The following is a 57,671-nucleotide window of genomic DNA, read 5'->3' as shown; positions in this document are numbered from 1 at the left end:
TCAGCTTTGGCTAGATCGGCCCGCGCCCGGTCGACATTGGCCTGGCGCATGGCGATATCGGCTTCCAGCGATTCGTTCTGTACATACAGTGTGCGCGTGCGGCGCACGGCCTGGGCCAGCGCGGCCTGCGCCTGCATGAGCGCAACTTCGGTATCGGTGGAATCCAGCCTGATCAGGGGCGAACCCTTGGTCACGAGTTGTGTGTCGTCAGCTTCAATGCCAATGACAGTGCCTGAAATCTGCGGCGTAACCTGTACGATATTGCCATGGACGTAGGCATCGTCCGTGCTCTCGTAGTGGGCGGCAAAGATGAACCACCAGATGGCGTAGGCTACGCCCAGAAGAATGAAGACTAGTGCTGCGGTAGCAAGTAGACGTTTGCGTTTCGGATTCGTTGAGGTAACGGATGACATAAGCGTTTCGCGTTAGGTGTTTCGGAATTGAGGAACGACCCGGCTTGCAGCTATTTGGCGCCAGGCGTGGAAGAGGGCTGTTCGGCTGCGGCGGGCGCTTGGGCAGCGGTGGCGGCGTTCGGCCGAGCTTCGTTGTAGCCGCCGCCCAATGCCACCGCCAGTTGGGCATCCAGGTTATAGGCGCGCGCTTGCAAGTTAATGTCTTGCAACGCCTGCTTTTGCATTTCGCTTTGCGCCTGCAATACTTGAACGAAATTCCCGAGGCCCGATTTATAGCGTTGCACGGCGATCTCGTAGGCAGATGCAATGGCCAAATAGCTTGCATGCTGGTCTGCTATCTGCTGTTGCAATGCACGGATCGACGCTGTGGCGTCGGCCACCTCGCGCACGGCGCCCAGCAGCGTCTGGTTGTAGTTGGCGATGGCCAGGTCGCGTTCGGCCTTCTTTCCGCTAAGTTGGGCATTCAGAGCACCGCCATGAAAAATCGGCAGTGTAATTGCGGGGCCGGCGCCATATACCAGACTGTCGTCTTTAAGCAGGTTGCCCAGGCCCAAAGACAGGAATCCGGCGAAGGCAGACAGGTTTACATTGGGATAAAAAGCGGCCTTGGCCGACGAGACTTCGCTGGTGGCCGCCTCGACCTGGCGCCGGGCGGCGACGATATCGGGACGCCTGCCAAGCAGGTTCAGGGGCAGCGCCGCCGGCACGCCTTGCGGGGCTGGCGCCAGGTGCTGCTGCGAAATGCCATTTTCCTGGTCCGGCCCTTGAGCGGTCAGTGCAGCCAGTTGATGCCGCAGCAACTGGGCATTGGTCCTGGCCTGGTTCAACTGGACCTTGACGGCCGAGTAGGCCGAGTCGGCCTGGTTGACTTCCACCTGGGTGTCCAGTCCCGCCTTGACCCTGTCGCGTGTAATGGACAGCACATTGGCTTGCTGCGCGGCAATCTCGCCCAGCACCTGGGCCTGGGTCAGGGCATTCTGCAAATTGAAATAGCTTTGTACGACATTGGCTGCGAGCACGTTGCGCGCCACCGCTAAGTCGGCCTGGCTGGCTTCGACGCGGGAAACGGCCGCGGCGTATTTTGTTCGGTTCTTGCCCCAAAGATCCAGGTCGAAGCCGGCGTTCAAGCGCAGCGAGCTGTCGGTGAACATGGAGCCCGCGTAGGGAGGCGGATAAATGTAGTTCTCCGAAAAGCGTTGGCGCGATTGGTTATAGGCAAGGTCCAGTTGCGGCAGTTGTACGGCATGTGCGCCAGCAACCGCGGCATTGGCCAGGTCAAGGCGGGCGCGGGCCGCGGCCAGCGACGGATTGTTGGCCAGGGCCCGCTCCATGAGGCGATCCAATTGAGGATCGCCGTAGCGGGTCCACCATTGGGTATGCGGCCAAGCGACCGCGTTCGCCTTCAGTCCCAATTGCGGGCCCGGGATTTCGGTTAATGACGCTTTGCCGGGATCGATGGCGGCGCATCCTGCCAGAGACAGAGCGAGCAAGAGAGGCAATACAGATTTCATTGCTGACAATAAGCTGAATATAGTTGCTGGGTTGGTATCTGACTAGGCAATCATTACGCGATAAAGAGGCGATGTGTCGTGCAGAATACTTTATTGAAAAATTTCGGTGCCGCTAAAAAAGGTCAAGCAGTATTTTTTGAATGCTCTTTGCCGCCGCCGCAGTCGAAGGTAAAGCCTCCGTTGACAATGATGCGTTGCAGATAGCCGATAAGCTGGTTGACTTCGGCCTTGGAGAATCCTTCCAGGTGGGTGTTCAGCGTTGCCGCGACTGCCGGCAGAATCTTGGCGGCGACGTCGTGGCCACTGGTCGTAAGCGCCAGCAGGACCACCCGGCGGTCTTCCTGGCAGCGTTGGCGGGTAAGAAAGCCTTTGCCTTCAAGACGGTCGAGCGTGCGCGTCATGGCGCCGGTGTCCACGTTGACCAGGCGCGCGAGCTCGGCCGGGGTATTAATGCCACGATAGCGCAAAATGACCAGAGGGCGCCACTGCATGGCAGTCAGTCCCAGCGGCGCCACAGCTTGGTCGGCCTTGCGCGTCACCGACGACACGGCAAGCTTCAACAGGTGCCCGATATTTTCGTCGACACCTAGCGATTCGGGAGTGGGCTGGTAATATTCCATGGCTACAATTTTAAACCGATTTATTTGCCTAAGCAATAATCGTCGGGTCAATATTTACTGACAAACTCCTGACCGCAAATGGGGCGCAGGCCGCGGCAGCCGGCGCCCGGCCGTTCTTGATCTGGTTTGAAGTCCTGTCTGAAGTAGCCGCTTTTCTGCCTTTGCGCGGTGCTTGCGCACGGCATCGTGTATAACGTTGTGCCGCTATCTTTTATTTGGATATGTCCTTGTTTTTTCGTTCTCTGGTTTCTTCGCGTCCTAAAGAGTTCTGGGCAGGTTTTCTATTGGCCGGAATGGGGGCGATTCTGTTCTCCGCCAAGGCGGTCGTCGTCAAGCTGACCTATCGTTATGGGGTGGACGCCGTCACCATCATTGGTTTTCGCATGTTGTTGTCTTTGCCGTTCTTCCTGGCGATAGGGTGGTTCCAGGCACGCAAAGCCCGCCTTGGGCTGATTCCGCGCTTGACGGCTAAAGAATGCGCCCAGTTGATCGTGCTGGGATTCATTGGCTACTACTTGTCCAGCTTCCTGGACTTCCTGGGCTTGCAAACCATCTCGGCCGGGCTGGAGCGATTGATTCTGTTTTTATCGCCCACGTTTGTGCTGCTGATTTCCGCTTTGTATTTCAAGCGGGCTATCGCCGGCAAGCAATGGGTCGCCCTTGGGTTGTCGTACGTTGGCGTAGTGCTGGTGTTCTTGCAGGATCTGTCGTTCAGCGGCGAAGGCGTGTTGATGGGCGCTGGCTTTGTGCTGGCTTCGGCGTTTTCGTATGCGTTTTATCTTATAGGCTCGGGCGAGTTGATCAAGCGCGTGGGGGCGACCCGGCTGGTTGCCTATGCCATGACTGTCTCGTCGGTGTTTACCTTGATTCAGTTTTTTTGGGTGCACTCCTGGGCAGGTTTGCAGCAAGTGTGGCCGGTGTATCAGTTGTCGTTCATTCATGCCACCGTCAACACGGTGGCGCCCACGTTCATGATTATGTGGGCGGTGGCCCGAATTGGCGCGCCCATGACAGCGCAATTGGGGCTTATCGGCCCTGTGTCGGTACTGTTTTTGGCGGCCTGGCTGCTTGATGAACCGATTACATCAATGCAGTTGCTGGGAACTGTCTTCGTGCTGACAGGCGCGGTGGTACTGGGCCGGCGCTAATTTTTTTCCTTTTCCCTGTTGTGCACGTCGTGAGTCACAAAGCCTGACTCGTTGTCGGGCATGGCCAGGTAATGGCGCGTACTCAGCGTCGACCGGATGTCTTCCAGGCCGCTGTGCCAGTGTTCTTGCATGCTGGCCGGGCTGAAATCAAAGTCTTTGTAATGGCTTTCATAAGCCTTGTCCTGATAGATCAGGTGGATGACGTTATAGCGTTTGCTGCAGGCCAGCTCCTGGGCGACCTTGCAATAGGCCGCATGGTCGCGCACGTCTTTGGGCAGATCGTCCAGCATGCGTTGCAGAAGGCGCCTGAAATTCTGCGCCCGGCGCAACTGGTCGGTGACCATGCGGGTTCGGCTTGAATATTGAATTTCCTTGATCCGGTCGGCCACCTCTTCCAGATTGGTGGGCGCGGCGCCGCGCGCGCTCCATAGGTCTACCTGAAAGGCCAGGGTGTCTTCCAAGGGGCGCGATTCCAGCACATAGGCCAGCGGCGTGTTCGACACCAGGCCGCCGTCCCAATAGTGTTCACCGTCGATTTCAACGGCGGGAAAGGCGGGCGGCAGCGCGCCCGAGGCCATGAAGTGCTCGGGCCTGAGCTTGATCTTGCGATTGTCGAAATATGTGAAGTTGCCGGTGCGCAAATTGACAGCGCCCACGGAAACCCGCAGCTCGCTTGCGTTCTCATTGATCCGGTCGAAATCGCAAAGCCTCTCGAGCGTGCTTTTCAGCGGATGTATGCTGTAAAGGCTGGCATCTTCGGGCGAGCTCGAATGGCCCCACAGCGGCGAAGGAAAGCGCGGCTCGAAAAATCCTTTTTGCCCTCGCAGGGCTGTATTCGTGGCACTTATGGCATTCATCGCGCCGCGCATATAGTCGTTGATGCCCGAGAACGCCTGCTCCATTCCCGGCCACATTTCCAGGCTGACATTGGGTTGGCAAATGGTCTGCCAGAACTCGTTCAAGCGTTCAACGCGTTTTTCCGGAGGGTTGCCGGCAATGACGGCCGTATTCAGGGCGCCGATGGAAATGCCGGCCAGCCAGTTCGGTGCAATGCCGGCCTCGTCCAGCCCCTGGAATACACCGGCCTGGTACGCGCCCAGCGCGCCTCCGCCTTGCAAGACCAGGGCGATGGTTTCATACGGAGGAACACGGACGCGGCCGTTTTTTGAGGTCTCCTTCTGGAGAGTGTCGTTCTTGATAGTGTCGTTCATGTTCATGCCGTTCAGTTTGTCTTCGGCATTGACATCGTTGTCGAAGTTGAGTTCGATTTGCGCATTTTCGGCGGAAATGGACGTTAAGCGAACCACGATAAAGGATTGTGGCTAATGGCGACGCCGACGATATAAAAGAAAATCAGCACGGCAATGATGGCTGCAATGGCGCGCGTGCCGGGCGTCTTGCCGCGCTTGATAGCGATGGTGCCTACGCCTATATACAGAATGAGGCCGACGATTTTTGCCAATATCCAGGGCTGGTCGGCGCCTATCATCGAGGCCAGGATAACGCCGCATACCAGCAGCACGGTGTCGATGACGTGCGGTGCGATCTTTACGAAGCGTCCTTGCAAACGGGCTGAACCCGCGACAGACCAGTAGGCCCGCAAGACGAAAAACAGAATGCTCAGGACGGCGGCGGTGATGTGCAGGTGTTTGATAAGGGCGTAGTTCATGGTTCTGTGGCGTGTTGTAGTTGATGTAAAAGTCAAAGGGCTTGCTTGCCTGGCGTCATTGTGACTGCGTGAATGCGTTGCCGGGTTCACGCGTATTCAAACGACGCTTTAACAAGGGTAACGCGTTATGAGTTTGAAAGCTCCCAGGCGCCTTCCAGCTTCAGTGTCAGTTGGCGCGGATGATGGACAAGAAGAGTGCTGCGGTGGCCGACGCTGACCAGCGCCATTTGCGGCAGCTGCTCGCGTACCAGCCGGTACATCGCATCTTCAAGCCCTTCGTCCATGGCCGATGTGGCCTCGTCCAGAAAGGCTGCAATCGGCTTGGCCAGCAACAAGCGGCCGAAAGCCAGCCGTTGCTGTTCGCCCAAAGACAGGATTCGGCCCCAGTCGGCCGTTTCGTCCAGGCGATCGGCAAGATGGCCAAGCTGCACCTGCCGCAATACTTTGCGGGCTTGCTCGTCATGGGTGGCGTCCATGGTTTCGGCCGCCGAGTCGGAGGGGGGCAGGATGGCATCCAGGTTGCTGGGGGCTCCGTGCCCGGCCGCGGCGGACTCATCGGGCATTGGCGGGGCTTCTTTCAGGCCGGGCAAAGCCTGGGGATAATAAAGTGCATCGCGCAGGCTGCCTAGCGGGATATAGGGCTTCTGCGAAAGGAATAACGCGCCGGTGGCCGGCCGGATGATTTTTCCGTGACAGTAAGGCCATAGGCCTGCAATAGCGCGCAACAGCGTGGTTTTGCCCGCGCCCGATGGGCCGCGTATAAGCAAGGGCTGTCCTTCGGAAATATCCAGGTTCAGATTTTCTATCAGCAGACGACCGTTCGGGGTGGTAACGGTAAGCGATTCGAGCGCCAGGCGTTGGCCTTGCTCGCTGACGTCGGGTTCCGGTAGTTGCCTGGCCTGCTCAATTGCACCGCGAAAGCCGGTAAGCCGGTCCAGGGTGGCGCGGTACGAGGCGAAGTTGTCGTAAGCATTGCGGAAAAACGAAAGGTTGTCCTGCAGACGCCCAAAGGCTTGCGCTGTCTGTATCAGGTCGCCCAGGCTGATCTGCTTGGTAAAAAAGCGCTGCGCCTGAATAATGAAAGGAAAAACCACAGCCGCTTGCGTGACGGTAAAGTTAAAGCCCAGAAACTTCAAAGACCGGTAAACAATGGCCCAGGCATTGCCGATTACCTGGGCAAACCGGCTGCGCAACAGAGCGCCTTCAACCCGTTCGCCGGCATAAAAGGCAATGCTTTCAGAGTATTCACGCAGGCGCACCAAGGCATACCGGTAGTTGGCGTTGAAGCGTTCGTTAAGAAAGTTCAGCAGAATTAGCGGGCGCCCGATATGTATGGCGAACACCGTCGCGATAATTACATATAGGAAAACCAGGAAAACCATGGCGCGCGGTATGTCGACCCCCATAATGGCCAGCGGCCCCGACAAACCCCACAAAATGGCGGTAAACGCAATGGTCGAGACCAGGGCATTGACTACGCCCATGGATAGCGTCAGGGACGACTCGACAAAAACGGTTATGTCTTGCTGGATACGCTGGTCCGGGTTTTCTATGGATTTATCCAGATATTGGCTGCGGTAGTAGGATTGCTCGTTCAGCCAGCCTGAAAGCAGTTGTTCGTTCAGCCATACGCGCCAGTGGATGGTAAACGCCTGCTGCACGTAAAAGTCGAACAAAGAACGAATGACATGTGTGGTTGCCAGCACGGCAAACAGCCACATGGCCGCCCAGAAGGCGACTTCGTCCAGCTTTTGCAGCGAGGTATACATGCTGTTGTACCAATTGGAAAACAGCACATCCAGGCGCACGGCGGACAAGGTCAATAGCAGAATAAGCGCAACGGCCAAAATAGGGCGCCAACTGCGCTTGGGTGAAAAATATCCGCCGGTAATGCTCCAGAAATGGCCGCCCCAAACAGTGAATTTCGCCAGGGCCCAGACAGTAAGCCCGAACACCAGCGTGGTGATGACATAAGCCTTCACTACCCAGACACCGCTATTGATCACTTCTTGCTGCCAATCCATTTATGCTCCGTTAAGTAGGTGGCTTGTGTCGCTGCGCCAAAGCCAACGCTGCTTATTATGCCTGGCTGCTTGATCTGGCGGTTTCCCTATTAAAGGACGCATTCTGGGCGAAATGGTTCATTCGGTAAAGCTTCGGCAGTTGTTCTTGCGCGCAATGCTGTGGGACGGGGCAGGGGGGGGCAGCCTCATGCTGCGGCTACTGGCAGACAACGGAGTTTGTACAAGACGTCGGCATCCAGCGATAATGGTTTGCGATTTATTCGAATCATGGCTCTTCTTACCCCCTTTTAGGAACTTTTATGCCTTTCCTTACCATTACAGCTACCCCGGGTTTGACCGAAGATCAGAAGCAGCAATTGTTGCTGCGTTCGAGCGATACCGTTGTGAAGACCCTGGGTTCGTCCCTGGCCAGCGTGCGGATCACGCTGCATGAACTGCCTAAAGGCCACTATTTAAGCGCCGGACAGTTCGACATTCCCAACGTGACCTACGAAATCGATCTGATTGCGGGACGTACCGAAGAGCAAAAAGCCGCGCTGATCGCCGCACTGGGCAAAACTGCGCACGAGGCCACCGGCGTAGCGCTGGAAGAAGTCCGTGCCCGCATCACCGACTTTCCCAATACCAATATGGGTATGGCCAATGGGATCACCGCGAAACAGGCGGGCCGCTAGCCTTTTTGGCTGTATTTTCCTTAACTCATATCTGACAAAATTTATATAGGCCGAAAAGAGTGGTTAATTAACGTCAAATTGGTAGATTGATTTATTAGGCTTTAGGTTAGGCCCCAAAACTCGGATATTCATCCCGGTTTTTGGGGCCTTTTGGTTTTTATTGCATATGCATGTAAAACCATCGGAACCATAGAGTTAATGCGGATTACCAAGCAAGCCGGTATGCGAATAAGGTGAAAAATCAGCGCTTTTCCGAATATTTTTCGCCCTAAATACAGTGCCATTTTTATCCCCATCCAAACCGCCAAAATGCCCCGACCTAGGGTTTTTGCCCTAGTTGTAACGATACCTTTGCTTTAGTGTGTTGCAAGATACATACAAAAATTGTGTTTGGATACACTAATTTTACGTTTGTAACGAAAAAAAGATGCGTTCCGGGGCGCGTTTTGGTAGCGAAAACAATCGCGACATAAAACTTCACAGCAAGGGGTGAATATGAGCAGTTTGAACAAGAAATTGGCGGTTGTGCGCGTCACGACGTTGGCGGCGGCGTTGATGGGGGTTTATGGGGTGGCGGCGGCTGATCCTGCACTAACGCTGAATTGCACGTCATCTTCTACTTGTGACGTAACGGATCAAAATTACGTAATTAATGGTAGCGGCACCAATGTTTGGGCCGTGAAGGCCAGTGATAATGCGCAAGTAATTCTTAACGGCGGCAGCGTTACAGGGGCAGGCTCCAAAGGCAAGGGCATTCTAGTAAGCACTGGAGCGAAACTCGAAACTAATGGGGTCGTTGCTATCAGCACTTCTGGGACCGACGCGCACGCAGTGCAGTCATGGATAGCGAATACCAGCGATGGTATACCAGTAATCACGCTGGGTAGCGGTACTACGGTTAAGGTAACTGGTGATAAAGCGTGGGGCTTGTACTCAACGCGTGGCGGTCAGATAATCAGCTCGGCAGATATCAGAACGGAAGGTAAGGGCGGTTTCGGCGTATTCGTAGAGAGCAATGATGAGTCTGGCTTTCCCGCCGGCAAGGTGGTCCTGAACGGCGGATCTGTGACCACGACTGGCACCTTCAATGAGTGGGGTCACGGTAGCCATGGCGTTATTGCCAAGAGCGCTGGCAATTCCGTTGAGGTTAATGGAGCAAAGATCCGGATTGAGGGCAATCACACTCGAGAAGGATCGGCAAGTGCAATGCTGGCCGAAAAGGGAGGGTTGGTTACCGCTGACGGTGCAATCATCGAAACTATTGGAACGTGGGCTTTTGGGGCTCATGCCACGAATACAGGGTCGAAAGTTGTTACGAAAAACAACACAACAATCACGACCAGCAACGAGCGCGGCTATGGAGCTTATGCAACTAATGGCGGCGAGGTCGAGCTTAATGGCGGCTCAGTTAATACCGCTGGCTTTATGGCCTATGGTGTCTACTCCTCGGGTGCGGGCTCCAAAATTACCGCTAACGATCTCACTATTACGACGACCGGTGATGTTGGCGATGGCGCTTGGGCCTACGATGGTGGTGAAACCGTATTGAATCGCGGAAGCATAAGTATTATTGGTAATCCAAACGTTGCCGCGCCGCATGAGGCCGCAGCAGGGCTTGTCGCTTTAGGTGGCACTATCAAAGCTACCGGAACCAAAATTACAACTCGGGGAGTCAACAGTACCGGCGCGCAAGCTGGAGGGAACGTTGGGAGCACACTATATGCTGGCAATGTTCAGTTGACAAACGCTACGATAAGCACTACCGGCGAAAGCTCTGAAGCGGCCTGGGCCGGTCATGGCAGTACTATGAATATTCAGAATAGCTCGCTCAGTTCTGGTACTAGCGAAGGTATTCTGTCTCAAGATGCGGGAACTAAAGTCACTGTTGTTAATAGCGATATCACAACGGGGGGCACCGGTGCCAGTACGGGGGACTTACGAGTAGCAGTCTCCGCAGGGAGCGAGTCGGTTGTTGATCTGACAGGTGGTTCTATTCGTGCGACTGGAACTCAATATACCCGTGGAATTCTGGCTACAACAGGCGCATCGGTTACAACGACCAATACAGCCATTTCGACCACAGGCAATAAGTCGCATGCGGTTCATGCGTGGGCAAACGCCTCGGGCGAAACGCTGGTGCCTACTATTCAAATCAATGGCGGAACTATCTCCACTACCGGCGATGAATCGTGGGGCTTGTTTTCCCAGCGTACGGGCAACATCACCAGTTCCGCCGCTATTACAACCAGCGGTCTTGCTGGCTTTGGTGCGTTTGCGGAAGGCGGGGCTGGTCTGACTCTTAATGACGGCTCGATTACTACGACCGGGGGAGCACTGGGCGGAACCATAGGCAGCTTTGGTGTCTTGTCGAAAAACGGCAGCACGGTAAGCGTAAACAATACGTCCATCAAGACCAGTGGAGCTTTGGCCGACGGCTTGCGTTCGGATAAAGATAGCTCGATGGCCGGCGGCATTATTAACGCTACCAACACTGCCGTCAATACCAGCGGGAGTAATGCTCATGGCGTCAGCGTCTACGGCGGTGGCGGTAAAGTAACCATGCAAGGCGGTTCCATTGCGGCAACCGGTGCGAACTCTTCTGCCGTCTATGTGCAAGACAACGGGTCGGTCGTATTGAACGGGGTGCGGGCTGAATCGGCTGGCGCAGCGATCACATCGCAACTGAATCAAGCTGGGCAAACACAAGACATCACGATCGGCTCGGGTTCGAATCTAACGGTCAACAACGGCACCTTGCTTCAGGTGAACCGTTCCGCTGATGGGATGGATGGCATTGTCAACCTGAGCTTGAAGGCGGGTTCGGTCTCTACCGGTAGCGTCATCGACATGGACGGTCTGGTCGCGGGCGGGTCGGGGGAACGCACCCAAGGCGGAAAAACCAACTTCAATCTCGAAACCGGCGCTCAGTGGGCAGGGATCATCTGGGGTGTCAATGATGCATCGACAGGTGACGGCGCTACGTTCGTGGATGAAGGCGGCGCGCCGATTGCCGGCAACGTGCTCGGCGGCGAAAACTCGATCATTACCTTTAAGAATGGCGCCACCATCGGTGGTGGAGTGCAGACAGGGACGGGCAGCACGGCCACGTTCAATGGCCCAACAACCATTGGCGGTACGGTTCTGGGCAACGGTTCGAATTATGTATTCAGCCAAAGCGCGCCGACCACGATTGGCGGCAGTGTCGTATTGAATGTTGGTTCGACGCTTAAGGGGGGCACCATCGGGACTCCCATCACAATTGAAGGGGACGCTGCGGTTGGCACGGGGTCTACCCTTGGCGGCAACCTGAATGTTAAAGGTGCATTGAGCGGTTCCGGCGGCACGCTAAGCCCCGGTAACTCCGTGGGCACGCAAGTCTACGGTACAAGCGCCGATTTCTCGGGGGCGTACAAGGCCGAAGTGAATGCTGCAGGCAAGTCCGACTTGATCGTGATCAGCAACGGCAATTTCGACCTGTCGAATATCGCTTTGACGGTTGCCCAGGAGAACGGCAACGGCGGCTATGTCCTGAATCATGACTACACCATTGTGCAAACTCCCGGTGGCGAAGTCGTGAATACCTTCAAGCCTACCCCGGCGCTGGACAGCAGTTTTGCCGGTACGCTGGTCAAGCTCGATCCGGTCAAGTACGGCGCCAAGGACGTCAAGGTCAGTCTGTCGGTCGATAACTCGGCCGCGCAGGCAAAGCGGGCCGGACTAAGCGGCAACCAGAACGCTACATTGGACGGTGTGCTTTCGGTGGCGGGCAAGAACACCGCGGCCGACGCGGCGTTGCAGTCCACCGATACAGCCGGGGCCATGAACCAGCTTTCGGGCGAAGTTCATGCCAGCACATCCTCGGCATTGCTTGCCGCGGGCGGGCTGGTCCAGCGCACGGTGGCTCAGCGCATGCGCGGCAATCTGGGTGTTGGCATGATGGCAGGTGCGCCGACCGCTCAGGCCGGCGGTGCGCCGGTGGCGGGCAGCATGCCTCAGTCCGCGGCTTTGCCGCTGTGGGCCCAGGTCGTGGGCAATTGGAATACCTTGTCCGATGACGGTAATGCCGCCAAGGTCAAGTCCAATATGGGCGGCGTGTTCATCGGTGGCGACACGGCCGTCGGTTCGGGCTGGCGCGTGGGTGGAGCCCTGGGCTTTACCGATGGCCAGATCGATGTGGACGACCGTTCCTCGCGTACCAAGGCTCGCAGCTATACCGCGTCTTTGTATGGCGGCAATAGCTGGGCTACAGGCAAGGGCAGCGTCAACTTCCTGGCCGGTGCAGCTTACACCCGGCATAACCTTGACAGCCGTCGTTCCATCACCTTGGCAGGCGGGCAAAAGCTTACTGCCGACTACCACGCAAACTCCGCGCAACTCTTTACCGAGCTGGGCTATGCCTTGCCGGTGGGCGCAAACAGCGTGGTCGAACCGTATGCCGGCTTGGTATGGCTGAGCCAGCGCATGCAGGGCTTCAGCGAGTCGGGCGGATCGGCGGCATTGCGAAGCGATAGCCAGACCGACACGGTAACTACCTTTACCTTGGGCCTGCGTGGCAAGACCACAATGGAGCTAAGTGCCGGCAAACGCGTGACTTTGTTTGCGGGACTGGGCTGGCGTCATGCTTCGGGTGACGTAACGTCAACCCGAAATCTGGCGTTCATCCAGGGCAACGGTGCTTCGTTCCAGGTGTCGGGTGCACCCATTGCCAAGAACGCCGCCTTGGTGGATGCCGGCGTCGAAGCATCCATCGGGCGCAACGCCGCATTGGGCCTGAGCTATAACGGCCAGTATGGTAGCGGCAATACCAACCATGTTGGTTCTTTGTATGTGAAGATGCGCTTCTAAGCCGACTAAAGCGGTTCGTTTGCGCCAAGCCGGTATCCGGCGCGAACAAAAGCAGTCCGGGGCTCAGGCCTTCGGGCTGCTTTTTATTTTGTGGAGCGGCAGCCACGGGTTATTCTGAAATTTTTCCGTATTCATGGAGCAGATATGAGTAAAGAGACAGCGCCGGTCGAAGCAGCCAGGCATCCCGAAGCGGAAGCGGTCGTACAGTTTTGGCGAGAGGCGGGGCCCAAAATGTGGTTTGCCAAGGACCGGGCTTTCGATGCAGAGTTCAATCAGCGATTCGCCGACCTGCACTTTGCGGCTGCCCGGCGCGAAAAAGATGCGTGGCGCGACAGTCCGCACGCCAGCCTTGCCTTGGTGCTGCTGCTCGACCAATTTCCGCGCAATTGTTTTCGCGGCTCGGCGCATATGTTTGCAACCGACAGCCTGGCTCGCTACTATGCCCGTGAAATCATCGACTCAGGCCAGATCGAGCACATCGACGAGGCATTAAGGTCGTTTGTATACGTGCCGTTCATGCACTCCGAGGCGCTGGAAGATCAAGAATACTCGGTCAGTCTGTACACGAGGTTCGCACGCGACAATCTGAAATGGGCTGTCGAACACCGGGATATTATCCAGCGATTTGGCCGCTTTCCGCACCGGAATGCGGCCATGGGAAGGATTACCACTGCCGAAGAGCAGGCCTTCCTGGACGACGGCGGCTTTGCTGGCTAGGTGATCCGAACCGGCCGGCGGACCGCCGGCCTGAAGGCCAGCCGGTTTCGGACGCTGGCATCAGCGCCGTGCTTTGGCAAGAACGGCACTGTTGCCAACCCTGGCGCTGGCGCCTTTGCCCAGCACGCCAATCACCACCTGCCAGGCAACAGCCGCGCCGCCCACAATGAAGACGACGTCGCCAAAGGTGCGCACCCAGCGCAAGGTTTCCAGGAAGTCCTGCTGCAAGAAGGCATCGCTGCGCGCATACCACATGCCTTGGCTCAGGCTGGCGTAGAACTGGTAGATTCCTATGGGCAGCAGGCTGGTTGCTATCATCAGCACAAGACCGGCGTTCAGCCACCAAAATCCGGTACGCATCAGGCTGTCGCTAAAGCGCAATCCAGGCCGGATATACCTTAGCACCAGCAGTACAAAACCCAGTGAAAGGAAACCATAGACGCCAAATAGCGCCGCATGAGAGTGCACTGCCGTGGTGTTCAGCCCTTGCAGGTAGAACAAGGCGACCGGCGTGTTGATCATGAAGCCGAATACGCCGGCGCCCACCATGTTCCAGAAGGCGACGGCCACGAAACACATCAAGGGCCATTTGACGTTTTCCATCCAGGGCGCGCGGGCCTTCAGGCGCCAATGATCCCAGGCTTCGTAGCCCAGAAGAATAAGCGGCACCACTTCCAGGGCGCTGAATGCGGCGCCGATGGCCATGACCGGAGTCGTCGTGCCCGAGAAGTAAATATGGTGGAAAGTGCCGGGTACGCCGCCCACCATGAAGAGCGACGCGGCGGCCAGGCTGGAGGCCGTGGCCATGCGGCGCGACACCAGGCCCATACTGGAAAAGATGAACGCCAGGGCGGTTGTGGCAAAGACTTCGAAAATGCCTTCGACCCAAAGGTGTACGACCCACCAGCGCCAGTATTCCATGATGGTGATGTGGGTGCGTTCGCCGTAGAACAGGCCGGCTCCGTAGAACAAGCCGATGGCGATGGTCGAAGTGCACAGCAGTGCAAGCAGATTTTTGTCGCCTTTCTGCCTGAGCGCGGGCAGCATGGCGCGCAGCATCAGGCCCAGCCAGAAAAGTATGCCGATGAACAGGGCCACTTGCCACAGGCGGCCCAGGTCCAGGTATTCATAGCCCTGATGGCCCAGCCAGAAGTTCAGTTGGGCCGGCAGCACTTGCTTGATAGCCAGGAAGTTGCCGAGCAGGGCGCCGCCCACCACGACGATCAAGGCGCAAAACAGTACATTGACGCCCAGCTTCTGGAATTTGGGATCCTTGCCGCCGTTGATGATGGGAGCAAGAAACAACCCGGCCGTCAGGAAGGCCGTGGCGATCCAGAAAATGGCCAGTTGAAGATGCCATGTGCGTGTCAGGGAATAGGGAAACCACTGCGACACGTCGATGCCATAGAAGTGCTGGCCTTCAATTGTGTAATGCGCGGTGAATCCGCCCAGCAGGATTTGACCGATGAACATGGCGACGACCACCACGAGATATTTGCCCAGTGCTCTTTGCGAAGGGGTCAATCCGACGGACAGTATGGGGTCGGTGGCGGGGCTGGCCGGCTCGGGCTCATGCCGGCGCAAGAAGGCCCAGCCCAGCACCAGGAATCCGATGCCGGCAATCAGGATAATGACGCAGACCAGCGACCAGATTACGTTTTCGGGCGTGGGGTGGTTGCCTATCAGCGGCTCGGGCGGCCAGTTGTTGGTGTACGTGGCATCGGTGCCAGGGCGTTGCGTAGCAGCTGCCCATGAGGTCCAGAAGAAGAACTTGGTCAAGTCGGCCCGGCGTTCGGCGCTGGGCAGGGTGTCTTCCTTCATGGCGTAATTGTCGCGCGTTGCTTGCAGCTCAGGCGCGGCGCCGTACAGGCGCTGGTAATAGTCGGCCGTCTGCGCCATGGCCTTGGCGCGGCGTTCGGAAACTATGAGGGTGCCGGTTTGCTCGTTGAACGTGTTGTTGCGGTATTCGGTTTTGACTTTGTGTTCCAGAGCGGCCTGGGTGTCGCCGTCAAGCTGTTTGAATGGCTTTGCATACAGCTCTTGCGAAGCCAGGTCCAGCCAGGCCAGCAGTTCCCGGTGCAGCCAGTCGGCGCTCCAGTCCGGCGCCTGGTAGGCGCCGTGGCCCCAGATGGAGCCTATTTGCATGCCGCCGGTGCTTTGCCACGCGGTTTGGCCGTTCAGGATGTCGGTGGAAGTCATGAGCACCTGTCCGGCCGAGGTAACGACTTTTTCAGGAATGGGTGGCGCCTTTTTGTAGATCTCGACGCCTGAAAATCCAAGTATCGTGAACGTTACTGCCAGGATGGCAATCAGCGTCCACCATAATTTGCGATGCTCGCCCATGAAAGGCTCCTCTTTCTAGTCGTTTATTTGCCGCGACGGCGTTATAAATATGCGTTCAGATGGTAGAAGCTTCCGAAGCGCCGCATCATGATTAATATCAAGAGATCGGCCAGTTGCCGAAGGCTTGTGCGCATCATGGCAAAGAAGCCTTGGCCTTTCGGCCGTAGTTCTTCACCGTGATGCCCCCCGTGCCTGCGGTTGGGTCAGGCTGCGGCCGTCTCGCGCAAGAGTGCGGCGCGAGGCCGCGTCAGGATGGCCAGCGCAAATGTAAAGGCCAGGGTCGGCAGCGCCGAGCCCATGCCGGGCGCCCACTTGGCCAAGCCGTGGTACAGCACGATGCCGGCCAGCCAGATCAGCGCTGCGCTGACGCTGATTTTTTGGGATTGCGGCATAAAGCCTGCCCGCCCCATTCCCAAGCGGCCAAGTATGACGCCATACAGCGGCACGAACACTGAGCTGAGCAGCAGCAGGAAGGGTTCCAGGCTGTGCATGGGCAGCACCAATGCCAAAGCCGTGCTGGCGACCGCCAGCAGCATGCCCCAGCGGCGGATGCTCCAGCGCGGCTTGATGCTGTGCGCCGAAACCGATCCCGAATAAAGATCGCCGTAGGCATTGTCCAGCTCGTCGATCAGAATCAGGCCCAGCGCAACCAGGCCGCCTTGCGCCAGCAGCAAAGCCGCCACCAGATCGATGCCGGGCGCCGAGACGCTGGCCACAAGCACGCCCAGCCCGTAACACCAGATGTTGGCGATGGCATAGCCCAGCCATGTCCCGCCCAGCGCGCCGCGTCCGCTGCGGCCGTGGCGCGCATAGTCGGCAACCAGAGGCAGCCACGAAACCGGCATGGCAATAACCAGGTCCAGGGCGGAAAACAGCCCCATGCTGCCGTCGCCGGGGCGGTTCCAGATAGTGCTCAGGCCCTGGCTTTGCGCCAGGCCGACAAACTGCCAGCTAAGCCAAAGCAGTGAAGCGACCACCAGGGGCAGCCCGACGCGGCTGACAAAGCGCCTGACCAAGGTAATCATGGAGCCGGCCAGCAAGGCCATCAAGATGGCGCCCCAGAAGACTGTGGTGATGACCAGCCCGGCGGCGCCTTGCAGGTTCAGTCCGAACGCCTGGCGCAAGATGGCCGAAGTGCCGTCGCGCATGATGACCAGTTCGAAAGTCGTCCAGCCCAATAGCTGGACGATATTAAGTAGGACCGGCAAGCGGGCGAAGACGCTGCCGTAGGTGGAATGGATCAGCCCCGCGCTGGACAAACCGCTGATGCATCCTGTGCGGGCGACCCAGGCCAACAGCCCCGAGCCGATAATCGAGCCGGCAATCACGGCGACCAGGGCTTGCCGGGTGCCTATGGCGGGAACCAGGTAGGCGCCTATTTGCATGACCAGCAGGCCGACCCCCAGGCTGAACCACAGCGAGGCATGTTCGGACCAACCGAAGACGCGGTTGGCCGCGGGCACTGGGCTAAGAGCCTGATTGGTGGGGGAGGAAATACTTGTCATGGTGGCGCCGTGCAAAAAGTGGCAGGTCGCGACAAGTGCAAGCAGGGCGGTACGGTGCGCGATGCGCGGGCGTTGTGCCTTTGGTTTGCGTCGCTTTCCTGCGCGAGGATGATCTCACAGGTTCAAAGGGACTATCTCAGTCGCGATAACGCGACACCCCTAGCGAATGGTTGGTACTGCAAAAGCGATTGTACTGTGTTTAATGCGCTTTGGCGTGTGCCGGCAATGAAGACGGCCCAAAGGCGCAAGCCTCGGCCCTGGGGCCCGGGCTGTCAAAGCCATGCCCGCTTGCCGCCATGGGCTTCAGTCGAATTTGATAATGCTGAATGCCAGCCGGCCTTGCTCGTCGCGGGAGACGTCGTAGCCCAGTCGTTCATTGATGCTGTTGTCGGCATGGAAGGTCAGGATAACGGGTTTGATCTCTTCGATTTCGCGCTCTGTTACGTACACGGAATTGCAGATGATGACCTCGTCGCCGCGTTGGCAGGTACGGGCTGCAGCGCCGTTGAGGATGCAGCAGCGCGATCCGCGTTCGCCGTAAATAACGTAGGTGCTTATGCGGGCGCCCGAGTTTTTGTTCCAGATGTCGACGAATTCCATGGGCAAAATACCGGCCGCTTCGCAGTGGTCGGGATCGAGGGTAATGGAGCCGTGATAATCGAGGTCGGCGCCGGTTACTCGGATGCCATGAAGTTTGCCGCGTACAACTTTTCTCACTTTAGGTCTCTGGGAAGAATGAAGCAGCCGATAGTGTAGTTTTTTTTTGCGCCGTTTGTTGCCTTGCGCGGCGACAGCACCATTTTTATGTGCTTGATATTATAATCAAAATCACATTGAATAAGGCTGGTCGAAATGTTCGTTTTCCTGGAGGCGTATCGCGCCGGTCTGTTAAACCGCAACAACTGGACGCGCAATATCGTGGCCGGCGTTATTGTCGGCGTGGTTGCCTTGCCTCTGGCCATGGCGTTTGCCATCGCCTCGGGGGTCAAGCCTGAACAGGGGCTTTATACGGCCATTATCGCGGGTCTGGCGGTCTCGGTGTTTGGCGGCAGCCGTGTCCAGATTGCGGGACCGACGGGCGCCTTCATTGTCATTTTGTCGGACATCGTGGTTCGCCATGGCGTCGACGGGCTGCAGGTCGCCACTTTCATGGCGGGGATCATCCTGGTCCTATTTGGCCTTAGCCGGCTGGGCGCAGTCATAAAGTTCATTCCCAGGCCCGTCATTATTGGCTTTACAGCGGGCATAGGCGTCATTATCTGGGTTGGGCAATGGAAAGATTTTTTCGGCCTGCCGCCGGTCTCGGGCGAATATTTCCACCAGAAGCTTTGGCACTTGTTGCAAGTGCTGCCGCAATGGCATCTGAACACAACGGCGTTGGCGCTGTTGTCGTTGCTGCTGGTCGTTTTTTCGTCTCGTCTGCCTCGCATGCGGCATGTGCCGGGTCCTTTGCTGGCCTTGGTCGTGGCCACCGCGTTGCAGTCTATTTTCCATTTCGATGGCGTAGCCACCATAGGCAGTACATTTGGCGAGATTCCTCGCGGCCTGCCGCATTTTCAGTGGCCCGACGTTTCTTTGGGGCGTGTGGTCGAGCTGGTGGGGCCTGCATTTGCCATTGCCATGCTGGGCGCCATTGAATCTCTTTTATCGGCCGTCGTGGCCGATGGCATGGCCGGTACGCGCCATAACTCCAACCAAGAGTTGGTGGGGCAGGGGCTTGCCAATATTGCGGCGCCGCTGTTTGGCGGCATCGCCGCCACAGGTGCGATAGCGCGCACGGCCACGAATATTCGCAATGGCGGCAACAGCCCTCTGGCCGGCATAGTGCATAGCCTTACCCTGGTATTGATCATTCTGTTCCTGGCTCCGTACGCGGCCAACGTGCCGTTGGCGGTGCTTGCCGCCATCTTGTTCGTCGTAGCCTGGAACATGAGCGAAGCGCGGCATTTTGTGCGCATGGTCCGGCGCGCGCCGCGGGCCGATGTAGTGATCTTGCTGGTTACTTTCGGTTTGACCGTATTTGCGGATCTGGTCGTGGCGGTAAACATCGGCGTTGTACTCGCCATGTTGTTTTTCCTGCGGCGGATGGCGGGCAGTGTAGAGGTGAACAGGCAGTCCGATGCCTCGTTGCGCAAAGAGTTCGCCTATCTCGGGTTTGAAGGCCTGCCTGATGCGGTACAGGTTTATTCAGTAGAAGGGCCTTTGTTCTATGGCGCGGTCGAAGCCTTTCAGCAGGCTTTGTCAGAATCCGGCCCAAGTCCGCGGGTGCTTGTCATTCGTCTTCGCCATGTGCCGTTTATCGACGCGACAGGGCTGCAGGTGCTGGAAGAAGCCGTGGAAGACTTGCAGCGCCGCCGGGTGCGCGTGATGCTGGCTGAAGTCAACGGGCGGGTCTACCGCAAGTTGGGCAGGATAGGGCTGGTCGACAAATTGGGGCGCAAGAATATAGGCCAGTCCTTGATTGCGATTCTTGAGCGCGCCGCAGAGACCGCAGGGGATGACGGCGGCAACAATTAAGCCGGGGCGCAAGCGTCGATTATCGGTCGATTCCGCCTGAATCGGCCAACAGCGCGTTAAGGCTTGCCCGCGCGTATCCTGGAATTGGCCGCGCCGGCGCCGTAGGCGACGCCATGCTCGGCGAGGTAGTTGCGTATCAATTGGCGAACTACCTGCGAAGGCGTAATGTCCTGGCTTGCGCAAAGCTGCTCAAAGGCCTTTTTTTTCTGGGGATCAATCAGAACAGTCAGGCGGGCGGTTTTGTTTTCCATGACAATGGCAATGGCTATTTATCTATGTGACTTCCATTGTAATGGAAGTCACATGGTTCTATATGGCGCGTGGCTGTATTTCAAAAGGCGAAGCTGGTCTCGGCTAGCTGCGCGGCGACAGCCAAAGGTAGTCAGTAGGATTGTCAGGACATGCGCCAAACCCGCACTCCAGCGTGGTTGCTATCGCATTGGCGACAACCAGCAGCAGGAATAGCCACATAATAAAAGCTGGCAGGAGCTTTGCCCGAGGCTGAGCGGAGTATTGCGGAGTGAAGCGCTCGATCATGAGTACCAGGCCGCAAAAAACGATAAGCCCTGTAAACGCCAGCAGAGCCCAAGTATAAAAGTGCAAGCCCAGGAACGGGGAGCCGAAGCCGGCGTCTCCTGGCGCGATATGCGATAGCGTTTGGCGGCCTGCGGAAACAATGCCAGCCAGCGCTGACACGATAACGACGCCGTAATGCATTGGCGCTGGACCGCAGCGGATATTCAGCACCAGGCCTATGCCGGCCAGCGCAAAGGCGGCACGCTGCAACAGGCATAAAGGGCATGGCGGTTCGTTAAAGTAGATTTGCCATGCAAAAGCAAACAGCAGCACCCCGCAAATACCTGCAAGAGCCAGGCAGTTAAAAGTGCGGGACAAGGGGTGGCCATTGTTGATTGTGTGGTTTTCCATGGCAGCTTATAGCGATATTGGCAGGGCGTCGGTCATATGGTACTGGCACCAGGCGGCATAGATAGCCAGAGTAATCAGCCACAGCCACAAGCAGCTACGCCGCTTGCCCTGTAACGCAAGCCAGATCGCCAGGGAGGCGGTTAGAAATGGAAGCATCATAATCATGGTGGTTGCCTGTATTCGGTTTTTATCCACACGCTGGCGCAACGCGCCGATGAGTTGGTTGGCTAATGTAACCGATCAATGTTTTATTGACTATGCTTCCCGGTTTTTTTTCGAGTCAGGGCTTGGCCGGCTGGAAGTCTTCCTCGGACATGAACAGATAACGTATGGCGTCGATAAGGCTCAAGATTATGACCAGAGGCGTGAAAACATAGAACAAGACCAGGTAGAAAATACCCCAGCCGATTTGCCCCAGGTAAAAGCGATGGCCGCCGAGCCAGCCCAGGAAAATGGCCAGGACAATGGCAATTTTGCGCTGGCTGGTGCGCTTGGCCAGGTTCTGGCCTTTGTTGCGTATCAGCCAGATGCTGATGGGGACGGTAAGTATCAGCGCGATGATGACTTTGTTCAGATGCGCCGCGAAGTAATAGCGCAGTGTGTAGTAAACGTCGGCGAAATTGTGCACGACGATGCCGGTCAGGTAGGTGAACCAGCGCAGGACTTCCTGGCTTATGGTTTCGCCGAAAGTCAGCGCGGCCAGCACGACCAGAAACACCGCGATGGGCAGAATGATTTTTTGCAGCATAGTGATTGCCTTGCGAGTAATCGAGTTGGGCTTAGTGTAATAGTTGTCCAGAAAGGTGTCTTGGCCGGCGTTTCAGTTTGCCTTTCCTAGCCGCCATAGCGTGGTGACTTCAGCTTTGCGTGCTTGGTGCAAAGGGTCGGACTCGTCCAGTGCCTTGGGGTGGCGGGGTTTTGCGCTTAGCCGGCCCAAAATTTGCAGGCCGGCTTGCTTGATAGCGTTTTCAAGAAAATCCGCCGGGCGCAGCCCCAAGTGTTCGGCCAGGTCGGACAGAACCAGCCAGCCCTCGCCCTGCGGTGCCAGGTGTTCGGCCAGCCCGTTCAGGTAGCCGGTCAGCATTTGGCTGTCGGGGTCGTAAATGGCGTGTTCTATGTTCGAGGTGGGGCGGGCTGGAAGCCAGGGCGGGTTGCAGACTATCAACCCGTATTGGCCGTCGGGGAACAGATCGGCGCGGCGCACTTCCACTTGTTGCTCAAGTTCTAGCCGCGTGATGTTTTCGCGGGCGCAGGCCAGGGCGCGCTCATCCAGATCGGTGGCGATGATTTTGGCTATGCCGCGCTGCGCCAGCACGGCGGCCAGTACGCCGCTGCCGGTGCCGACGTCGACAGCCACTGACGCAGGGGGCAGCGGCGCCTGGGCGATCAGTTCGATGTACTCGCCGCGTAAAGGCGAAAATACGCCGTAATGAACATGAATGCGTTCGTGCAGGGCTGCAATGGCTACGCCTTTGGTGCGCCATTCGAACGAACCGATAATGCCTTGCAGGGTATGCAGGGGCAGCAGTATTGGGCCGGCAATAGTACCCAGGGCGGCCAGGCAGGCTTCTTTGACATCGGGTGCGCGGCGCAGGGCTATATGAAAGTTTTCATCCAGCTCGATAAGCACAGAATTCAACAGGCGCGCCCTTTGCGACTGCGCCAGGCGGTACAGGTTGAAAGCTTCTTGCGGTGAAGCGTGGGGGCCTTTTTTATTGCGGTGCTGGTCGACGCGGCGGGCCAACGCATTAAGCAATTGGCGGGCGTTGTTGAAGTCGCCGCGCCACAGCATGCTGCTGCCTTGGCTGGCCAGGCGAAAGGCCGAATCGGCTGTAAACGTATCGTCGATGACAACAATACGCCGTGGCGGCTGGCTGCCGTTTTCGGGGCGCCAGAGGGCTTGTCGGTCAACGCCGTTTTCGTTCCAGGTGGCGTAAGTAGCAGTATCGGTCATGGTGTGGCCTGAGTTGATGCCGGTTATATCGGGCGCTTGAAATTGCCGGTTATGGTGGCCGGCTGATAATACCGGTTTTGGAGGCCGGCGCCGTTAATCGGGTGTGGGCGGCAGGCAGGCTTGCCGCACGGCCTGGTTCCAGCGGACCATGAGTAGATCGGCATCGTGCCGGCTTAGTTGCGGTGTAAAAGTTCTATCGGCTTGCCACAGTGCTGAAAGCGCTTTTTTATCGGTGTAGACGCCGCTGGCCAGGCCGGCCAGCCAGGCCGCGCCTAAAGCCGTGGTTTCAGTGACGACGGGGCGTATTACTGGAATGCCCAGCAGGTCCGCCTGGAATTGCATAAGCAGGTCGTTGGTGCTCGCGCCGCCATCGACGCGCACTTCGGTCAAAGGCGCACAGCCTGCCGCCACCGCGTCCAGGCTGATCGCCTGCAACAGGGCGGCGCTTTGGAAGGCAATGCTTTCCAGGGCCGCCCGCGCTATGTGCGCCATGGTGGTGCCGCGCGTCATGCCGGTAATGGTGCCGCGTGCGTCGGGTTGCCAATAAGGCGCGCCCAGACCGGTAAAAGCCGGCACCATGACGACTCCGCCCGAGTCAGGCACGCTGTGCGCCAGGGCTTCGATATCGCGGCTGGACTGGAATGCGTGCAGCCCGTCACGCAGCCACTGCACCACAGCGCCGCCTACGAACACGCTGCCTTCAATGGCATATTCTGCTAGTTCTCCGGCTTGCGCTGTGCGGGTGGTGATCAGGCCATTGTGCGACGCCTGGAAGCGGCTGCCCGTGTGCACCAGCGTAAAGCAACCTGTGCCATAAGTGTTTTTGGCCATGCCTTCATAAAAGCATGCCTGGCCGAACAGGGCGCTTTGCTGGTCGCCGGCTACGCCGCAAATAGGAATGGCGCCGCCCAATGCTTGCGTCACTCCATATTCAAAGCTGGAAGGCAGGACGCCAGGCAGCAGCGAGGGTTCGATCTGCATGGCCTGGAGCAGGTCTTTGTCCCAGTCGTTGTCGCGTATGTTGAACAGCATGGTACGCGCCGCGTTGCTGATGTCCGTGGCATGCACCTTGCCGCCGGTAAGCTGCCAGATAAGCCAGCTGTCGATCGTGCCGAATGCCAGTTCGCCGCGGCGCGCTTGTTCGCGTGCATCCGGGACATTGTCCAGCAGCCATTGCAGCTTGGTGCCGGAGAAATAGGCATCAATGCGCAGCCCGGTTTTCTGCAGAATGTCCGTCTCCAGCCCTTGCGCACGCAATGCGGCGCAGGCGGGTTCAGAGCGCCTGTCTTGCCACACGATGGCGTTATGAATGGGTTGTCCGGTTTTGCGGTTCCAGAGCAGCGTGGTTTCGCGCTGGTTGGTCAAGCCCAGGGCCTGGATGTCGCCGGGCTGCAGCTTGGCCTTGGCCATGGCTTCTTTGGCCGTTTCGAGCTGGGTCTGCCAGATTTCCAGCGGGTCGTGCTCGACCCAGCCGGGGCGGGGGTAGATTTGCTTGATCTCTTTCTGCGCCGCGGCAACCAGCCGTCCTTGTGCATCGAAGACAATGCTGCGGGAGCTGGACGTCCCCTGATCCAGGGCAAGCAGATAAGTCATGGTGATGCGGCGCCGATTTTATGAGATGCAAAGCATGATGCCCAGATCGTAACCCGATACGGCAAGCCCGCGCCAGCGATCCTCTGAAGGCGGTGCATTGCGCTGATATCTTGCCGCCGCGGGCTTGCCCCTTGAAGCGTCCAAAGAGTATTCTTGGGCGCTACGGCATGCCAAGCCGTTCAAGGCCGGGCACATGACAGTTTTCAATGCTATTCCCGCAGTAACTCATCGGCCGCAATTGCTGGCCCAGCTTGCGCAAGACGGAGTCTACGATCTGTTGGTCGTGGGCGGCGGCGCAACCGGCTTGGGGGTCGCGGTGGATGCGGCCTCGCGCGGCTTGTCGGTGGCCTTGGTCGAATCGCACGATTTTGCCAAAGGCACATCATCGCGCGCGACCAAGCTCGTACATGGCGGCGTACGCTATCTGGCCCAAGGCAATATCTCGCTGGTGCGCGAAGCCTTGCATGAGCGCGCCGCCATCTTGCACAATGCGCCGCACCTGGCTGCTCCTTTGTCTTTTGTCGTACCGGGCTATCGCGTTTGGGAAGCTCCCTTCTATGCGGCGGGGCTCAAGCTTTACGAGGCTTTGGCAGGGCGGTCCGGCATAGGGGGCGCCAGCTTGCTTTCCGCCCGGCAAACCGCCCAATGCCTGCCCGGTGTACGCGTGCAAGGCTTGAAGGGGGGCGCCAGGTACTGGGATGGGCAATTCGACGATGCGCGCCTGGCGCTTGCTCTGGCCCGCACGGCTGCGCGCGAAGGTGCCGTATTGCTTAATTATTGCAAAGCGATCGAACTTTTATACGAAAAAGAGCGTGTGTCCGGCGTGCAGTGCCGTGACATTGAAACAGACGCGGTATTTGCCGTGCGTGCGCGTTGCGTCGTCAATGCCACCGGCGTCTGGGTCGACGCCTTGCGCCAGCAAGACGGCCGCGGCCACCTTGTGCGCGATATGGTGGAACCCAGCCGCGGCGTGCATTTGGTCGTGGATCGTTCGTTTCTTGCGGGCGATAATGCCCTGCTTGTGCCGCGCACGCGCGACGGCCGGGTATTGTTTGCCGTGCCCTGGCTGGGCAAGCTTATATTGGGCACCACGGACACCCCAAGCAGCCGGATAGTGTGCGAGCCCCAGGCCGACAGCGATGAAATCGGCTTTATCCTGGGCGAGGCCGCGCGCTACCTCGCCAAGCCTCCGGCACGCGAGGACGTAACCAGCGTCTGGGCCGGCTTGCGCCCTTTGGTCCGCCACGGTCCGGATACGCTCGCGCCGCGCAGCACCAGCGGAATCAGTCGCGGACATACCGTTGCCCTGAGTCCATCGGGGCTGGTTTCCGTAACCGGCGGAAAATGGACCACGTATCGCGCCATGGCCCAGGATGTTCTGGCCCATTGCTCGGATGCTGGCCTGTTGCCGACCTTGCCGCCATGCCGCACCGAAGACTTGTTGTTGGTAGGCGCCGATCCTTTACGTGCCGCCAAGACCTTGGCCAGCGCCAGGGGCCTGGAAGCTTATGGCAGCGAAGCCGCCGCGGTGGGCGCGCAAGAAGGCGCAGGCATTGAATTGTGCCCGGGGTTGACGCTGGCCATGCTGCGCTTTGCCGTCAAATATGAATACGCCCGCACTGTCGAGGACGTTCTTGCCCGGCGCAGCCGTATCCTGTTTCTGGACGCCGCTTTGGCAGCCAATATAGCGCCTGAGGTAGCCGGCATACTGAAAGAGCTGACCGGGACGGATCCGAAGCTTGATGAGTTTATGGAGCTTGCAAAGCAATACCGGTACCTGCCATGAGGCAAATATCGGTGGGCTATTGGCTGAAAAAGCTTCGGGCACCATCGAACCTCTGGGCGAAATAACGGCTGCCCAGCGAGTCGATGCGTACACGTCCGCCACTGGATGGGGCATTGATAAAAAGCCCGTCGCCCACGTAAATGCCCACATGTGAATTGGGCTTGTCCAGCGTGTTGAAAAACACCAGGTCGCCGGCTTCCAGCTCGTCTTTGTGCACGGGGCGTGAAATTTGCGCCAGGCTGGCGGTGTTGTGCGGCAGGCGCTTGTTGGCAACGCTGTCGACCACATAGGCGACCAAGCCGCTGCAATCAAAGCCTTCCTCGGGGCTGGATCCGCCATATCGATAACGGGTGTTCAGCAGTGACATGGCAGTCATGACCAGTTCGGTACGTTGGCCGGGATCGATAACGATTTTTTGCAGGGCGGTATTGTTGCGTTGTGGCCCCGGACTGGCGCAGCCTGCCAGCAGCATGCCAAGGAAGATCAATGCAAAAGGCTGAAATATATTCTGCCGAAACTTTAATTGGACGACACGGCACGCGGCCGCTGCCAGGCGTTGTATTATGCCGGGCGGCTGCGCCGCGGCGTGGGTCGTTTGAAGAAGCATCATGCGGGCACTCCAGCCAGGTTCGTCTGCGGCGAACGGGCCGTACGAAACGAGATGTGTGGTTTTGCTACGTTTTAAAGGTAACTAATTTTTAGTGTACTAAACATACTGCCGTCAAGAATTCCTTCAAGAAATTTGATAGTTTTCAGCAGTTTAGCCCGACTATCTTATTTCGTTCGTAGCGTCGGCGTAATGCTTTCTGGGCCAATTACTACTTGTTATTGTTACTGGATGCGGGTAATGTTGCTAAAAATTAGCTAAATGCTTATTTTTGATAACGGCTTGATCTTTATCAATGGAACACCCTGACAAGGGATGTAACCTTTTGATATGTGATAAACCATTGAATTGATTTCTTTTTTTATTTGATATCAAAGTTTTCGATGGCTAAGTCGGCTTTATTGTTTTTTGGCCTGGCTTGGCAATGTATCTCGTTGTCATGATACATAAATAAAACATTGTTAGATTATTAACATATTGCAATGTTTTATCCAGGTTCGCCGGTGGGCTTTTCTTGTCGGCAAGTTAACAGCAATTTATTTAAGAGAGGGATTCGTGTCCGCAGATATAAATTCGGCACTGGATGACATCCGTGAAGTCAATTTGTCGTATCTTATGCTGGCTCAGCGCCTGCTGCGTGAAAATCACGCGGCCGGCATGTTCAGGCTGGGTATCGGTTCAGATGTTGCAGACATTATTCTAGGGCTTTCTCCTGCTCAACTGGTCAAGCTTGCCAGCTCCAACGCACTGGTCTGCGGTTTCCGCCTTGACGACTACAGCTTGCTGTCGTCCCTGACCCAAGGCGTGCTTGGCGGCGTATTGCAGCAAGCGCACTCAACCATTCTGCTGTCGCAGCAAGTCGCTGTGCCAGCAGTTTAGGGCGTCGGGCAAGCCATGGCTGTAAAGACCGAAGTTCGCGCGCCGGCAAAAAGCGTTACGCGCGAAGCCGAAGAAATCCTTTTGGCAACCGAAATGATCAAGCTTGGCGCAAGGCTGCAGGTCCTGCAGGCTGAAACCACGCTAAGCTACGATCGGCTGGCCCGGCTGTACCGCGAGGTCAAAGGCTGTTCGCCTCCAAAAGGCATGCTGCCTTATTCCGTCGACTGGTTCATGACTTGGCTGCCCAATATTCATTCAAGCATGTTCTACAGTATTTACCGGTACCTGGATTGCTACACGCCGGCTAAAAAATCTTATGCGCTTATCGAAGCCTATCGCTTGTATCTAGAGCAGGCCGATGCGGGTCGCCAGAATGGCTCCGAGACCGACGAGCCCGTGCTCAGTTTCACACGCGCCTGGATGCTGCTGCGTTTCTACGAAAGCGGCATGGTGCAGTTGTCGAATTGCGTCAGATGCAAGGGCGGTTTCGTGGCCCATGCGCACGATCCCGACCATGACTTCGTGTGCGCCATTTGCCGTCCGCCTCCACGGGCGGGCAAAACGCGTGCCCGCCATGTGCTTGGCGCGGCTATCTAGCCTAAACGTACTTTTTTCAGATGCAAAAAAGGCCTGTTGAACAGGCCTTTTTTATGGAAGCGCACAAGTTTGCATTTCGTGCTTCAGAACGTCGATTTAGCTTCGAAAAACCCTGTTGACGGACGCTTTTGGATTGGCCAAAACAGGCGATCATAGGGTGCTATGTATTTATCAAGGGCCCTTTTGTGTTGATTCTGATTGGATTTGTGATTGTTCTGGTGTCCGTCTTCGGCAGTTTTGTCGCATTGGGCGGACATATGGGCGCCTTGTACCAACCGTTCGAATTCCTGCTTATCGGGGGCGCGGCCCTGGGCGCGTATCTGGCGTCCAACAGCGGCAAGTCGGTTGCCTTGATGCTTAAGGCCATTCCACAGGTTTTCACGAAAAGCCCCTATACCAACAAAGACGTCTATATGGAATTGATGGCTTTGCTGTATGTGTTGCTGAACAAGGCCAGGCGCGATGGCCTGATGACGATCGAAAGCGACATCGAAGAGCCCGAGAACAGTGCTATTTTTTCCGAATACCCCAGAATTCTGCGCGACCCTCATTTGGTGCTGTTCATCACCGATTATTTGCGCTTGATGATCAGCGGCAACATGAGTCCCTACGAAATCGAAACGCTCATGGAGCAGGAAATCGAGGCGCACCAGCATGAGCGCGACATTCCCGCGCGCGCCCTGGCTTCGGTGGCCGATGCGCTGCCGGCCTTCGGGATCGTGGCCGCCGTGCTGGGGGTCATCAAGGCGCTGGCCTCCGTCGACCAGCCGCCGGCCATTCTTGCCGACCTCATTTCCAAAGCCATGGTGGGCACCTTCCTGGGTATTTTGCTTGCCTATGGGTTTGTTTCGCCCATGTCCTCGGCCATGGAGCGGCGCACCGTGGTTTCGGTCAAGGTGCTTGAATGCATCAAGGTTACCTTGCTGGCCAGCATGAACGGCTATCCGCCCCAGCTGGCCGTGGAGTTCGGGCGCAAGGTGCTTTATAGCAGCGTGCGTCCGTCCTTTGCCGAACTGGAAACCCATGTCCGGCAAGCCAAGTCGCCAGCCAAGAAAGTAGCGTAATAGGTCAGTGCTATGAGTCAAGCGGCACCTGATCGCATCGTTATTCGGCGCAAGAAAGTACAAGCCCATGGCCACCATGGGGGCGCCTGGAAAATTGCCTATGCCGACTACATGACCGCCATGATGGCGTTCTTTTTAGTCATGTGGCTGTTGTCGCTGATCCCGCGCGAGAATCTTCCTGGCATTGCAGAGTATTTCCGCATGCCTCTGATGACGGCCATTACGGGCGGCCCTCAAATGGACAATAGCCGCACGGTGATTCCAGGCGGATCTCCTTCGGTCATTCCCAATAAAAGCCCGGTGCCTCAGCGCAAGTCGATGTCGTCCGAAGACGCCGAAGACGACCGGCGCGACGTACAGCGCCTGGAAGACCTGAAAACCGACCTCGAAGCCCTGATCGAATCCAATCCGGTATTGCGTCAATTCCGTCCCCAGTTGCTGCTGGACATGACGCCCGACGGACTGCGCATTCAGATCGTAGACGAGCAGAACCGCCCGATGTTCGCCACCGGCCGGGCGCAAGTCCAGCCCTATATGCGGGATATCCTGCGCGAACTGGGGCCGATGCTTAACAAATTGCCGAATGCCATTACGATTTCCGGTCACACCGATGCCCTGCAATACGCTTCGGGCGAGCGTGAATACAGCAATTGGGAGCTCTCGGCCGATCGCTCCAACGCGGCACGTAAAGAATTGGTCGCCGGCGGCATGAACGAGCAAAAGGTCAAGCGGGTGCTTGGTTTGTCGTCGTCCGTCAGCCTGATTAAAGATAACCCAAACGCTGCCGTTAACCGTCGTATTAGTCTGCTTGTATTGAATCGGCGTGCGGAGCGCCGGATCGATGCGCAGGACGCCGTGGGCGAATCCCTGGCGAACCTGAAGTCGGTGATGGAAGATTCCGCAACCCCCACGCCGGCTCATGTCGACGGCAATAATGCGGGCGTTGCACCGGCCGAGGTTCCTCCGGCCGTTGTGAAGCCTTAGTTGGCGCAGGGGCGCAATTTCCACTGAACGGCCAAGCCTGGCAGGCTGTTGCGGTGCCGGCGTACCAATGCATGGGGCAAGCAGGCCATCACGCAGCCCGGGCAGGGGTTTTCCCGGGCCATGGGCGGATTCGATGTCGTTATAGGAATGATCATGAGTGCGGGTGTCGATTTAAGCCAATTCTACGAAACGTTTTTCGACGAAGCCGACGAGCTGCTTGCCGATATGGAGCAGACCCTGCTGGCCGTCGATGTCGACCATCCCGACAAGGATCAGCTTAACGCCATCTTTCGCGCGGCCCATTCGATAAAGGGCGGGGCTGGCACTTTCGGCTGCTTTGGCCAGTTGGCGGACACAACCCATTTGCTTGAAAATCTGCTCGATGCCTTGCGTCGCGGTGAAATGAGCTTGCGGACCGACATGATCGATTTATTTCTGGAGACCAAAGACGTGCTTACTGCCCAGGTGGCCGCATACCGCAGCTCGGAACAGCCCGACCAGGATGCCTACGAACGTATTTGCGAACAGTTGCGCGAGCTTGCCCTGGAGCAGGGCGGCGGGGCGGCCCCGGTTGCCGCGCCAGTCGTCGAGCCGTTGCGCGCGGCCGCGCCGTCGCCGGTTCAGGCCGCATCGGCCAGTGGGTCGCCCTACCGTGTCCTTATCAACGCTATTTCCGCCAAGGATTCCGAGGCTTTGCAGGCTGAAATGGCCTTGCTGGGCCAGGTTCTGCATACTGAGGCCGGCGCCGATTCTTTGTCGGTCTGGCTTGACACCACGGCCAGCGCTGCCGACCTCGAAGCGGTTTGCTGCTTTATTGTGGACGCCATGCAAGTCAGCGTAACGTCCGAGTCGCCTCCGGCCGCCGCGCGGGCAGCGGCGGCACCTAGCGCCCCTGCGGTGCAAGCGTCTGCGGCGCAAAGCGTAGCCGTGCCCGCGGCGCAATCCGCATCGGCGGCGCAAGAAGGGCAGACGTCCGAAGTTCGCAAGCAAAAGGCCGCCGAAAAATCGGGCAAAGAATCCAGCACCATACGGGTGGGGGTTGAAAAGGTCGACCAGATCATCAATCTGGTGGGCGAACTGGTCATTACCCAGGCAATGCTGGTCCAAACTGCCTCGACGCTCGACCCGGTGCTGCATGACAGGCTTTTGAACGGCATCGAACAATTGGACCGCAACGCGCGCGACCTCCAGGAATCCGTAATGTCCATCCGCATGATGCCGATGGACTATGTGTTCAGCCGCTTTCCGCGCGTGGTGCGGGAAAGCGCCTCCAAGCTGGGCAAGAGCATCAAGCTGACGACGCATGGCCAGGCCACAGAGCTGGACAAGAGCCTGATCGAACGTATTATCGACCCCTTGACCCATTTGGTGCGCAACAGCCTGGACCACGGCATTGAATCGCCCGAGGCGCGTATTGCCGCCGGCAAAGATCCCGAAGGGCATCTGGTTCTGTCGGCTCAGCACAGCGGCGGCCAGATCGTTATCGAAGTTTCCGATGACGGCGCAGGGCTAAGCCGCGAACGCATACTTAAGAAAGCCATGCAGCAAGGCTTCCCCGTCAACGAAAACACGCCTGACGACGAACTGTGGCAATTGATTTTCGCGCCGGGCTTTTCCACCGCCGAGCAGATTACCGACATTTCGGGGCGCGGCGTGGGCATGGATGTGGTGCGCCGGAATATCCAGGGCATGGGCGGCCATATCCAGTTGTCATCGCGCGCCGGCCAGGGCACTACCACCCGCATCGTGCTGCCGCTGACTTTGGCCATTCTTGACGGCATGTCGGTTCAGGTTGGCGAAGAAATATTCATTCTGCCGCTGACGCATGTTACTGAATCCATGCAGCCTACCGCCGAGCAATTGCACAGCATTTCCGAAAACGAGCATGTGCTGTTTGTGCGGGGCGAATATCTGCCCTTGGTTTCGCTAAGCGGTGTGTTTGCCGTCGAGGGCGCGCAAACGGAGATCACCCGCTCGATTGCCGTGGTCCTGCAAGCGGAGGAAACGCGTTTTGCCTTGCTGGTAGACCACTTGGTGGGACAGCAGCAGGTAGTCGTCAAAAACCTGGAATCCAATTACAGAAAAATCCCGGGTATTTCTGCCGCAACGATTCTAGGCGATGGAAGTGTCGCATTGATTGTCGATGTGTTCGCGCTGATGCGCATGACGCGCACTAAAGAAGGTGTAGCCGGTTTTTAAAGCTATCGGAGAAAAAAATGTTCAATAAAGTACAAGCGGCCGCGGGCCAGGTTGACGACACAGGGCGCGAATTTTTGGTCTTTACATTGGCCAACCAAGAATACGGCATCGATATCCTGAAGGTGCAGGAGATTCGCGGCTACGATGCCCAGACGGTCACCCGTATCGCCAACGTGCCTTCGTTCATCAAAGGGGTCACGAATCTGCGCGGAATTATCGTGCCTATCGTCGATATGCGGATCAAGTTCAATTTGGAAAATGTCGAATACAACCAGCACACAGTCGTCGTCATCCTGAACCTCGAAACCCGCGTCGTGGGCGTGGTGGTCGACGGCGTGTCCGACGTGCTTATGCTCAAGCCCTCTGAAATCAGCGCGGCTCCGCAGTTCGGTACAGCCTTTTCCACCGAATACCTTACCGGCATCGGGACGGTCGGCGAGCGCATGCTGATTCTTGCCGATATCGAACGGCTCATGACCAGCCAGGAAATGGCCCTGGTCGAGCAGGCCGCGGTGGCATAAAGCAACAAGATAAAGATGGCGCCGGCATGCGGATTGTGCCGCGCCATGAATAGAGCAGCGCTTCAAAAGGAGGGGTCATGAAAAGGTTTGCCGTATTCACAAATCTGAAGGTCCGCACTAGCCTGGTGCTTGTGTTGATTTTTTTCGTTGCGATGTTGTTGGTCGGAGCGGCTCTGGGCGTGTTTTCTTTACGCGCAAACAACCTTACGCTGACCCAGGTTACGCAAAACCAGCATATCCGGGCGGCGCTGGCCGACTCCATCGATCGCTTCAAGAGCGTGCAGGTTGCATTGGGCCGTGCGGTGGAAGCCATCCAGACCAAACGCTTGCAGGACGCCGAGGCGAAAAACGACCCCTCGGGTTCCATGAGCAGCCTGGGCACCTTGACCGAATCCGCAACGCGCCACGTCGAACGAGCCAAACAAGATTTTGCCGAGTCGCAGAAGGCGTATGAACGCTTTCGCAAGCTGTCCGCAGGACAAACGGACCGCGTGTTCAACGGCGTCAACAATGCATATTCGTCGTTGATGAACGGTGGCGTCGAGCCCTTGTTCGACTATCTGATGGCTGGCGACGTGGATGGCTATAACGCATATAAGGACAGCACCGGCGAATATCTTCAGGACGATCTGTATGCCTCGGTCGCCGATTTCAATAAATACCAGCAAAAAAACATCGAGCAAATCCAGGCCGACGAGGCCGCTCACTATTTATTGGTTATCAAGCTGGTAGCCGCCGGTATTGTGGCTGCCTTGATCATGTCGATTCTGGCCTATGTCTTCTTGGGCCGGACCGTATTGCGGCCGCTGCGCCAGGCCGGCATGCACTTCGATCGAATCGCCGGCGGCGACCTGACCCAGCGTATCGATGTGCGTTCACGCAACGAAATCGGCGTGCTGTACGAGGCCTTGCGTCGCATGCAGGAAAGCCTGACGCGTACGGTCACGCAGGTGCGCCAGGGCGTTCAGGAAATCGACGTGGGCTCGCGCGAGATTTTCATGGGCAACACAGATTTAAGCAGCCGCACCGAGCAGCAGGCGGCATCGTTGCAGCAAACCGCGGCCAGCATGGAAGAACTGGCCGGAACGGTGCGCCAGAACACTGATAACGCGCAACAAGCCGACGGGCTGGCTAAAGCGGCCTCGGACGTAGCCCAGCGCGGCGGCGTGGCGGTGTCGGCCGTAATGGAAACCATGGACGCCATATCGTCCAGCTCGGGCAAGATTGCCGAGATTGTCGGTGTGATCGACGGAATTGCATTCCAGACCAATATTCTCGCCCTGAACGCCGCCGTTGAAGCCGCGCGCGCCGGCGAACAAGGCAAGGGTTTTGCCGTAGTGGCCGGAGAAGTGCGTTCGCTGGCTCAGCGCAGCGCCCAGGCCGCCAAAGAGATCAAGGTCTTGATCGAAGAGTCGCTGGACACCATACGCTCGGGCGCGCGCCAGGCGGGCCAGGCTGGCGCAATCATGGGCGAGGTGGTCGATTCGGTGCGAGGCGTTACAACCATCATGGGAGAGATCTCTTCGGCCTCGAACGAGCAGTCGGACGGTATCGAACAGGTAAATCAGGCAGTGGCGCAAATGGATACGGTGGTGCAGCAGAATGCGGCACTGGTGCAAGAGGCGGCCGCGGCGGCGGGCTCGCTGCAAGAGCAGGCCACGCGCCTGACCGAAGCAGTGGCGGTCTTCAAGATCAGCGCGGCCGAAATCATCGACGCAAGCGCACCGCAATTACAGCAGGACAGACACGAAGAGAATGCTTACCCGGCGCAGTTGCCAGCATCGCTCCAATTGGCTGCACAAGGATAGCCCAACTGAATGTCAGTTCCTCATTATCAATACCTGATTCCTGCCCAGCCCGAAGTTGGGCAGGATGATTTTGAGCGCGCAGCGCGTATCTTGAAGCGCCGCGCCGGCATTTTGCTGGGCGACCACAAGCGCGAAATGGCTGCCCGCACATTAAGCATGAGGGGCAAAAGACTGCATCTGGCGAGCATTTCAGAATATCTGCAGTTTCTTGAACAAAACCAGGCGTCGGATGAGTGGGACCACTTTATCAACGCCTTTACCATCAACCATACGGCGTTCTTCCGCGAGCAGCACCACTTCGAGATCCTGAGCGATTTCGTGCGCACCAGGAAAACGCCGCTTCATGTCTGGTGCAGCGCCGCTTCGACGGGGGAAGAGCCCTACACCATTGCCATGACCCTGCAAGAGTCAATGCCGTCCGCAAGCACGCAGGCGTCCATATGGGCAACCGATATCGACACTCAGGCGCTGGAGCGGGCCCGGCGTGGGGTGTATTCGCTTGAACGCGTCAAGACCGTGCCCGAGCCCTACCTGAAAAAATATTTTCATCGGGGCAAGGACGCCAAGGCGGGGCTGGCTCGCGTCAAGCCCATTCTTCACGACATGATACGTTTTGAACAGTTGAACCTGCTGGCGCCCGTCTGGCCGGCGGAGCAAAAGTTCGATGTTATTTTTTGCCGCAATACCATGATTTATTTCGATAAGCAGGCGCAAACCCGCATTCTCGAACGGTTTGCCGCAACCATGAAAAAAGGAGGCCTGTTATTTGCGGGACATTCCGAAAACTTCACCTATTTGACCAAGGTGTTTCAGTTGCGCGGCCAGACGGTCTATACCCTGGCGCCATGATGATCAGTTTGGGCGTTGTTTTGCTATCCGTTTATTAGAAGGCCCTGGCAATGAAAAAAATCCGAGTTTTGTGTGTGGATGATTCGGCATTGGTACGTGGTCTTATGACTCAGATCATCAACAGCCATCCCGACATGGAGGTGGTTGCCGTGGCTCCCGATCCGTTGGTGGCTCGCGAGCTCATCAAGCAGCACAATCCCGATGTGCTGACACTGGACGTTGAAATGCCCCGCATGGACGGCCTGGACTTCCTAGAGCGGCTGATGCGCTTGCGTCCCATGCCGGTCGTCATGGTGTCGTCGCTGACCGAACGCAACTCTGAAGTCACTTTGCGCGCCCTGGAGCTGGGAGCGGTGGACTTCGTGACCAAGCCCAAGCTGGGGCTGCGCGACGGCTTGATGGAATACAGCGACATCATTGCCGATAAAATCCGGGCGGCCTCGCATTCGCGCCCCCGGCCGCGTCGCGCGGCGGCGGCCGATTCCGCGGAAGACACGCCAAAGCGGCGCTTGACGCATGTCTTTTCCACGACGGAGAAACTTATTGTCATCGGTGCTTCGACGGGCGGCACCGAAGCGATTCGCCAGGTCCTTGAGCCTATGCCGGCCAACAGCCCGGCCATCTTGATCACGCAGCATATGCCCGCCGGCTTCACCCGCTCGTTTGTGCAGCGGCTGGATAATCTGTGCGATGTGGAAGTGCACGAGGCCGAGGACGGGCAGCGCGTGCTGCCGGGGCATGTGTATCTTGCGCCGGGCGGGGTGGCTCACATGAGGCTGGCGAAATCCGGAGCCAACTATGTGGTTCGTCTCGAGGAAAGCGAGCCGGTCAACCGGCACAGGCCTTCCGTCGATGTCCTGTTCCATTCCGTGGCGCAGGTTGCCGGCAAGAACGCTGTAGGTGTGCTCTTGACGGGCATGGGAAAGGACGGGGCATTGGGCTTGCTGGCCATGAAGCAGGCCGGCGCCATGACCTTTGCCCAGGACGAAGCGACTTGCGTGGTGTTTGGAATGCCACGGGAAGCGCTGAGCATCGGAGCCGCTGATGAAGCCGTGGCTTTGCCTGATATCAGTGAACGTTTATTGAAAAGTGCTGGGTCATACGGCCATCGCGTTTGACGCTGATTCGGTCCGGATGACTGTTTATTATTATTGGAGAGTATCAAGTGGTACAGAAAACCATCAAAATTTTAGTGGTTGACGACTTTCCCACTATGCGTCGAATCATCAAGAACCTGCTTAAAGACCTGGGGTTCGAAAATGTCGATGAAGCGGAGGACGGTGCAATGGGGCTCGAGAAATTGCGTAACGGCAATTTCGAGCTGGTGGTGTCCGATTGGAATATGCCCAATATGGACGGTCTGGTCATGCTCAAGGAAATCCGGGCTGACGCGGCGCTATCCAAATTGCCTGTGCTGATGGTTACGGCCGAGGCAAAAAAAGAGAACATCATTGCCGCGGCCCAGGCCGGCGCCAATGGGTATGTTGTAAAGCCTTTTACGGCGGCAACGCTGGAAGAAAAGCTGAACAAGATCTTCGAAAAACTCGACGCCTGATCAAGGAGACGGTATGAATACCGCGACAAACCCCGTAGTCGCCAACGAAACGGATTCTTCCGAAAACCTGATACTGAAAATCGCTCAGTTGACGCGCATGCTGCGCGAAAGCATGCGCGAGCTTGGGCTTGACCACGCCATCAAGGAAGCAGCCGAAGCCATTCCCGATGCGCGCGACCGTCTTGATTATGTGGCGCGAATGACGGAACAGGCAGCCAATCGCGTACTGAACGCCGCTGAACAAATCCAGCCCCTGCAAGAGCAGATGCAAAGCCAGGCCCGCGGCCTGGATGCACGGTGGCAGGAATGGTTCGACCATCCGGTCGAACTGGACCAGGCGCGCGAGCTTGTCGATGATACCCGCGCGCTATTGAAGGATATTCCGCAAAAAACACAGGCCGCCCAGAACAGCCTGATGGAAATCATCATGGCCCAGGACTTTCAGGACCTGACCGGCCAGGTCATCATGCGGATGCTGGGCGTTATAGGCGCTATCGAAACCGAGTTGGTGCAGGTGCTTATCGACAACGTGCCGCTGGAAAAGCGTGAAGATACCCATACGCTGCTTAATGGTCCGCAAGTCAACCCTAGTGGCAAGGTGGACGTTGTAACCAGCCAGGACCAGGTGGACGACTTGTTGGCAAGCCTGGGGCTGTAAGAATATGGACGGGGTGGGCACGATGTAAAGAAGCGCGGCGGTCCGTGGCTTGGCGCGTCATTTTAATGATAATCGGCAAGGAGACAGGAAGCATGAAGCAAAAAAACAGGCGAGTCGTCGGCGTATTCCGTTTGCTAAGGCAACTGACTTCGGGCCGGGCCACTTTTTCCGATCGGGCCTGGACTCTCAGCCCGGCGGCATTGCCGCTAACGCGTTTCCTGTCGGTCGTACGCAAAGGGCTGGTGTCGATGCGTGAAGCCAGCATCGACATCGCCTTGAATACCGCCCGCCTGCATTCGCAAGCCCAGGCCTGCGGCGAAATGGCTTCAGAGCAAGCTGGGGCGGCCCAGGCGCTGGCCGCAAGCGGCAGCCAGATCGAGGCGCTGTCCGAACAAACCGTTGCCAGCGTCGGCGAGGTGGCTCAAACCTGCAGCGCTCAATTGACCATCGCCAATAAGACGCTGGTGCAGCTTAATGAACTGCAAGAGCGCGTAACCAGGGTTACGGCCCAGATGGAAACATTTGCGCAAGTGGTCTCCCAGCTTAGCCAACGGGCGCAGTCGGTGGGCGACACCAGCCGCTTGATCAAGGACATTGCCCTGCAAACGCATTTGCTGGCCTTGAATGCAGGGGTCGAGGCCGCCCGCGCAGGCGAGGCGGGCAGGGGCTTTGCCGTGGTGGCAAGCGAAGTCGGCAAGCTGGCCGAACGCGTCAATTCGGCCACCGGCGATATCGTCCGGCACACCACCGAAATCCTGGACCTGGTGTCCGATACGCGCGAGAAGACCGAAACCATACATCTGGACATGGCTGGCTCGGAAAAAGTGGTGGACAGTTTTTCGGGGGATTTCACTCAATTCGTGAAAGACTTCGATCATATGAACCGGCAAATGGGCGATGTGGCGCAAACCGTCAAGCAGGTCAACGTCACCAATCACGACATGGGTCGCGCCATTGCCCGTATTGCGGCACTTAGCGGCCAAGTGCAGACAGGCATGAGCAGCATGGGCCAGCAGGTGCAGGCCGTGCGCCTCAAGACCGAGAGCCTGCAACGGCAACTGACGGCGCTGCGCACCGGCGAGACGGCGTTCGACTGGCTGGCGATGACACTGCGCGAGCTGCGCGGATCTTGCGTGAAGTTGCTGGACCAGGCCGGAAAACGGGGTGTCGATATTTTCGACCAGCAATACCGCCGCATCCCGGGCAGCAACCCTCCGCGCTACAACACTCTTTATGATGCTGCGATCGAGCAGCATCTTCAGCAAACGCTCGACAACGTGCTTGACCGCGTTCCGGCAGGCATGTATTCGGTCATGATAGATCGCAATGGCTATTGCCCCGCCCACAATGCGCGCTATAGCCAACAGCCCATAGGCGACGTGGCGCACGATACGGTCCATGTCCGTAACAAGCGTATTTTCGACGATGCCTTCAGCCTGGCGGCGGTCAACAACGAGCGCGGCGTCTTGTGCCAGACGCATATGCGCGATACCGGTGAAATCGTTACCGACTTTTCTTTGCCCCTGGATGTCGGCGGCCGGCGCTGGGGAGCCGTGCGCCTGGGGGTCGACTACGAGCGTTTCGAACAGCTGGCCACCTCGGCCAAGAGGGCATGAAAAACGTGCTGCGCTAAAGCTTTAGCGGAATTAAGCGCCTTTTATAGGCTTTGCTTTGTCTATCGTGTCTTGCCGGCATCTATAGAATGGTGCCCAAGATAGCACGATTGTGATGATGCATGGCTGAGGACAGCGATCTCGAAAAGACCGAATCCGCCACTCCGAGGCGCCTGGAAAAGGCGCGGGAAGAGGGGCAGATCGTCCGTTCGCGCGAGCTGAACACCTTTATGTTGTTGGCCGCGGGCGTGGCCGCGCTGTGGTTCACCGGCGGCCAGGTCTTTCAGACTCTGCGCGGAGTTCTGCGCTCGGGGTTGTGGTTCGACCTGAGGGTCGGGCGCGATACGGCGGTCATGACCTCGGTTGCCGTGGATTCTGCGTGGCAGGCCCTGAAAGGAATGCTGCCGGTATTCGGCACCCTGGTGGTGGTGGCGATCTTCTCTTCGGTGGCGCTGGGCGGCTTTTTGTTCTCGACCAAGGCGCTGGAGCCCAAGTTCGAACGCCTGAATCCGTTCAAGGGCGTAGCCCGCATGTTTTCGGCGCAAACCGGGGTCGAACTTGTCAAAACGCTGCTTAAGGCCGCGGTAATCGGTCTGATCGGAGCGGCCGTCATCATGCATTATCTGGACGAAATGATGTCGCTGATGCATGCGACGCCGACCGAAGCGCTGACCAGAGGATTGCAGTTGGTGGCCTTGTGTTGCGCCCTGATCGTGGCGGCTTTGTTCTTGATTGTCGCCATCGATGCGCCCTGGCAGTTGTGGAGCCATTATAAAAAGCTCCGGATGTCGCGCGAAGACGTCAAGCAGGAACACAAGGAAAGCGAAGGCGACCCGCATGTAAAGGGGCGAATCCGCCAGCAGCAACGCGCGATGGCGCGCCGGCGCATGATGTCCGAGGTGCCCGGCGCCGATGTGGTTGTGACCAATCCCACGCATTACGCTGTGGCACTGAAGTACCAGGATGGCTCGGGCGGAGCGCCCAGGGTGGTGGCCAAGGGCTCGAACCTGGTGGCCGCCCGGATTCGCCAGTTCGCGCAAGAGCATAAAGTGCCGATGCTGAGCGCGCCGCCTTTGGCGCGCGCCCTGCATCACAATGTCGAGCTGGGACAAGAGATCCCGGCCGAGCTGTACTCGGCGGTTGCCGAAGTGCTTGCCTGGGTTTACCAGTTGCGCACCTGGAATTCAGGGCTGGGCGCCGAACCGATCCAGCCCGCCGATTTATCTGTCCCGTCCGGTTTCGATCCCGAAAGCCCGGCCGGGCCTATTACGACTAATTCATGAATAGTTTTCTAGCTTTACTGAAGAACGACGGCGCTCAGCATGCGCGCCTGCTGGCCGGTCCGGTTCTGATCCTGATGGTGCTGGGCATGATGATACTGCCCCTGCCTCCGGTCATTCTGGACTTGCTGTTTACCTTCAATATTTCCTTGTCGGTGATCATTCTGCTGGTGGCGATGTTCACCAAGAAGCCGCTGGACTTCGCCGCCTTTCCGGCGGTGTTGCTGTTTGCCACGCTGCTGCGGCTGGCCCTGAACGTCGCCTCGACACGCGTGGTATTGCTGCATGGGCATAAGGGCCCGGACGCGGCAGGACAGGTCATCGAGGCATTCGGCCATTTTCTGGTGGGCGGCAATTTTGCCGTCGGGATCATTGTTTTCGTCATTCTGGTCATTATCAACTTTGTCGTAATCACCAAAGGCGCGGGCCGCATCGCCGAGGTCGGCGCGCGCTTCACGCTGGACGCAATGCCGGGCAAGCAGATGGCCATCGACGCCGATCTCAATGCCGGTCTTATCGGCGAGGACGACGCCCGCAAGCGGCGCGTCGAAGTTGCGCAAGAGGCCGAGTTCTATGGGTCGATGGACGGCGCCAGCAAGTTTGTGCGCGGCGACGCCGTTGCCGGCCTGCTGATTATGGTGATCAACGTAATCGGCGGGCTGATTGTGGGCGTGGCCCAGCACGGCTTGAGCTTTTCCGATGCGGGGCGCGTGTATACCTTGCTTACCATCGGCGACGGCCTGGTGGCCCAAATTCCGGCGCTGGTCATTTCGACGGCGGCGGGCGTGGTGGTGTCGCGTGTGGCCACCGAGCAGGACGTGGGCCAGCAAATGGTCAGCCAGTTGTTTGCGAATCCGGCCGTCATGTTCATTACCGCGGGTATCCTGACCCTGATGGGGCTGATTCCCAACATGCCGCACTTTGCTTTCCTGCTGCTGGCCGCCATTCTGGCCGGCGCGGGCTGGGTGGTGTACAAGCGCCAGCAGGAAGAAAAAGCCGCGCTGGCGGACGAACCCATGAAGAACCAGGCTGCCGTGGAGGCCGCGGCGGCGGAGGCCAGCTGGAGCGATGTGGCGCTGGTGGATCCGCTGGGACTGGAGGTCGGTTACCGGCTTATCTCTTTGGTCGATCATGCGCAAAATGGCGAGTTGCTGCATCGCATCCGCAGCTTGCGCAAGAAGTTCGCCCAGGACATGGGATTCTTGCCGCCGGTCGTGCACATTCGCGACAATCTCGAGCTCAAGCCCACCGAATACCGCATTCTGCTGTCTGGCGTCGAGGTGGGACGCGGCGCAGCCACGCCGGACCAATGGCTGGCCATCGACCCGGGCGAAGTCGCCATGAAGCTGCCCGGCAAGGTCACTACCGATCCGGCTTTCGGCCTGCCTGCTGTCTGGATCGATGTTTCCCTGCGCGAACAGGCGCAAATTGCCGGCTATACCGTTGTGGATGCCGGTACGGTCATTGCCACTCACTTGAATCATTTAATGCATCGCTATGGCGCCAATCTGCTGGGTCGCCAGGAAGTCCAGCAATTGCTGGATCACATCGGCAAAGAGTCGCCGAAGCTGGTGGAGGACCTAGTGCCCAAGGTGGTCAGCCTGTCGCTGCTGCAGAAGCTGCTGCGCGGCTTGCTGGACGAGGAAGTGCCTATCCGCGATGCCCGCACAATTATCGAGACCTTGGTCGAGCATGCGCCCCGCCTGGCCGCCTTGAACCCGAACGGAACCGGCCCCGACCCGGCCGAGCTGCTGTCCCTGGTGCGCGTGGCCCTGGGCCGGGCCATTGTCCAGCAATGGTTCCCGGGCGAGGGCGACTTGCGCGTCATAGGGCTGGACCCGCGCCTGGAGCGCGTGCTCGCCCAGGCGCTGACCAGCAGCGGCGTGCTCGAACCCGGGCTGGCCGAAACTGTGCTGCAGGATGCCCAGCGCGCCGTCCAGACGCAAGAGGAAAACGGCGATGCGCCGGTGCTGGTGGTGCCGCCTGTCTTGCGCGCCTCGCTTTCGCGCTTCTTGCGCCATCATTTGCCTCAGTTGGGTGTGTTGTCCAATTATGAAATTCCCGATGAGCGCATGCTGCGCGTGACGACGGTAATAGGCGGGACTCAAGCGTGAACATAAGCCGTTTTTTTGGCACGACCAGCCGTGAAGCCATGCGCCAGGTGCGCATGGCCCTGGGAGAGGAAGCGCTTATCGTATCGAACCGCCGCGTCAACGGCGGCGTTGAGATCCTTGCGACCGACCAAACGTCGGCGTCGCAGATGGCCGCCGCCCCGCCAGCGCCAGCGGCCGAGCCGGCGGTGCCGCAGCGTTTGGCACCAATGCGCCAGCCGGCGCCGGCCGCCGCGCCCGCGCCCGGCGTCGACGTGGTCGATGCAATCGGCGCCATGCGCGGCGCCCTTGAAGCGCGCATGGACGAAGTGTTGTGGGGCAACCATTTAAGGCGCGCGCCGCAGGCGGTGCATCTGTTCCAGACCTTGATGAGTCTGGGCTTCAGCACCGCCTTGTTGCGCGCCATGCTCAAGCGCCTGCCCGAAGGTTTGTCCGGCAGGGCGGCCTTGCAATGGGCCCGTGGCGAGCTGACAACGCATTTGCCTGTGCTGGACAGCGAGGAAAGCCTTTGGGTTCCGGGAGCGGTGGTGGCGCTGGTGGGCCCGACCGGGGTCGGCAAGACGACGACGCTGGCCAAGTTGGCGGCCCGTTGCGTAAAGCGTTTCGGCCCTGACAAAGTGGTTTTGCTGACGACCGATACTTATCGTATCGGCGCGCACGAGCAACTGAAGATCTACGGTGAGCTGATGCGGGTTCCGGTGCATATTGTTCAGGATGCCGAGGAGCTAAGGCGCATTGTGGCCGGCGTGGCGCCCGAGCAGTTGATACTTGTCGACAATATGGGAATCAGTCAGCGCGACCGCTACGTTTCCGAGCAGGCTGCCATGCTGGCCCAGGCGGGCCGCAAGGTCAATCGTCTTGTGGTGCTCAATGCCTCCAGTCACGGCGATACGCTGGACGAAGTGGCGCGCACATATTCCAACGATGGCGGCAGCCCATTGCGCGGATGCATCATTACCAAAGTGGATGAGGCGGCGCGCCTGGGAGCATGCCTGGACACGGCTATCCGCTATCAGTTGCCTATCTGCTATGTTTCCAATGGGCAGAAGGTACCCGAGAATCTGCTATTTCTTGGAGCGCAGGAACTGGTCGAGCGCGCCTTGGCCCAGCAGTCGGCGGCGCATGCCTTGTATGCGCCCACTGAAGCGGATTTTGCCGCGCTATTGTCCATGACGAAAGCCCCCGCCGACGAGTCGGCCGGGGCCGCGGCTGAAACTCGGCGTCGGCAACTGCTGCCCGGCTTGCTGGCCGCCATGGGCGACGGCCAGCCGCTGCGCGAAGCCGACCTTCAGGCTGCCTGCGCCTATATCGATGAGGCGCCGGCTTGCTCGCAGGCATACGATTTGTGGCGCGGCTACGCCTTGCCCCAGGAAACCGCCACGCCGCTTTCGCTGCTTACCGAGAGGTTGTTGCGGAACGTGCAAGGCCAGGCCGGAACCGCCGGCAATGCCCATGTGCTGGCCGTCCATGATCAGGTTGCCCTCAGGACGGCTGCCGGTTCGGCGGGGCGTCTGCGAACTACCTTTCTATTGGATGAGCGTGCCCAAGCAATGGTTGCTCCCATGCAGCAGCTTGCCTTGCCCCAGGGCTGGCAATCGTCCGACGGGGAATCGGGGTTGATGCAGCCGGCAGCCGGCGACCTTCTGCGACAGCAAGTCGGTTTCGTCCAGGAGCAGCTGAAATTGCCGCTGATACATCTGTTCGAAGGCGGTACGCAAGCGGTATGGCGCACTTTGTCGGCAATGGGGGCTTTTTGGCTTGTGCAGTGTCCGGCTTCTACAAGAATACTGGATGCCGAATCCTGCCCGACGACAGTGGGCGCCATGCTCAAGACGCTGACCTATCGGCCGGCGTCGTCGACCGGTTCGGACCTTAACCTGGAGCAGGTGTGCGGCTATCCTGTACAAGACTGCGTGATCTGGATAGGCCACGCCAATGTTTCGCTGGCGGGCCGGCAAGTCAGCGCGTTGCCGGCGCAGTTGGCGGCGGTACGTGTGATACGGCGCAGCGATGGGGCCTTGCTTAAAACCATGCACGGACTTAGCAATATACCCGCAGGCGGCGTGCCGATCGAAACGCTGGCCCAATGGCTGGTGGCGCAGCACGAATCCAAGGCCGCGCTGCGCTACACGGCGCGTTTATGGCAGCTTTTGGGCCAGGGCGGCCAGACTCAGCCCGAGCTGCGGCGCGCGTTGCTTGCGTCCCAGGCGGGCCTGGCCGTATGGCAGGCGATGCACGGTGCGGGAGCTGGCCAGGTGCGTGAGGTATTGCAGGTTTTGGCCGGCAAAGAGGCCTTGAATGCGCCGGTGGCGGCGTCGATGATGATGAAGCTGTTTGCCCTGAAGGAAATGACGGCTTGATTCCGCCCATGGCCGCGGGCTTTTAGCCGGCGCGGATGCCTTTGGCTTTGGAGGGGGCATTCTGCGCGCGCCCGCTGGCATCGTATAGATTGCCGATGCCCGCCAAACCACGCAAAGTGTCCAGGGCCTGCTGGTTGTATTTCAGGAAAGTTTCAATAATGTAGCCATTGGCGGCATTAAGCTGGCGCGCGCGTTCGGCCAGTTCGAACAAATTGCCGGTAACCGCTTGAAGCTGCGGGCTGGACAGCCCTGCAGTGTCCAGCCCCGCTTTGCCGGCACTGTAGCCAAGCTGCGCTAACAAGGCGTCCCGCGCGGCGCTGGCTTGGGCAAGCTGCCCGGCCAATTCGTTCTTGGCGTGTGTAGAGGCTTCCAGAGCTTCGTTGCCGCCTGGTTCAAGCAGGGTGGAGGCTTCTGCTTCAAGGATAACGATAAATTGCTCGATCAGGCCGGTTTCGTGTTGCAGGCTTGTTTGCAGGGCGTGAATGGACATGGTGGCGAAAGCGCCTTATTTCAGGAGTTCGCGTACGCTGGCCAGCAGCGAGTCGGCGATGCGGCTGGGATCTACCTTGAGCTTGCCGGCCGCGATGGCGTCGCTGATTTCACGCACACGTTCCAGGTTTACGTCGTTGTCGCCGTTTTGCAGGCTGGCCAGGCTGCGGGCCGTGGCACTGAGGTCGACCGTGCTTTTGCCGCCTGCGGCGGTATTGGCCGGAGCCGCGCCTGCATTGCCGCGTGTAGCGGATGGGGCGTTGACGACTTCGTTTTTGAGGGAAGATGAGATCTTCAAGTGGGACTCCGAACGGGCGGTAGGGTACTGTGATTCGTATATAGCTGGTAACGGCCGCGGGGGCGGAAACTTTAGCGGCGGAACTTAAAACGGCAAGGCTTGAACTAGTTTAATACATTCATACAGTTACATCAGGACCAGGACGGTATGTGAGTTGATCACAGTACCGCTGACTGTCTGGCCGGAGGCCGTGCGCACCTGGATCTGGCTGCCAGGTTCGCCGTTTTGCATGGCTTTGCCGTCGCTGGTGGCGACAAAGCCCGCGCCGCGGGCCTCCAGGCGTACAGCCTGTCCGCGCAAAATCGATTCCGGGCCGCGCAGCGCGCTGGCCTTTATGGTCGCCCCGGCGGCAAGCCGTTGCGTGGTTATGCTGCCGATCAACAGGCTGGGGTCAAGCACAATGCCATTGGGCAGGCGCAGCAGGTCTCCGGACCTCTGGCTAAGGTCTTCGGGGCCCAGGGTGGTGCCCGCTTTAAGCGCATGGGCCGTTACATAGTAATTGCCTTCAATACTTATATTGGCCTGGGCATAGGCAACCCAGCTTTGCGGCGCTACGCAGCGGATGCCGACGCTTATGCGCGAACGCAGCTTGGTTCCGTGCGGCAGGAAAGCTTCGGATTGTTCGCAGGCCGCCAGTCTGTCGGTGGCCGGCGCTTCGACGTTGATTTGCGCCGTGCCGGCGTAGGGGGCAGCCTGTTCCAGTAAAAACGCGTGGATTTTTTCGGCGTAGTTTACGGCTTCGGGCTGCGCAGCCGCAGGGACCGCGTCCGCGCCTGCGGCAGAAGGCCCGGCCCCGGCTGGGGCGCCAATCGCGCCGGGCACGGTGCTGGCCATTGCATGCATGCAGGCAAGCAAGGTTAGGCTGGCGACGGAAATTCTGATCATGCAAGCATTTTATAGTCCGCGCCAATTGGGCATTGGGAGAACTGGATGATAAATGCTGGCTTATTTCATACTTTGTCTTTACCGGGCGGCCTTTACTATTTGTCGTAACTTGCCGCGACAGCAATGTCGCCATACATAATCAAAGACCGGACATGATAGATCGTATTGGTGAAGACCTGGGTTTTTTTCAGACCGCCATCAACTTGCGCCAGCAGCGCCAGGAAATCCTGGCGTCGAATATTGCCAATGCGGATACGCCCAATTACAAGGCCCGCGACTTCGACTTCAAGTCGGCCCTGCAAGACGTGATGACCGAGCGCATGCGCCTGGCCGACACCAAGCTGGCCTTGACCTCGGCGCGCCATATTCCCGGTGCCGCCGTTTCGCCCGATTCCGCCGAACTGTTATACCGCCAGCCTTTGCAGCCCAGCCTGGACGGCAATACGGTCGACATGGATGTCGAGCGGGTGCAGTTCGCGGACAACACATTGCGCTACCAGTCCGACCTGACGATCATTTCGCAGCGCATCAAAACCATGCTTGCAGCACTGCAGCAGTAATCCAGGATAGCCATGTCTTCAATGAGCATATTTCAGATCGCCGGATCGGCGCTTACCGCGCAGTCGCAGCGCATGAACGTCACGGCCAGCAATATGGCCAATGCCGACAGCGTGGTGGGCCCCGATGGCCAGCCCTACAAGGCGCGCCAGGTGGTATTCCAGATGGCGCCCACGCCGGGGCAGGCTTATTCGCAATCAGTGGGCGGCGTGCGCGTGGCTGAAGTGGTTGAAAGCGCTGCGCCGCCGCGGCTGCAATACGACCCCAAGAATCCTTTGGCCAACGCCGATGGCTACGTGACCATGCCCAATGTCGACGTCGTGGCCGAAACCGTCAATATGATTTCGGCATCGCGCTCGTATCAGGCGAATGTGGAAGTGATCAACACGGCCAAGAGCTTGATGATGCGGACACTGTCGATTGGACAGTAGGGCGCTGCTATTACGTTTTTTCACGGTTGCGGGTTAACGCTGCCGTTTTACAAGAAAGCCGTTTATTAATTTGGAGCATTCAGTGGCTACAGTCAATCCAACAGCTAACAACCCCGTCAGCGCGGGCGGCTTGGCTGGTGCCAGCGCCGCGACGAACCAGCGCGTGGCCGAGACGCAGGACCGGTTCATGACTTTGCTGGTTACCCAACTGAAGAACCAGGACCCGCTTAATCCCATGGACAACGCGCAGGTCACTTCGCAGTTGGCCCAGTTGGAAACCGTGAATGGAATTACGCAGTTGAACAACACCTTGCTGGCTTTGTCGGGCCAGATGGATTTGTCGCAGTCCATGCAGGCGGCCAATCTTATTGGCAAGAGCGTGCTGTATCCGGGCGGGAAAATCTCGCTGGGCAGCTCCACGGTCGACGGCGTGACGACGTCCGAAGCAACCCCGTTCGGCGTGGATATCATTTCGCCCGCGGCCAAGATGTCGGTCACCATACACGACGGCAGCGGCAAGGTCGTGCGCAAGATGGATCTGGTCAACCAGGACGTGGGCGTGTTGCAGATGTCGTGGGACGGCAAGGACGATGCCGGCTCGATGATGCCCGACGGCGCCTATACCGTGCAGGTCGCCGCCACCGACGCCGACGGCGGCACGGTCGCAGCCCAGGCCTTGAGCTACGGCAAGGTGTCCAGCGTGTCTTACGCTTCCAGCGGGCTGCAGATGGACCTGGGCCTGGCCGGGGTTCATTCGCTGTACGACATCCGCAAGATCATGTAGGACATGAGTTGCAACTGAAAGGCGGGCGCATGGCGCCGCTTCATTAATCGAATCAACGAATCAAACGACTTAACGAATAAGAGGTCATCATGGGTTTCGGTCAAGGTTTAAGCGGCTTGAACGCCGCTTCGCAAGAGCTGGACATTATCGGCAACAATATCGCCAACTCGGGCACGGTCGGCTTCAAGTCGGCCTCGGCAACGTTTGCCGATGTCTATGCCAATTCGAAGATGGGGCTGGGTGTGCAGGTGGCCAGCGTGACCCAGCGCTTTACCGTCGGTACGATCAGCGGCACCGGCAACCAGTTCGACATGGCCATCGATGGCGCCAAGGGTATGTTCCGCGTGCAGGACGCCAGCGGCAATATCATGTATACCCGCAACGGCCAGTTCTTTGCCGACAAGGATAACAACATCGTCAATGCCCAAGGCTACCGGCTTACGGGCTATGGTGTTACGGGCACGGACCTGAATCCCATCAAGGTGCCGATCGGCAACCTGGCGCCCCAGGTTACCTCCACGCTTACCACCATGACCAACCTGAATGCGAACGCGCCGCTGGCGGCGACGAAAGAGGTGCCGGGGAAGGTAGAGATGACCACGAGCCCTGGCGGTGTGCTGAGAACGTATTATTTTACGGGTACGGATGCGGCGCCAGTCTGGGTGGATGAAAATGGAAAAAGCCTGAACGCGGGCGACCCGGGTTATCCTGATGGGACCTACAACACAGGGTCGGGTCCTACAGCGATCACTATTGGGGGAGGGCTGATCACTGCAGGCGGGCCTCTGCCGCTTGATGGTACTAATGATGTAGATATTGTTCCTTCTACTCCTATTGCCTTCGATGCAGCCAATCCCAAAAGCTATGCGCACTCGCTGCCCATCACTATTTACGACTCCCTGGGTAATAGTCATCAGGTCATGCAGTATTTCGTGAAGAAAGAAGCAATCGGCAACGAAAGCACCTGGGATGTGCATTACACCGTCAACGGCAGCAAAGCCAATATTACAGTGCCAGTCGGCGGCGTTACAACCTTGACCTTTGACAGCACGGGCCGGCTGATGTCTGGCGGCAATGTCGCTTTGGCCATTACCAATCCGGGCGGCACGGCTTCGCCTGCGGCGGACATGAACATTGCCGTCAGCTATGCCGGCTCTACTCAGTTCGGCGGCGATTTCTCGCCTAACTTCACCCAGAACGGTTTTACCACGGGCGAGTACGCTGGCATGACCATCGGTTCGGACGGCGCGGTTATGGCCAACTACACCAACGGCGAAGCCAAGGTAATGGGCTTTGTCGCGCTGGCGGACTTCAACAACCTGCAGGGCTTGCAGCCCGCGGGCGGTAATGTATGGATCGAGACCGCGGCGTCGGGTCAGCCCTATGTGGGCCGACCGGGCGAAAACAGTCTTGCCTCCATTAAGGGCCAGGCGGTTGAGGAATCCAACGTGGACATGAGTCAGGAACTGGTCAAGATGATTATTGCCCAGCGCACCTATCAGGCCAATGCCCAGACCATCAAGACCCAGGATCAGGTGCTGCAAACCCTGATGCAGATGCGCTGATCGCTGAATAATCATGGATCGCATCGTCTATACCGCCGCGGGCGGAGCCGCGCGAGTACTGGAGCAGCAGGCCGTACTCAGCAACAATATGGCCAACGTCAGTACCACGGGCTTTCGCGCCCAGCTGGCCAACTACCGCTCCGTGCCGCTGGTGGCCGAACAGGGGCTGCCCACGCGGGTCGGTACGGTTACGTCGACGCCGGGCAGCAATTTCGAACAAGGCGTCATGGCCGAGACCGGCAGCGCACTGGACGTGGCCATTACCGGCGAAGGCTGGTTCAGCGTGCAGACGCCAACAGGCGAAGCGCTGACGCGTGCCGGCGAACTGGCGGTCAACCCGCAAGGCTTGCTGGTTACGCAACAGGGCCATCCGATTCTGTCGGCTGCGGGTGCCACTATCGAGATACCTGACCGCGGTACGGTCACGTTCACCTCGGACGGGTCGATTACCGCCCTCGGGGCGGGCGACCGGCCCAACGACATCCAGATGCTGGGCCAGTTGAAGCTGTCGAATCCCCCCGCCAATACTTTGGTGCGCGGCGACGACGGTCTGTTTCGGACGGAAGGCCCCAATGCCGGCCCGATACAGGCCGACCCGCGCGTGAAGATGGTTTCCGGCTTCATTGAAAAAAGCAATGTCAGCGCCGCCGAGACCATGGTGGGTCTGATCAAGAACGCCCGTCAGTTTGAAATGCAGATGAAGGTAATCCAGGACGCCAGCACCAATGCCGAGCGGGCCAACTCCATTCTGTCGAGCAACGGTTGACCATGGGCCTGAGTGCAAGCCTTGTTCTTTCGGCCGAGGTTCTTCACATTGATTTGAAGGCGGGCGATGCCTGCTTTAACAAGGAATAACGATGATACGTTCACTATGGATTGCAAAAACCGGTCTGGAGTCGCAGCAGACCAATATGGATGTCATTTCCAATAACCTGGCCAACGTCAATACCTCGGGTTTCAAACGTAGCCGCGCGGTGTTCGAAGACCTGATGTACCAGACGGTGCGCCAGCCCGGCGCCCAGGTCGGCGCGGCCAATCAGTTGCCCTCAGGCTTGCAATTGGGTACGGGCGTGCGCACGGTCGCCACCGAACGCATCCATACCCAGGGCAACCTGAAGGATACCGGCAATTCGATGGATATCGCCATTCAGGGCCGCGGCTTTTTGCAGGTGGAAATGCCCGACGGTACGTTCGCCTATACGCGCGACGGCAGCATGCAAGTGGACCAGAACGGCCAGTTGGTGACCGCCGGCGGCTATCCGGTGCAGCCGCCGATTAACATTCCCGACAATGCGCTGACAGTGACTATTGCCCGCGACGGCACGGTCTCGGTGACCCAGCCCGGCGCAACCGGCACCAACGTGCAGATCGGCCAGTTGCAGCTAAGCACTTTCGTGAATCCCACCGGTTTGCAAAGCGCGGGCGAAAACCTGTATGTCGAGACCGACGCATCGGGACCCGCCAACTTCGCCCAGCCGGGCCTGGACGGCGCCGGCCTGGTGTTGCAGAACTATGTCGAAACGTCGAACGTGAATGTGGCTGAAGAACTGGTCAATATGATCACCACGCAACGGGCCTATGAAATGAACAGCAAGGCCATTCAAACCTCGGATCAAATGCTGGCCCGCCTGACTCAACTGTAGAACATGCTTAAACGTTTTTTTCTTGGCGCGGCGATGGCGGTGCTTTCGGGTTGCGCAATGATTCCACCCGAACCCGTGGTAACGGGTCCGCTTACAGCGCAGCCGCCCATGCCCAGCCTGCCTTCGCCCGAGGCCAATGGCGCTATCTTCCAGCCCACCTCGTATGGCAACTATCCCCTGTTCGAAGACAGGCGGCCGCGCAATGTGGGCGATATCGTTACCGTGGTGATCCAGGAAAAGACCAATGCGGCGAAGAATGTAGCTACCTCTACGGATCGTTCGGGCAAGGCGGCGCTGGGCATTACGGGCGTGCCGCAATTCCTGCCGGATGAGCTGGGCGCCAAGCAGAACTTCGACATGAGCGGCAGTAATGTGGCCCAGGGCAAGGGCGCCAGCAGCGCGGCCAATACATTTTCGGGCACCTTGACGACCACGGTGGTGGGAGTCCTGGGCAATGGCAATTTGCAAATTGCCGGCGACAAGCAGATTGCGATCAACCGCGGCAGCGAACATATTCGTTTTTCAGGCGTGGTCGATCCGCGTTCCATTACCGGCTCGAATACGGTTTCGTCGACGCAGGTGGCCGATGCCCGCATCGAGTTCCGCAGCAAGGGCACGATGGATGAAGTGCAGACCATGGGCTGGCTGCAGCGGTTCTTCCTGAATATTGCACCATTTTGAGGGTTGCGGTTTTGAATCGATTATTTTCACGCGCAAGCAGTCGCTGGGCCTTGGTTCTTGGCCTGGCGGGCGCTGTCCTATGTTTTGATGCACAGGCCGAACGCGTCAGGGACCTGGCATCCATTCAAGGCGTACGCGCCAACCAGTTGGTGGGCTACGGCCTGGTGGTGGGGCTGGACGGCAGCGGCGACCAGGTGCGCCAGACGCCGTTCACCCAGCAAAGCCTGACCAACATGCTGTCGCAATTGGGCGTGACCGTGCCGCAAGGCACCAATATGCAGGTCAAGAACGTGGCGGCCGTGATGGTGACGACGCGCTTGCCGGCATTTTCGCGCCCGGGCCAGACACTTGACGTGGTGGTTTCTTCAATGGGAAATGCCAAGAGCCTGCGCGGCGGCACCTTGCTCATGACGCCGCTCAAGGGCGCCAATGGGCAGGTCTACGCCATGGCGCAAGGCAATTTGCTGGTGGGCGGCGCCGGCGCGCAGTCGGGCGGCTCCAGCGTGCAGGTCAATCAGTTGAATGGCGGCATCATCTCCAATGGCGCCATTGTCGAGCGCAATGTGCCTACGACGTTCGCACGCGACGGGCTGATCCACCTGGAAATGAACACCACCGACTTCAGCACGGTCCAGAATGTGGTGCTGGCCCTGAACAAGGCCTTGGGCGCGAATACCGCTGTGGCGCTGGACGGCCGCGTCGTCCAGCTGCATGGCCCGCTTGCCCCCGCCGCCCAGGCCGGCTTTTTGTCGCGGGTGGAAAACGTCGACGTCAAGCTGCCGCCGGCGCGCGCCAAGGTCATTATCAACGCCCGCACCGGGTCGGTGGTCATGAACCGCACGGTGCGGATCGAAGAGGCAGCCGTGGCTTACGGCAACTTGTCGGTGGTCATCAACAACCAGCAGCAGGTCAGCCAGCCGGATACGCCGTTTACGCAGGGACAGACGGTGGTAACCCAGAATACGCAAATCGAAATGCGTTCGGATGAAGGCACGATCAAGCGGATGACGACCAGCGCCAATCTTGCCGACGTCGTCAAGGCCTTGAACGCATTGGGCGCAACGCCGCAAGACTTGCTGTCCATCTTGCAGACGCTCAAGAGCGCCGGTGCCTTGCGCGCCGACCTGGAAATCGTTTAAGGAGGCGCGGCTATGGCATACTTTATTCCCAGGCCGTCGGACGGGGCGAGCTCCGCCATGGATTTCCGCCAGCTGGACCGGCTGGGCCACGCGGTAAAAGGCGGGGCCGGCGCATCGGAGCAGGACCAGAAGCAAGTTGCCCAGCAGTTCGAAGGCATGTTCATTCAGCAGTTGCTCAAGCAGGCGCGTCAGGCATCCAGCATGACCGGGCTGCTGGATAGCGACCAGACGCGCCTGGCGCAAAGCATGTCGGACGAGCAAAGCGCCCTGCAATTGGCCAATCCGGGCATAGGGCTGGCGCAGGCCTTGTTGGCGCAGATCCAGGGCAATATGCCGGGCGGGCAGGGCGCGGCGGCCATCGAGAGCCGCGCCAAAGCCATGCCCGAGCTGGCGTCTTCGCGCATTCCAGGGCTGAAGTCCAGGATAGGAGACGAGCGCAAGCAGGACGCTTCGTCCATATCTGCGTTGATCGACTTGCTGTCGGCCAGTCCTTTGGGCGAAGCGGCGGGCGCCGCGATGTCGGCAATAAGAGGGGCGCCTTCGCATATCCAGAGCTTTGTCGACCGCATGAGCGCGGCCGCCAAAGTGGCCGCCAACGAAAGCGGTGTTCCCGCCAAGCTTATCCTTAGCCAGGCCGCACTGGAGTCGGGTTGGGGCAAGCGCGAGATCCGGGGCGAGGACGGCAGCAACAGCTACAACCTGTTCGGCATCAAGGCCACACCCAACTGGAAGGGCAAGGTCGCCAACATCATGACCACTGAATACGAGAACGGTGTAGCGCGCAAAGTTATGCAGCCGTTTCGTGCCTACAACTCGTATGCGGAATCGTTCGCCGACTACGCCAAGCTGATCAGCCGCAGCGAGCGCTATAGCGAGGTTGTCGGCGCACCTTCGGCCGAAGTCGCGGCGCGCCGCATCCAGGACGCGGGCTACGCCACGGATCCCAACTACGCCGACAAACTCATTTCGATCATGGGGTATTTCAATCGGCTTTCAACCTAGCGATCCTCTGTGCAATTTCCTGCGTGAGGGCGATGGCAGCCGGGCCGGTTCGGCCGGGCAATTCGCGGGGGCAGGCCTTGTGGCGCATAGAGTGATGACAGTGAGCGGGACCTAAACAATTCCGCCAAGCTGCCGTAAATACTGTGGATGGTCTTTCTTTTTTTGTAAGCCCCATTTTGCAGGGCCGCGGCGTTACTTGAACCTATCAACGGAATATCGATGAATTTAGCAAACCTTGGTCTCTCGGGCATCAATGCCGCACAGAATCGCCTGCAAACCACCGGCCACAACATCAATAACGCGGCAACCGAAGGCTATAACCGCCAAAGCGTGCTGGTGTCCACAGCAGGCGCAACGCCTACCGGATTTGGCTTTATCGGCCGCGGCGTGCAGACCGACAGCGTCGAGCGTGCCTATAACAATTTCCTGTCGCGTCAATTGGTCAATTCGCAAAGTACGGGCGCGTCCATCAGCGCATACGGCAACGAGATCGTGCAGATCAATAACCTGTTTGCCGACCGTACCGTAGGCATTACGCCAGCCCTGCAGAAGTTTTTCGATGGCATCCAGGCCGTGGCCTCCTCGCCCGCCGATCCCGCCGGACGGCAGGAGCTTCTGGGCCGCTCCGCCAGCCTGGTGGGCCAGCTCAACGACGCCAACGCGTTCCTGGATGCCCAGCGCAACAATATCAACACCCAGGTTTCGACTGTCGTCACGCAGGTCAACAGCTATGTGGAGCGCATCCGCGACCTGAACCATCAAGTCGTCGTCGCCAAGGCATCCAGCTCGGGGCAGCCGCCCAACGATTTGCTCGACCAGCGCGACCAGGCTGTTTCCGAACTGAGCCAATTAGTCGGCGTGCGTGTCCTTGAACAAGACGGCAGCGTCAACCTGACCCTCAGCAATGGCCAGGTGCTGCTGGGCGGCGACACTGTGTTTCCTTTGCAGGCCGTTCCGGCGGCCAACGATCCCACTCGCACGGTCGTTGCCTACTCTGCGTCCACGGGTGCCGGTAGCACGACTCTGGTCGAGATGGACGACAGCAGCATTTCGGGCGGCACCTTGGGCGGCCTGCTTTCATACCGCAACACTACCCTGGATTCGGTGCAGAACGAATTGGGCCGCCTGGCCGTGGGCGTTGCGCTAAGCGTCAATAAGCAGCATCAGGCCGGCTTCGATCAAAACGGCAACGCCGGTGCCGAGTTTTTCAGTATTGGCAATCCGAAGGCATTAAGCAGTATCGACAACAAGGGCTCGGCCACCGTGACTGCGTCGTTCAGCGATGCCAATGCCCTGACCGGCCAAGACTACAAGATCACGTTCAATGGCGCCAACGATTACACGGTAACTTCTGTGCCCAACGGCACTCAGGTTTTCCGGGGCGACCTGAGCACACCGCAGGAAATCGGCGGCATGCAAATCCAGGTTGCAGCCGGTGCGCAGGCCGGCGATAGCTGGGCATTGCAGCCGACCCGCAGCGCCGCGGGCGACCTCAAGCTTAACCTGACCGATCCCGCCAGCATTGCGGCCGCCGGTTCGGCCATTGGCGATGCCGACGGCGGCAATGCCTTGCTGCTGGCCAAACTGCAAACCGAAAAAGTGCTGGGCAACGGCACCATGGGGCTTAACGAGGCGTTCTCGCAAATCGTCAACAAGGTTGGGGTCCAAACCCAGCAAAACGGTACGTCGGCCAAGGCGCAAGCCACCTTGATCCAGCAGAACTATGCAGCGCAGCAAGCGGTAGCCGGTGTCAACCTGAATGAAGAGTACGTAAACCTGGACCGTTCGTTAGAGCAGTTCCGGGCTGCGTCGCGGCTTATCGACGTCAGTTCAACCTTGTTTGATACGTTGCTGGGAATGCGTGCATAGTGTGTTGACAGGATTCTACAACTCGTCCGGCAAATTATTCTAAGGTTGTTGTCATGCGTATCAGTTCCAATCTGTTTTTCCAGACCGGGCTTAATTCCATTAATGCCCAGCAGTCCGATCTTATGCACTTGTACCAGCAGATCGGCAGCGGCCAGCGCATGGTCACTCCGGCCGACGATCCTTTGGCGGCGGCGCAGGCCATCAATATCGGGCAGGCCCAGGCGCTTAACAAGCGTTTCGCCGACAATCGCGAGGTGGCCAAGAACAGCCTGGGTATCGAGTCCAATACGCTTGATTCGGTAACCACGCTATTGCAGGACGTCAAGACGCGGCTGATCGAGGCCGGCAACGGCACGATGTCGGATGCCGACAGGGCCACTCTGGCCGGCGTGCTGAAAAGCTCGAAAGAAACTTTGCTGGGCCTGGCCAATGCCAAGGACGGCAATGGGCAGTACTTGTTTTCCGGCCATGCCGGGTCGCAGCCGGCGTTTGTCACGGACGCCAACGGTAAAGTGACTTATAACGGCGACGCCAACCAGCGTCTGATCCAGGCCGACCAAACCCGCCAGATCGCGGGCAGCGACATCGGCACCGATATCTTTATGCGTGCAACCGCGGGCGCGCGCGATTACGTAACCAGCGCCGATGCTGGCAACACGGGAACGGCGCTGATAGGCAAACCGGTGGTTACCGACTCTCAAGGCATCAACGTTGGCAAGACATTCGAGGTCGAGTTCTCCAACTCAGCCGCCGTGCCACCGGTTTTGCAATATACGATTACGGTCAAGGACATCAGTGGTGGCACCACGGTAGGTACGCCGGTCACAGCAGACTATGTGACGGGCACAACAAGCCTGAATCTTGGTGGCGGGGTGCAAATCGACTTCTCTGGCGCTCCGGCCGTGGGCGACAAGTTCTCTATTCAACCGGCCAACGCCGGATACGTGACGACTGTGCAGAAGGCGGATCCGCTCGGCACTTTAAGCGCCGGAAATA

The 57,671-nt window shown here is 58.5% G+C and carries 51 protein-coding genes, 1 pseudogene and 1 riboswitch (2 of these 53 running past the window's edge); of the genes and pseudogenes, 33 read left to right on the top strand and 19 right to left on the bottom strand.

Features of this window, described 5'->3' with window-relative positions:
- The 3 genes from DFR37_RS02330 to DFR37_RS02320 all read right to left on the bottom strand — a co-directional run.
- On the bottom strand, positions 1-413 hold the 5' portion of the coding sequence (locus DFR37_RS02330; protein WP_113931625.1) for an HlyD/EmrA/EmrK family protein. Its footprint begins 772 nt before the window's first position; 413 of the gene's 1,185 nt are visible here — the first part of the coding sequence; its start codon is at positions 411-413; its stop codon lies beyond the left edge, outside the window.
- A gap of 50 nt (positions 414-463) precedes the next feature.
- Entirely contained in the window at positions 464-1,924 is a 1,461-nt protein-coding gene (locus DFR37_RS02325) for an efflux transporter outer membrane subunit (RefSeq protein ID WP_113931624.1), read from the bottom strand.
- A gap of 122 nt (positions 1,925-2,046) precedes the next feature.
- Positions 2,047-2,544, bottom strand: a complete 498-nt coding sequence (locus tag DFR37_RS02320; protein WP_113931623.1) for a MarR family winged helix-turn-helix transcriptional regulator — start codon at positions 2,542-2,544, stop codon at positions 2,047-2,049.
- Between the two features lie 221 nt (positions 2,545-2,765).
- Between DFR37_RS02320 and DFR37_RS02315 the strand changes: the two genes are divergently transcribed.
- Positions 2,766-3,692: a DMT family transporter gene (locus DFR37_RS02315; RefSeq protein WP_113931622.1), complete on the top strand. Its 927-nt coding sequence runs from the start codon at positions 2,766-2,768 to the stop codon at positions 3,690-3,692.
- Here DFR37_RS02315 and DFR37_RS02310 read toward each other — a convergent pair.
- From DFR37_RS02310 to DFR37_RS02300, 3 genes are all read right to left on the bottom strand, one after another.
- Positions 3,689-4,903 carry a DUF3734 domain-containing protein gene (locus tag DFR37_RS02310; RefSeq protein WP_379881325.1) on the bottom strand — a complete coding sequence of 405 codons (1,215 nt, stop codon included), beginning with the start codon at positions 4,901-4,903 and terminating at the stop codon, positions 3,689-3,691. The genes DFR37_RS02315 and DFR37_RS02310 overlap by 4 nt on opposite strands.
- A gap of 83 nt (positions 4,904-4,986) precedes the next feature.
- Positions 4,987-5,361, bottom strand: coding sequence for a SirB2 family protein (locus DFR37_RS02305; protein WP_113931621.1), 375 nt, complete (start codon positions 5,359-5,361; stop codon positions 4,987-4,989).
- Positions 5,362-5,486: 125 nt separating this feature from the next.
- A complete protein-coding gene (locus tag DFR37_RS02300) occupies positions 5,487-7,385 on the bottom strand; it encodes an ABC transporter ATP-binding protein/permease (protein WP_113931620.1) in 1,899 nt (632 codons plus the stop codon).
- A gap of 299 nt (positions 7,386-7,684) precedes the next feature.
- Between DFR37_RS02300 and DFR37_RS02295 the strand changes: the two genes are divergently transcribed.
- The 4 genes and pseudogenes from DFR37_RS02295 (at position 7,685) to DFR37_RS02285 (ending at position 13,621) form a co-directional block, all read left to right on the top strand.
- On the top strand, positions 7,685-8,059 hold the full coding sequence (locus DFR37_RS02295; protein WP_113931619.1) for a tautomerase family protein: 375 nt from the start codon (positions 7,685-7,687) through the stop codon (positions 8,057-8,059).
- Positions 8,060-8,554: 495 nt separating this feature from the next.
- A pseudogene (locus DFR37_RS23630) lies at positions 8,555-9,637 on the top strand (hypothetical protein); the annotation flags it as partial.
- 558 nt (positions 9,638-10,195) lie between these two features.
- Positions 10,196-12,904, top strand: coding sequence for an autotransporter outer membrane beta-barrel domain-containing protein (locus DFR37_RS22945; protein WP_170139804.1), 2,709 nt, complete (start codon positions 10,196-10,198; stop codon positions 12,902-12,904).
- Between the two features lie 144 nt (positions 12,905-13,048).
- Entirely contained in the window at positions 13,049-13,621 is a 573-nt protein-coding gene (locus DFR37_RS02285) for a DUF924 family protein (protein WP_113931617.1), read from the top strand.
- Positions 13,622-13,681: 60 nt separating this feature from the next.
- Here DFR37_RS02285 and DFR37_RS02280 read toward each other — a convergent pair whose 3' ends face one another.
- From DFR37_RS02280 to panD, 3 genes are all read right to left on the bottom strand, one after another.
- Positions 13,682-15,964: a nitric-oxide reductase large subunit gene (locus tag DFR37_RS02280; protein ID WP_113931616.1), complete on the bottom strand. Its 2,283-nt coding sequence runs from the start codon at positions 15,962-15,964 to the stop codon at positions 13,682-13,684.
- A 203-nt stretch (positions 15,965-16,167) separates the two neighbouring features.
- On the bottom strand, positions 16,168-17,469 hold the full coding sequence (locus DFR37_RS02275) for a purine-cytosine permease family protein (RefSeq protein ID WP_113931867.1): 1,302 nt from the start codon (positions 17,467-17,469) through the stop codon (positions 16,168-16,170).
- Between the two features lie 78 nt (positions 17,470-17,547).
- Positions 17,548-17,640: riboswitch (TPP riboswitch) on the bottom strand.
- Between the two features lie 132 nt (positions 17,641-17,772).
- Complete coding sequence (panD, locus tag DFR37_RS02270; protein ID WP_113931615.1) at positions 17,773-18,186, bottom strand: aspartate 1-decarboxylase; 414 nt, start codon at positions 18,184-18,186, stop codon at positions 17,773-17,775.
- Positions 18,187-18,321: 135 nt separating this feature from the next.
- Between panD and DFR37_RS02265 the strand changes: the two genes are divergently transcribed.
- Positions 18,322-19,986, top strand: a complete 1,665-nt coding sequence (locus DFR37_RS02265) for a SulP family inorganic anion transporter (RefSeq protein ID WP_113931614.1) — start codon at positions 18,322-18,324, stop codon at positions 19,984-19,986.
- A gap of 56 nt (positions 19,987-20,042) precedes the next feature.
- On the opposite strand, the gene DFR37_RS02260 is transcribed toward DFR37_RS02265, so the two are convergent.
- The 6 genes from DFR37_RS02260 to glpK all read right to left on the bottom strand — a co-directional run bounded on the left by DFR37_RS02260 (position 20,043) and on the right by glpK (position 24,460).
- Entirely contained in the window at positions 20,043-20,237 is a 195-nt protein-coding gene (locus DFR37_RS02260) for a ribbon-helix-helix protein, CopG family (RefSeq protein WP_113931613.1), read from the bottom strand.
- A 103-nt stretch (positions 20,238-20,340) separates the two neighbouring features.
- Positions 20,341-20,913 (bottom strand): disulfide bond formation protein B, encoded by a 573-nt coding sequence (locus DFR37_RS02255; protein WP_113931612.1) that lies wholly within the window; start codon positions 20,911-20,913, stop codon positions 20,341-20,343.
- A 6-nt stretch (positions 20,914-20,919) separates the two neighbouring features.
- A complete protein-coding gene (locus DFR37_RS23225) occupies positions 20,920-21,069 on the bottom strand; it encodes a DUF5993 family protein (protein WP_242341696.1) in 150 nt (49 codons plus the stop codon).
- Positions 21,070-21,193: 124 nt separating this feature from the next.
- The gene (locus DFR37_RS02250; RefSeq protein WP_113931611.1) at positions 21,194-21,661 is read right to left on the bottom strand and encodes a TM2 domain-containing protein; all 468 of its coding nucleotides are present in this window, start codon (positions 21,659-21,661) and stop codon (positions 21,194-21,196) included.
- Between the two features lie 72 nt (positions 21,662-21,733).
- Positions 21,734-22,867 (bottom strand): methyltransferase, encoded by a 1,134-nt coding sequence (locus DFR37_RS02245; RefSeq protein ID WP_113931610.1) that lies wholly within the window; start codon positions 22,865-22,867, stop codon positions 21,734-21,736.
- Between the two features lie 93 nt (positions 22,868-22,960).
- On the bottom strand, positions 22,961-24,460 hold the full coding sequence (gene glpK, locus DFR37_RS02240; RefSeq protein ID WP_113931609.1) for a glycerol kinase GlpK: 1,500 nt from the start codon (positions 24,458-24,460) through the stop codon (positions 22,961-22,963).
- A 193-nt stretch (positions 24,461-24,653) separates the two neighbouring features.
- On the opposite strand from glpK, the gene DFR37_RS02235 reads away from it, so the two are divergent.
- Positions 24,654-26,246: a glycerol-3-phosphate dehydrogenase/oxidase gene (locus tag DFR37_RS02235; RefSeq protein ID WP_113931608.1), complete on the top strand. Its 1,593-nt coding sequence runs from the start codon at positions 24,654-24,656 to the stop codon at positions 26,244-26,246.
- 16 nt (positions 26,247-26,262) lie between these two features.
- Here the strand turns inward: DFR37_RS02235 and DFR37_RS02230 are convergent, their stop codons facing one another.
- Positions 26,263-26,856, bottom strand: coding sequence for a C40 family peptidase (locus DFR37_RS02230; RefSeq protein ID WP_242341676.1), 594 nt, complete (start codon positions 26,854-26,856; stop codon positions 26,263-26,265).
- 552 nt (positions 26,857-27,408) lie between these two features.
- Here DFR37_RS02230 and flhD point away from each other — a divergent pair.
- The 15 genes from flhD (at position 27,409) to flhF (ending at position 45,331) form a co-directional block, all read left to right on the top strand.
- Positions 27,409-27,732 (top strand): flagellar transcriptional regulator FlhD, encoded by a 324-nt coding sequence (gene flhD, locus DFR37_RS02225; RefSeq protein WP_113931607.1) that lies wholly within the window; start codon positions 27,409-27,411, stop codon positions 27,730-27,732.
- A gap of 15 nt (positions 27,733-27,747) precedes the next feature.
- The gene (gene flhC / locus DFR37_RS02220) at positions 27,748-28,329 is read left to right on the top strand and encodes a flagellar transcriptional regulator FlhC (protein WP_113931606.1); all 582 of its coding nucleotides are present in this window, start codon (positions 27,748-27,750) and stop codon (positions 28,327-28,329) included.
- Positions 28,330-28,514: 185 nt separating this feature from the next.
- A complete protein-coding gene (motA, locus tag DFR37_RS02215; protein WP_113931865.1) occupies positions 28,515-29,393 on the top strand; it encodes a flagellar motor stator protein MotA in 879 nt (292 codons plus the stop codon).
- Between the two features lie 12 nt (positions 29,394-29,405).
- Entirely contained in the window at positions 29,406-30,377 is a 972-nt protein-coding gene (motB, locus tag DFR37_RS02210; RefSeq protein ID WP_113931605.1) for a flagellar motor protein MotB, read from the top strand.
- A gap of 153 nt (positions 30,378-30,530) precedes the next feature.
- On the top strand, positions 30,531-32,576 hold the full coding sequence (gene cheA, locus DFR37_RS02205; RefSeq protein WP_113931864.1) for a chemotaxis protein CheA: 2,046 nt from the start codon (positions 30,531-30,533) through the stop codon (positions 32,574-32,576).
- 17 nt (positions 32,577-32,593) lie between these two features.
- Positions 32,594-33,097 carry a chemotaxis protein CheW gene (locus DFR37_RS02200; RefSeq protein WP_113931604.1) on the top strand — a complete coding sequence of 168 codons (504 nt, stop codon included), beginning with the start codon at positions 32,594-32,596 and terminating at the stop codon, positions 33,095-33,097.
- 77 nt (positions 33,098-33,174) lie between these two features.
- Entirely contained in the window at positions 33,175-34,905 is a 1,731-nt protein-coding gene (locus DFR37_RS02195) for a methyl-accepting chemotaxis protein (RefSeq protein ID WP_113931603.1), read from the top strand.
- Between the two features lie 9 nt (positions 34,906-34,914).
- Entirely contained in the window at positions 34,915-35,754 is an 840-nt protein-coding gene (locus tag DFR37_RS02190) for a CheR family methyltransferase (RefSeq protein ID WP_113931602.1), read from the top strand.
- Between the two features lie 50 nt (positions 35,755-35,804).
- Positions 35,805-36,872, top strand: a complete 1,068-nt coding sequence (locus DFR37_RS02185; RefSeq protein WP_113931601.1) for a protein-glutamate methylesterase/protein-glutamine glutaminase — start codon at positions 35,805-35,807, stop codon at positions 36,870-36,872.
- A 47-nt stretch (positions 36,873-36,919) separates the two neighbouring features.
- On the top strand, positions 36,920-37,309 hold the full coding sequence (cheY, locus tag DFR37_RS02180) for a chemotaxis response regulator CheY (protein ID WP_113931600.1): 390 nt from the start codon (positions 36,920-36,922) through the stop codon (positions 37,307-37,309).
- Between the two features lie 13 nt (positions 37,310-37,322).
- Positions 37,323-37,967, top strand: a complete 645-nt coding sequence (cheZ, locus tag DFR37_RS02175) for a protein phosphatase CheZ (RefSeq protein ID WP_113931599.1) — start codon at positions 37,323-37,325, stop codon at positions 37,965-37,967.
- Between the two features lie 92 nt (positions 37,968-38,059).
- On the top strand, positions 38,060-39,583 hold the full coding sequence (locus DFR37_RS02170) for a methyl-accepting chemotaxis protein (protein WP_113931598.1): 1,524 nt from the start codon (positions 38,060-38,062) through the stop codon (positions 39,581-39,583).
- A gap of 119 nt (positions 39,584-39,702) precedes the next feature.
- Positions 39,703-40,863 carry a flagellar biosynthesis protein FlhB gene (gene flhB, locus DFR37_RS02165; protein WP_113931597.1) on the top strand — a complete coding sequence of 387 codons (1,161 nt, stop codon included), beginning with the start codon at positions 39,703-39,705 and terminating at the stop codon, positions 40,861-40,863.
- Complete coding sequence (gene flhA, locus DFR37_RS02160) at positions 40,860-42,974, top strand: flagellar biosynthesis protein FlhA (protein ID WP_113931596.1); 2,115 nt, start codon at positions 40,860-40,862, stop codon at positions 42,972-42,974. The genes flhB and flhA overlap by 4 nt, the downstream gene beginning before the upstream one ends.
- Positions 42,971-45,331 carry a flagellar biosynthesis GTPase FlhF gene (gene flhF / locus DFR37_RS02155; RefSeq protein WP_113931595.1) on the top strand — a complete coding sequence of 787 codons (2,361 nt, stop codon included), beginning with the start codon at positions 42,971-42,973 and terminating at the stop codon, positions 45,329-45,331. Before flhA ends, flhF begins: the two co-directional genes overlap by 4 nt.
- A 22-nt stretch (positions 45,332-45,353) precedes the next feature.
- On the opposite strand, the gene DFR37_RS02150 is transcribed toward flhF, so the two are convergent.
- The 3 genes from DFR37_RS02150 to flgA all read right to left on the bottom strand — a co-directional run bounded on the left by DFR37_RS02150 (position 45,354) and on the right by flgA (position 47,003).
- Positions 45,354-45,821, bottom strand: a complete 468-nt coding sequence (locus tag DFR37_RS02150) for a flagella synthesis protein FlgN (protein WP_113931594.1) — start codon at positions 45,819-45,821, stop codon at positions 45,354-45,356.
- A 15-nt stretch (positions 45,822-45,836) separates the two neighbouring features.
- Entirely contained in the window at positions 45,837-46,118 is a 282-nt protein-coding gene (gene flgM / locus DFR37_RS02145; protein WP_113931593.1) for a flagellar biosynthesis anti-sigma factor FlgM, read from the bottom strand.
- A 126-nt stretch (positions 46,119-46,244) separates the two neighbouring features.
- Complete coding sequence (gene flgA / locus DFR37_RS02140) at positions 46,245-47,003, bottom strand: flagellar basal body P-ring formation chaperone FlgA (protein ID WP_113931592.1); 759 nt, start codon at positions 47,001-47,003, stop codon at positions 46,245-46,247.
- 152 nt (positions 47,004-47,155) lie between these two features.
- Here flgA and flgB point away from each other — a divergent pair, with 152 nt between their 5' ends.
- From flgB to flgL, 11 genes are all read left to right on the top strand, one after another.
- Positions 47,156-47,563, top strand: a complete 408-nt coding sequence (flgB, locus tag DFR37_RS02135) for a flagellar basal body rod protein FlgB (RefSeq protein WP_113931591.1) — start codon at positions 47,156-47,158, stop codon at positions 47,561-47,563.
- A 12-nt stretch (positions 47,564-47,575) separates the two neighbouring features.
- Positions 47,576-47,992, top strand: coding sequence for a flagellar basal body rod protein FlgC (gene flgC, locus DFR37_RS02130; RefSeq protein ID WP_113931590.1), 417 nt, complete (start codon positions 47,576-47,578; stop codon positions 47,990-47,992).
- Between the two features lie 82 nt (positions 47,993-48,074).
- A complete protein-coding gene (locus tag DFR37_RS02125) occupies positions 48,075-48,776 on the top strand; it encodes a flagellar hook capping FlgD N-terminal domain-containing protein (protein WP_113931589.1) in 702 nt (233 codons plus the stop codon).
- An 89-nt stretch (positions 48,777-48,865) separates the two neighbouring features.
- Positions 48,866-50,341, top strand: coding sequence for a flagellar hook protein FlgE (locus DFR37_RS02120; RefSeq protein WP_113931588.1), 1,476 nt, complete (start codon positions 48,866-48,868; stop codon positions 50,339-50,341).
- A 13-nt stretch (positions 50,342-50,354) separates the two neighbouring features.
- Positions 50,355-51,107: a flagellar basal body rod protein FlgF gene (locus tag DFR37_RS02115; RefSeq protein WP_113931587.1), complete on the top strand. Its 753-nt coding sequence runs from the start codon at positions 50,355-50,357 to the stop codon at positions 51,105-51,107.
- Between the two features lie 91 nt (positions 51,108-51,198).
- Positions 51,199-51,984, top strand: coding sequence for a flagellar basal-body rod protein FlgG (gene flgG / locus DFR37_RS02110; RefSeq protein WP_113931586.1), 786 nt, complete (start codon positions 51,199-51,201; stop codon positions 51,982-51,984).
- A 3-nt stretch (positions 51,985-51,987) separates the two neighbouring features.
- Positions 51,988-52,665, top strand: coding sequence for a flagellar basal body L-ring protein FlgH (locus tag DFR37_RS02105; RefSeq protein WP_113931585.1), 678 nt, complete (start codon positions 51,988-51,990; stop codon positions 52,663-52,665).
- A gap of 11 nt (positions 52,666-52,676) precedes the next feature.
- Complete coding sequence (locus DFR37_RS02100; RefSeq protein WP_113931863.1) at positions 52,677-53,804, top strand: flagellar basal body P-ring protein FlgI; 1,128 nt, start codon at positions 52,677-52,679, stop codon at positions 53,802-53,804.
- 12 nt (positions 53,805-53,816) lie between these two features.
- Positions 53,817-54,806 carry a flagellar assembly peptidoglycan hydrolase FlgJ gene (gene flgJ, locus DFR37_RS02095; RefSeq protein ID WP_113931584.1) on the top strand — a complete coding sequence of 330 codons (990 nt, stop codon included), beginning with the start codon at positions 53,817-53,819 and terminating at the stop codon, positions 54,804-54,806.
- A gap of 219 nt (positions 54,807-55,025) precedes the next feature.
- Positions 55,026-56,675, top strand: coding sequence for a flagellar hook-associated protein FlgK (gene flgK, locus DFR37_RS02090; RefSeq protein WP_113931583.1), 1,650 nt, complete (start codon positions 55,026-55,028; stop codon positions 56,673-56,675).
- Between the two features lie 53 nt (positions 56,676-56,728).
- On the top strand, positions 56,729-57,671 hold the 5' portion of the coding sequence (flgL, locus tag DFR37_RS02085; protein WP_113931582.1) for a flagellar hook-associated protein FlgL. Its footprint extends 617 nt past the window's final position; only the first 943 of its 1,560 coding nucleotides appear in the window; it begins with the start codon at positions 56,729-56,731; its stop codon lies beyond the right edge, outside the window.

Source organism: Eoetvoesiella caeni (genome assembly GCF_003315175.1).
Taxonomy (GTDB): domain Bacteria; phylum Pseudomonadota; class Gammaproteobacteria; order Burkholderiales; family Burkholderiaceae_B; genus Eoetvoesia; species Eoetvoesia caeni.
This window is presented reverse-complemented; position numbering and strand designations above follow the sequence as displayed.

Coding starts and splice junctions, on each gene's coding strand:
- DFR37_RS02325 (WP_113931624.1), bottom strand. CDS start 1,924: ATGAAATCTGTATTGCCTCTCTTGCTCGCTCTGTCTCTGGCAGGATGC.
- DFR37_RS02320 (WP_113931623.1), bottom strand. CDS start 2,544: ATGGAATATTACCAGCCCACTCCCGAATCGCTAGGTGTCGACGAAAAT.
- DFR37_RS02315 (WP_113931622.1), top strand. CDS start 2,766: ATGTCCTTGTTTTTTCGTTCTCTGGTTTCTTCGCGTCCTAAAGAGTTC.
- DFR37_RS02310 (WP_379881325.1), bottom strand. CDS start 4,903: ATGAACGACACTATCAAGAACGACACTCTCCAGAAGGAGACCTCAAAA.
- DFR37_RS02305 (WP_113931621.1), bottom strand. CDS start 5,361: ATGAACTACGCCCTTATCAAACACCTGCACATCACCGCCGCCGTCCTG.
- DFR37_RS02300 (WP_113931620.1), bottom strand. CDS start 7,385: ATGGATTGGCAGCAAGAAGTGATCAATAGCGGTGTCTGGGTAGTGAAG.
- DFR37_RS02295 (WP_113931619.1), top strand. CDS start 7,685: ATGCCTTTCCTTACCATTACAGCTACCCCGGGTTTGACCGAAGATCAG.
- DFR37_RS02285 (WP_113931617.1), top strand. CDS start 13,049: ATGAGTAAAGAGACAGCGCCGGTCGAAGCAGCCAGGCATCCCGAAGCG.
- DFR37_RS02280 (WP_113931616.1), bottom strand. CDS start 15,964: ATGGGCGAGCATCGCAAATTATGGTGGACGCTGATTGCCATCCTGGCA.
- DFR37_RS02275 (WP_113931867.1), bottom strand. CDS start 17,469: ATGACAAGTATTTCCTCCCCCACCAATCAGGCTCTTAGCCCAGTGCCC.
- DFR37_RS02265 (WP_113931614.1), top strand. CDS start 18,322: ATGTTCGTTTTCCTGGAGGCGTATCGCGCCGGTCTGTTAAACCGCAAC.
- DFR37_RS02260 (WP_113931613.1), bottom strand. CDS start 20,237: ATGGAAAACAAAACCGCCCGCCTGACTGTTCTGATTGATCCCCAGAAA.
- DFR37_RS02255 (WP_113931612.1), bottom strand. CDS start 20,913: ATGGAAAACCACACAATCAACAATGGCCACCCCTTGTCCCGCACTTTT.
- DFR37_RS23225 (WP_242341696.1), bottom strand. CDS start 21,069: ATGCTTCCATTTCTAACCGCCTCCCTGGCGATCTGGCTTGCGTTACAG.
- DFR37_RS02250 (WP_113931611.1), bottom strand. CDS start 21,661: ATGCTGCAAAAAATCATTCTGCCCATCGCGGTGTTTCTGGTCGTGCTG.
- DFR37_RS02245 (WP_113931610.1), bottom strand. CDS start 22,867: ATGACCGATACTGCTACTTACGCCACCTGGAACGAAAACGGCGTTGAC.
- glpK (WP_113931609.1), bottom strand. CDS start 24,460: ATGACTTATCTGCTTGCCCTGGATCAGGGGACGTCCAGCTCCCGCAGC.
- DFR37_RS02235 (WP_113931608.1), top strand. CDS start 24,654: ATGACAGTTTTCAATGCTATTCCCGCAGTAACTCATCGGCCGCAATTG.
- DFR37_RS02230 (WP_242341676.1), bottom strand. CDS start 26,856: ATGATGCTTCTTCAAACGACCCACGCCGCGGCGCAGCCGCCCGGCATA.
- flhC (WP_113931606.1), top strand. CDS start 27,748: ATGGCTGTAAAGACCGAAGTTCGCGCGCCGGCAAAAAGCGTTACGCGC.
- motB (WP_113931605.1), top strand. CDS start 29,406: ATGAGTCAAGCGGCACCTGATCGCATCGTTATTCGGCGCAAGAAAGTA.
- cheA (WP_113931864.1), top strand. CDS start 30,531: ATGAGTGCGGGTGTCGATTTAAGCCAATTCTACGAAACGTTTTTCGAC.
- DFR37_RS02200 (WP_113931604.1), top strand. CDS start 32,594: ATGTTCAATAAAGTACAAGCGGCCGCGGGCCAGGTTGACGACACAGGG.
- DFR37_RS02195 (WP_113931603.1), top strand. CDS start 33,175: ATGAAAAGGTTTGCCGTATTCACAAATCTGAAGGTCCGCACTAGCCTG.
- DFR37_RS02190 (WP_113931602.1), top strand. CDS start 34,915: ATGTCAGTTCCTCATTATCAATACCTGATTCCTGCCCAGCCCGAAGTT.
- DFR37_RS02185 (WP_113931601.1), top strand. CDS start 35,805: ATGAAAAAAATCCGAGTTTTGTGTGTGGATGATTCGGCATTGGTACGT.
- cheZ (WP_113931599.1), top strand. CDS start 37,323: ATGAATACCGCGACAAACCCCGTAGTCGCCAACGAAACGGATTCTTCC.
- DFR37_RS02170 (WP_113931598.1), top strand. CDS start 38,060: ATGAAGCAAAAAAACAGGCGAGTCGTCGGCGTATTCCGTTTGCTAAGG.
- flhB (WP_113931597.1), top strand. CDS start 39,703: ATGGCTGAGGACAGCGATCTCGAAAAGACCGAATCCGCCACTCCGAGG.
- flhA (WP_113931596.1), top strand. CDS start 40,860: ATGAATAGTTTTCTAGCTTTACTGAAGAACGACGGCGCTCAGCATGCG.
- DFR37_RS02150 (WP_113931594.1), bottom strand. CDS start 45,821: ATGTCCATTCACGCCCTGCAAACAAGCCTGCAACACGAAACCGGCCTG.
- flgA (WP_113931592.1), bottom strand. CDS start 47,003: ATGATCAGAATTTCCGTCGCCAGCCTAACCTTGCTTGCCTGCATGCAT.
- flgB (WP_113931591.1), top strand. CDS start 47,156: ATGATAGATCGTATTGGTGAAGACCTGGGTTTTTTTCAGACCGCCATC.
- flgC (WP_113931590.1), top strand. CDS start 47,576: ATGTCTTCAATGAGCATATTTCAGATCGCCGGATCGGCGCTTACCGCG.
- DFR37_RS02120 (WP_113931588.1), top strand. CDS start 48,866: ATGGGTTTCGGTCAAGGTTTAAGCGGCTTGAACGCCGCTTCGCAAGAG.
- DFR37_RS02115 (WP_113931587.1), top strand. CDS start 50,355: ATGGATCGCATCGTCTATACCGCCGCGGGCGGAGCCGCGCGAGTACTG.
- flgG (WP_113931586.1), top strand. CDS start 51,199: ATGATACGTTCACTATGGATTGCAAAAACCGGTCTGGAGTCGCAGCAG.
- DFR37_RS02105 (WP_113931585.1), top strand. CDS start 51,988: ATGCTTAAACGTTTTTTTCTTGGCGCGGCGATGGCGGTGCTTTCGGGT.
- flgJ (WP_113931584.1), top strand. CDS start 53,817: ATGGCATACTTTATTCCCAGGCCGTCGGACGGGGCGAGCTCCGCCATG.
- flgK (WP_113931583.1), top strand. CDS start 55,026: ATGAATTTAGCAAACCTTGGTCTCTCGGGCATCAATGCCGCACAGAAT.